This window comes from Bradyrhizobium sp. Kon58 (assembly GCF_055807455.1).
The window spans coordinates 225330-281378 of sequence record NZ_JBVVOT010000004.1; the positions used below are offsets into that span (position 1 = coordinate 225330).

Consider the following 56049-nt stretch of genomic DNA (forward strand, 5'->3'; position numbering starts at 1 on the left):
CGGCATCAGCACGTAGAGCGCGCTCTTGTCGTCGCGGTCTTGCACCAGGGTGGGTGAGCCCGGGTCGGCGAGGCGGAGGGTTGCGACGTCGCCTTCGATCTGGGCGGCGATGTCGAGCAGATAGCGGGAATTGAAGCCGATATCGAGGGCGTCGGAGGCGTATTCGACTTCGAGCTCTTCGGTCGCGCTGCCGGAATCCGGATTGGTCACCGACAACACCAGCTTGCCCGGCGACAGCGAGAGTTTCACGGCGCGCCCGCGCTCGCTGGAGATCGTCGAGACGCGGTCGACTGCGTTCTCGAAATCCTTCTTGTCAACGACGAGCTCCTTGTCGTTGCCCTGCGGGATCACGCGGCCGTAGTCGGGGAAGGTGCCGTCGATCAGCTTCGAGGTCAGCACCACATTGCCAATGGTGAAGCGGATCTTGGCCTGCGACAGCTCGATCGTGACCTCGGCCTCGTTGTCCTCGATCAGGCGCTGCACCTCGCCGACGGTCTTGCGCGGCACGATCACGCCGGGCATGCCCTCGGCGCCCTTGGGCTGGACCAGGTCGAGCTGGGCGAGGCGGTGGCCGTCGGTGGCGACGCCGCGCAGGGTGGCGGCTTTGGCCGAGCCTGCGGCATGCAGATAGATGCCGTTGAGATAATAGCGGGTCTCCTCCGTGGAGATCGCGAACTGGGTGCGGTCGATCAGCCGCTTGACGTCCTTGGCGGCGAGGTTGAACGAATGCGACATATCGCCGGCGGCGAGATCCGGAAAATCATTCTCCGGCAAGGTCTGCAGCGTGAAGCGGGAGCGGCCGGCGCGGATCGCCAGCACGGCGCGGTCGCCGTCGGCCTCGAGCACGATCTGCGAACCGTCCGGCAGCTTCCGGACGATGTCGTAGAACATGTGCGCCGGCACGGTGGTGGAGCCCGCGGTCGCGGTTTCCGCCGCGAGCGTTTCCGTGACCTCGAGATCGAGGTCGGTCGCCTTCAGCGACAATTTCGCGTTCTCGGCCCTAACAAGCACGTTGCCGAGGATCGGAATCGTGTTGCGGCGCTCGACCACGCGGTGGACGTGGCCCAGCGACTTCAGGAGTTGCGCGCGTTCGACCGTAACCTTCATTGCACTACTCGCCCGATCCCCAAGGAAACACAAATCTGGAAAAGCCGGGCGGCGGGACGCGCGCCACGGCACCGAAGACCCGGAAGGCCGGGTCATCCAGCCGATATGACCAAAGCCGTCAGGGTCGCGCAAGGTGGCGCGTAAAGTCATCCGTTTCAAGGGATTGCGCGACGGTTCCCCACGATTTACCGGCAAAGACGGGGCCGGCGCCCGGAAGCAGGTGCGCTCCCTCGCCCCGTTCTTACGGGGAGAGGGTTGGGGTGAGGGGCCTCTTTCCGCGGGCGAGCCTGCCGATCGACCTGTACCCCCTCACCCGGATCGCAAGAGCGATCCGACCTCTCCCCGCAAGCGGGGAGAGGTGAAGGAAATAGGCGTTTATTCCTGAAGCTGGCGCTTGAGCGATTCGACCTCGTCCGACAGCGCCGTGTCCTTGGAAACCAGGGCCTCGATCTTGCGAACGGCGTGCAGCACCGTGGTGTGGTCGCGCCCGCCGAAGCGGCGGCCGATTTCCGGCAGCGATCGCAGGGTCAGCGTCTTGGCGAGATACATCGCCACCTGGCGCGGACGGACCACGTTGGCGGTCCGGCGCGAGGACAGGAGGTCGGAGCGGCTGACATTATACTGCCGCGCCACCACGCGCTGGATGTCCTCGATCTTGATCCGCTTCGGTTCCTGCGGCCGGATCAGGTCGCGCACCTCGTGCTCCGCCATCTCCAGCGTCACCGGCCGGTTGTTGAGCTTCGAATGTGCGAGCAGGCGGTTGATCGCCCCTTCGAGATCGCGGCCGTTATGGGTGATGGCGCGGGCCAGATAGGTCAGCACCTCCTCCGGCACCTCGAAGGTCGCATGATGGGCGCGGGCGGCTGCGACGCGCGACTTGAGAATACCGTGCCGCAGCTCCTCGCCGAGCGAGGCCATCTCGACCACGAGGCCGCCGGCCAGCCGCGAGCGCACGCGATCGTCGAGGCTTTCGAGATCGGACGGCGGACGGTCGGCCGCGATCACGACCTGGCGGCCGGCATCGATCAGCGCGTTCAGCGTGTGACAGAACTCGGCCTGGGTCGACTTGCCCTGCAGGAACTGGAGATCGTCGATCACGAGCACGTCGATGCCGCGCAACGCTTCCTTGAAGGCGAGCGCCGTCTGCGTCTTCAGCGCGGCGACGAAGCCGTACATGAATTTCTCGGCGGTGAGATAAAGCACCTTGCGCTCGTTGCCGGAATTGCCGGCCCAGGTCACCGCCTGCAAGAGATGCGTCTTGCCGAGGCCGACACCCGCATGAATGTAGAGCGGATTGAACATCACGGGATCGCCGCGACGCCCCTCGGCGACCTGACGCGCAGCCGCATGCGCCAACGTGTTGGAACGGCCGACGACGAAGCTTGCGAAGGTCAGGCGCGGATCGAGCGGCGAGCCGCCGAGCGCATCATGATTGGCCGAGACCGGCGCGGTCGCGGTCGAGCGCAGCTCCGGAGCGGGCGAGCGGCGGGTTTCGACCGGCGCGGGCGCTTCCTTCTGCTGCACAACGGGGCGCACGGCCGTACGCACGGTGAGATCGATCCGATGCACTTCCGGCATCTCGGCCTGCCAGCACGACAGCACGCGCTCGGCATAATGGGCCTGGATCCAGCTCTTCAGGAAGCGGGTCGGCACCGACAGACGCACGCTCTCGTCCTGGACGCCTTCCAGATCCATGCGCGCAAACCAGCTCGTATAGACGTCTTCGCCAACGTTCGAGCGCAGCCGACTCTTCACGCGTGACCAGCGATCCTGTTCCGGGGTTGTCATCATTTGAGAACTTTTCTTGAGAGATAAGGTTGCGTGGTGAGCGCCATGCAGAGTTCCTGCCAGCAATACCTGCCCAGGATTATTTGCAACGGCGGGACCTCAAGCGATTTCACCTGCAGGCATGGCTCGACCGCTCGGCGGAAACGCCGCGTCCGATCAGCAATGTCTAGAGATGGAGGGGTCGCGAGGTCAGCGCGTACTCGGCGCTCCGTGACACGCGGGAGGCTTGGTGTCCGACGAATCTAAAACGGCATCGCTGGAAGTCGAAATGCTGGAAGTCGAAATGTGTTTCAATACCGCGTTGAGTTCGTAAGACATGATACCTCCCCGTCCTGCCGTGATTGCTCACGACAAGGTCCTGCGTGTCCAAACGACACCCGCGTCGTCATCGGATGCCTGCCCGTGTACTCGTCCGCTCGGCCTCGCCATCATGCCTGTCGGGGCAGCTTTCAAGATGTCTCTTAAGCGCGAGAGAAAGATCCCGCTTGGAGACATTCAGACAAAGAGCTACCGTTCCCACATTGCTGTGGGTTTTGATCCGACAATCGCTTGTTGAAGCGCCGCCTACGTGCCCATCGCCGCCGATTTGCACGCTCGCCCCGTTTCCGATACCGCGCTGGTCTCAAGATCGTGGGCGCCGCTGACCTCTTAAGGAATACACTATGCGGGAAGACTCGCAACGGAATTGATTCACACTTGAGGCATCAAAAATCTTGATCTGCGTTAACGCCACGCGGACTTGTGCACAGGCTTCAGAGCAAGTTTTTGGATTCGTGCACAGAATCGAAGACACCACGTTTCATGTGACAATTCTCCGCCACCGCCAAAAATTTTTTACAAAAGCGTCACGCGCACGACGCGCTGGCGATTTTTCCAAATGCTTGGCCTCACTATGTCGATAAGTGATTAGCGAGACATCGTTTTTTGAGTCTTGTTTGACAGGGTAACTCCATCGCGTAACGCGATCCGGGGAAACTACGGTGTGCAGAACTCGCAGGTGCCGCGAATTCAACTTGAGCCCGCCTCGCAAGGACTTTTTGCACCGCGGTGGAAGTTTCCGCTGTTGCAAAACCATTCGCAGGTAAAACTACGGGACGCATCATGCTGCAAACGTCGCAATCCTCCGATCGAAGGTCGCTCGACGCGTGACTGCTTGCGTCAATATGACAGGCAACAAAAAAGCCCGGCGCGATGCCGGGCTGTTTGACGTATGCGATGTGCGACCGGATCGTCCGATCGAACGAATGCTGCTAGATCACTCGCGAGGTTAGTTAGCGAGGCTTACTTGGCGAGCTTGGCGATCTGCGCGGTGAGCCGCGAGACTTTGCGGCTGGCATTGTTCTTATGAATGATGTTTCGCTGCGCGGCGCGCATCAAGGCGGGCTCGGCGTTCGCCAGCGCCGTCACGGCTGCGGCGCGGTCGCCGGTCTTGATCGCTTCTTCGACGTTACGCACGGCACCGCGCATCTGGGTGCGGCGCGACTTGTTGACGGCGGTGCGGCGGGCGATCTTGCGCGTCGCTTTCTTGGCGGAAGTGGTATTGGCCATGGTCTCAATGTCCTTTGCGGGTACCGGTCGCGTCTTGGTCGGGTAGCGCCGGCTTGCTTGACCGCGTAATCGACGCTCGGAATTAGGGTGTTCGGTTGCTAGGCTGTTCCCGGAACACGAGCGACAGCCTTGCGGGCCGTCTCTGAGGCCCAGGGAGCCTCTCAGCCCAAGGAGCCTGCATCTGCTCAAAGAACAGCGGCGGCAGGATTGCGCCCGCCGCCAGTTGGCGCCCTTATAGAGAGGGTCTTTGGCACCGTCAACGCTTTCCCGGGCTGGACAAGCAGCCTCTTGGGGCGCGGATGAATGCTGTAACGCCCTGAAGAGGTTGAATTTCTGCCGTCTCCCTTGTATTGGCTGGCGGCGTTCCGAGGGTCGTCCGATCGGACGACTATAGAGGGTGAGGCATGATCCGCGGCTTTTTCCGACTGATTGGGCTGTTGCTGCTCGCCGGCGGGTTCATCTTCATGGTCTATGACGGCGCCCGCTGGGTGGCCGACCAGACCCTGCGGTTCACCCGCTTCGGCCAGTTCTGGAACGACATCAATCAGGCCAGCCAGACGGCATTCCGGACCTGGGTCGAGGCCAAGGCGCCCTGGCTCTGGACCTCGGTGATCCGCCTGGTGCTGGATCAGCCGGTTTTCGCCGTCCTCGGTATTCTCGGCATCCTCCTGATGATCCTGTTCCGCCCGCGCAAGCCGCTGATCGGCTATTCCCGGGATTGAGCTTTCAATTCCCGGGATTGAGCTTTCAATCCGCGCGACTCGAACCGGCGCGCGGACGGCGTAACAGGGCTGCCCCTTTGCGCGTAAAGACCTATATTCCCAACTGATCGCGAGCACGCCGCCTGAGCGCTTGGCTCATCGCCTTGGCTCAGGCGAGGCACAGCTCGTTCCCGGAGATCCGTCCATGCTGTTCATGCGCAAGACCACCGCATTGCCGAGCGCCACGGAAGCGCTGCCCGGCCGTGCGCAAGCCATTCCGACCGCGACCACCCATTTCGTCAACGGCACGAAGTTGCAGCCGCCTTATCCCGCCGGCCTCGAGCAGGCGGTGTTCGGGCTCGGCTGCTTCTGGGGCGCCGAGCGCAAGTTCTGGGAGCTAGGCGAGGGCGTTTACACAACTGCTGTCGGCTATGCCGGCGGCCACACGCCGAACCCGACTTATGAAGAGACCTGCTCGGGCCGCACCGGTCACACCGAAGTGGTGCTGGTCGTGTTCGATCCGAACAAGGTGTCGTACGAGAAGCTGTTGAAGACGTTCTGGGAGAGCCACAACCCGACGCAGGGCATGCGTCAGGGCAACGACGTCGGCACGCAATATCGAAGCGCGATCTACACCACTTCAGACGCGCAGAAGACAGCGGCCGATCAATCGAAGGCGCTCTATCAGAAGGCGCTTGCCGCAAAAGGTCTCGGCACCATCACCACCGAGATCGCACCCGCCGGCGAATTCTACTTTGCCGAGGACTATCATCAGCAATATCTGGCCAAGAATCCCGCCGGCTATTGCGGCCTGGGCGGCACCGGCGTGTCCTGCCCGATCGGCGTCGGTGTGAGCGCGTAAGCTAGCTCCGGGCGCTGCACCTCTCCCGCTTGCGGGAGAGCTCGCATTGCATCGCAGATGCAATGCGGGTGAGGGTTCTCTCCTCTGGGCGACTGTCCCGCCGTGGAGACACCCTCTCCCCAGCCCTCTCCCGCAGGCGGGAGAGGGGGGCGCACCGCGCTCCTAGCGCGCCGCACCGTTCCACCCATCCCCCCTCAACGCTTTATTAACCATAACCGGTGCATCACTGAAGCTGTCTCGTTTCGAGGGATAAGTCCGGTGCCGGTTGCACGCGCGTTTCGATGGTCGATCTCGGCAGCATCCCTGGCAGCGTCCGCCGCGCTGACCCTTGGCGGCTGCATGCAAACCGCCGGTCCCGTCGCCTATGTGCAGCCGCGCGCCGATCTCGATTCGATGGCCTATGGCCAGCCCTACAACGCGCCGCAGCCGGTCGTCGTCGGCAGCGGCGGCGGTGCCATCGCAGCACTCAGCAATTCCTTTGCCTCTTCGCCTGCGCCCATGCCGGTCGGTTATGCCGCACCGATGGCGGCGCCGGTCCGCTACGATTCCTCCTACCATCTCGACGCCGGCGACAGGCTGCGCGTCGTGGTCTATGGCCAGGAAGGTCTCACCAACAGCTACGCGATCGACGCCGGCGGCTCCATCACCATGCCGCTGATCGGCGGCGTGCCGGCACGCGGCCGCACTCCGGCGGGCCTTGCCGGCGAGATCGCCGCGCGGCTGCGCAACGGCTACATCCGCGAGCCCTCGGTCGCCGTCGAGATCGAAGCCTATCGCCCGTTCTTCATTCTCGGCGAAGTCTCCGCGCCCGGCCAGTATCCGTATGTGCCGAACATGACGGTCGAAAGCGCCGTCGCGATTGCCGGCGGCTTCTCGCCCCGCGCCAAGCGCGACGTGGTCACCGTCACACACACCGAAGCCGGCGGCGCCATGCGCGCCGTGGTGCCGCTCGGCACGCCCTTGAGCCCCGGCGACACCGTGTTCGTCGGCGAGCGTTGGTTCTAACTCACCGCCTGAAATCCAGCCGGCCGTTCGGAAAACATCCGTCGATCCTGGTGGCATCGACCACGCGCCCGATCCATGGCCGCGTGATCGCGGGATTGGTTAGGTTGATGTATTTCCCGACCAGGCGCGCGCCCTCGCGCGCAGCATCGATCAGCCCGTGCCGTCGGCCGTGATCCCAATCAAAGCGCAGATAGATGCGTCCGCCTGCGACCCGCACCTCCGCGCGCCCGTCTTTCCAGGCTTGCGGCGTATCGCCGGCAATGGTCGGATCTGCGCCGCCATTCCAGCGGCTGGCCCAGATGCCGTCGAGCGGATCTGACTGTGCCGCGATTTTTGCCCACGCCGCCGCGTTGAGGTCGGCGGCATCGCCGGCAAGCGCGGCGGTTGCGGCATAATCCATGACGTCGCGATCATCCGGCGCGGGCACGTCCATGGTGCCGAACGGATTGCGGATGACGATGTTCGTATTGGCCTGCTGCATCACGATCTCCCGGCGCGAATTGGCTTGATCAGCCAGCTCTATCGCCGCGCGGCAGGATGCAGCCACCCGATTCCTGCTCTCCGCCCTCGTCATTTCGGAGCGCGAGCCCGGAACGACGGTGGAGAGATCAGCTGCACTATTTCAAATGCCTGGCGAAAAATTCCATGCTGCGCGGCCAGGCGATGTCGGCGCTGGCCTTGTCGTAGCTCGCTCGCTCGTCGCAATGGAAGCCGTGCTGCGCGCCCGGATAGACGAAGACCTCGACGTCCGGCCGCTTCGTCTTGACGGTCTCGACGTCGGTCAGGGGAATGCCGGCATCCTTCTCGCCAAAATGCAGCTGTGTCGGCGCTTTGGGTGTCTCGTCGGCAAAGCGCACGACGGCGCCGCCGTAATAGCCGATCGCGGCCTTCAGGCCCGACAGCCGCGTCGCCGCGACGAAGGCGATGCTGCCGCCCAGGCAAAAGCCGATGATGCCGACCGGGCCGACGCTCTTCACCGCATCGATCGCCGCCTGCGTGTCGCGCAGCATCGCGTCCCAATCCGGACTGGCGACGAACTTGCGCGCTTCCGCGATCTCGTCAGGCGTGTAGCCGGACTGGAAGCCCGGTGAGGTTCGGTCGAAGATCGACGGCGCGATCGCGACATAGCCTTCCCCGGCGAGGCGATCGCAGACCGAGCGGATGTGATGGTTGACGCCAAAAATCTCCTGGATCACCACCACCGCGCCCTTCACCGTGCCCGCGGGGTCGGCGCGATAGGCACTGAGCTGGAAATTGTCGGAGGCCGTCAGCTTGATGTCTTGTCCCACGCGGGTCGTCCTTTTTAGTTAGTCTTCGATTGCGGGTTCCGCTCGTTCCACAAACTCGTCATGCCCGGGCTCGTCCCGGGCATCCACGTTCTTGGTGAGGCAGGAAAGACCGTGGATGGCCGGGACAAGCCCGGCCATGACGATGTGGCAGCTTCAACGCATGATGGCGCAGAGAGGATTGCTCTGCGTCATGAAAAGCCACTCTCACTCCCACATCCAGTTCTCGCCGTAATCCTCCTTCCATCCCGCCAGCCGGCCATGACGGAACTGCAGGAACAGGCGGTGACGGTACGGGATCAGTCCGCTGCCGCCGATGTTGCGAAGCGCGAGATAGATCTCGTTGCCGGGACGTCCGCGCACATATTGCAGCGGTTGCCCCAGCGCCCGCGCGGTCTGCCCTGCATCCATGCCGAAGGCGAGCGGCGTGTTGTTCGACAAGGTCGCGACGAAGGGCAGGCGGGGTGGTGTCCCGCCGAACTGCTCGGCTTGCGCGGATACTGACAGCAACACCGCGCCCGCAGCCAACATCGCTCGCTTCATTGCCTGTGTTCCCGTCCGATCGTCCTATTCCGGCAAGTTCTTCAGGAAAGGCAGCACCGCGTCAACAAAAGCCTGCGGCTGGTCGATGTTGACGGCATGTCCGGCGGCGGCGATCACGGCCTTTTGCGCGCCGGGAATTTTCGCGGCCATGTAGTCCGACGCGGCGAGGAACGGCGTGTCGTCGGCACCGACCACGATCAGGCTGGGCACCCTGATCTCCGGCAGCAGCTCGATCACCTGCGCATCGCGCTGGGTCAGCATGCCGCGTGCGGCGAGCGCCAATCCCCTGGCATTGCGATGGCGCGCGGTGGCGCGCTCGCGCGTTAACGCCTTCAGCACGTCGAGCCCTTCGCGGTCGAGCTTGTCGGCAGTGGCGAGCGCCCGCGCATTCCAGGCCTCGCGTGCGTCGTCCTTCTTGAAGCCGGGGCCGGTGTCGATGATCAGCAGCGCACGGACGCGCTTTGGATGCGCGCGAGCAAAGGCGAGCGACATGTAGCCGCCGAGCGATAGTCCGCCGACGATGGCGCGCTCAGTGCCGACCGCATCGAGGATCGCCGCGATGTCACCGACGGTGAGCGCTTCGCTGTAGGCGGCGGGATCGTCGGGATAGTCGGACTGGCCGTGACCGCGCATGTCCCACAAGATCAGCTTGTGGTCCTTCGCGAGCGCCTCGACCTGCCCATGCCACATCGCCGAGGTCGATGAGTAGCCGTGGGTCAGCAGCAGCGGCGGACCTTCGCCATGGACCTCGTAGTAGATTTTGACGCCGTCCCGATCGATCCCAGGCATTCTGCCCACCCTTGTTTTTGTTTCCCTCTCCCCTTGTGGGAGAGGGTGGCTCGCCGCGATAGCGGCGAGACGGGTGAGGGGTTCTATCCGCCCACGATCCAGTGAGTTCGCGGAGAGAACCCCTCATCCGGCGCCGTAGCCGAAGCTTCGCTTCGGCGTCTATTTTAGAACGGCGGCCGAAGGCCGCCTATGCCACCTTCTCCCACAAGGGGAGAAGGGACGACCAACGTGGCGCTCGTACTCTAGCCCGCCAAGTTACCTCGAAGAAACTGCCTCGACGCGATAGCACGCATGTCTGACGCGCTTTCTGTTTGCGTTCAGTGGCTGCACCATCGCCGTTCTCGCAACGCACAAGATGCGCGCGCTGCGTTTGTTTCGATCGATTCCAAATTGCATTTGCCTCCGCGCCTGAACCCGATCATTCTTGCGATCAAGGCTGGCGCCGGCCCGGTGGGCGTCCGTCAACACAAGTTGCCGCCGTAAGCGGCTTCATGCACCGGCAGGGGAAGACGCCTATGCCAACTCTCACCATCAACGGGCGGAGTCTGTCCGTGGATGCGGCGAACGACACGCCGCTCCTCTGGGCGATCCGCGAGCAATTGCAGATGACCGGCACCAAGTTCGGCTGCGGTGCCGGCCTGTGCGGGGCCTGCACCGTCCACGTCAACGGCGAAGCCGTGCGTTCGTGCCAGACCATGGTCGGCGATGTCGCCGGCAAGAAGATCACCACCATCGAAGGCCTCGCCGCCAAGGGCGACCATCCCTTGCAGAAGGCGTGGATCGCCGAGCAGGTGCCGCAATGCGGCTACTGCCAGTCCGGGCAGATCATGCAGGCGGCCTCGCTGCTGGCGAAAAATCCCAACCCGACCAAGGAAGAGGTCGTGGCACATATGGACGGCAATCTCTGCCGTTGCATGACCTATTCGCGGATCCAGAAGGCAATCATGCGCGCCGCAACCGAGATGCGCACCGCATCCGCCTCCGGCAACGAGCGGAGGCCCACATGAATAAGCACATCAAGAGCGTCACAGCCGAAACGACAGATCTCAGCCGCCGCTCCTTCCTGGTCGGCACCGCGGCAACCGGCCTCGTGCTCGGTTATGCCGGCGTGCCCGGCATCGGTGAGGCGCTCGCGGCGCCCCAGAACTTCGAGCCGAGCGTCTGGTACGCGATCGCGCCCGATGGTCTCGTCACCGTGACCTGCGGCAAGGCCGACATGGGCCAGCACATCGCCTCCACCATGGCGCAGATCGTGGCCGAAGAGCTGGGCGCGAAGTGGAGCGACATGCGGGTGCAGCTTGCCTCCAACGATCCGAAGTTCAACGATCCCGTGCTGGGCGCACAGATCACCGGCGGCAGCTGGTCGACCATGATGAACTTCGACGCCATGAGCCGGGCCGGCGCCGCCGGACGGATGGCGTTGACGGAAGGCGCGGCCGCCGCGATGGGCGTGCCGGCGTCGGAACTGGTGGTGCGCGATTCCATGATCTTGCATCCGAAGTCAAAGAAGACGATGTCGTTCGCCGATGTCGTCAAGAGCGGCAAGGCGACAAAAACCTTCACGCCGGACGAGCTCAAGGCGATCGTGCTGAAGACGCCGGATCAATACACCATGATCGGCGTGTCGGTGCCGCAGCTCGACATCCCCTCCAAGACCAACGGCACAGCCAAATACGGCATCGACGTGATGCTGCCGGGCATGGCCTATGGCGCGGTGGTGACGCCTCCGGTGCGCTTCGGCGCCACCGTCAAGTCGGTCGACGACAGTGCCGCCAAGAAAGTGCCGGGCTTCATCAAGGCCGTCACCCTCGACGACAAGACCGGAACGACCTCGGGCTGGGTCGTCGCAGTCGCCGGCACCTATGCCAATGCCAAGAAGGCGGCGCAGGCGCTCAAGATTGCCTATGACGGCGGTCCGAACGCGAAAGTGTCGAGCCAGTCGCTGCTCGACGAGGCCATGCGGCTTCAGAAGCAGGAGGATTCCGGCCAGTTCTTCGTCAAGGACGGCGATCCCGCGGCGGCGTTCGGCACGGCGGCCAAGGTGCTGGAGGCGGAGTACACCACCAGCATCAATATCCATGCACCGATGGAGCCAATGAACGCCACGGCGGAGTTCAAGGGCGAGATCCTGCACATCTATTCCGGCAACCAGTTCGCGACGCGCTCCGGTGCGATCGCGGCGGGTGCGGCCGGGATCGATCCGAAATTCGTCGTCATGCATCAGATGTGGCTCGGCGGCGGCTTTGGCCGCAGGCTCGATGCCGACATGATGATTCCGGCGGTGCAGGCGGCCAAGGCGATCGGCAAGCCGGTGAAGGTGATCTACACGCGCGAGAACGACATGACGATGGATTTCTCGCGTCCGCTCACCTATCAAAAAGTGAAGGCGGGCGTGGACGGCGACGGCAAGCTCGTCGCGCTCAGCCACGACGTGGTTTCGGCCTGGCCGACCCAACGTTGGGGCATTCCCGATTTCCTGACGCCCTCGGTCGACAAGAAGGGTCCGCTCGACTCCTTCACGGTGAACGGGGCCGACTTCTTCTACACCGTGCCCAACCATCATGTGCGCGCGATCAAGAACGAGATGGCGCACAACGCCACGCCGTCCGGCCAGCTCCGCTCGGTCGCGCCGGGTTGGACCTTCTGGGCGGTCGAGAGCATGATCGACGAGATCGCGGCTGCGGCTGGCAAGGACCCCGCCCAGTTCCGCATCTCGCTGCTCGACGGCGCCGGCAAGAACGACGGCGGCGCGCAGCGGCTGCGCAACACGTTGCTCGCCGCGATGGGCCTTGCCGGCTACGGCACCAGGAAGCTGCCGAAGGGTGAGGGCATGGGCGTAGCCTGCGTCTCGTCGCAGGAACGCGCGACCGCAAGCTGGACGGCTTGCGTCGCCCACGTCGCCGTCGCGCCCTCGGGCGAGGTGACCGTGAAGAAGCTCACGGTCGCCACCGACGTCGGCACGCAGGTGCATCCCGACAACATCCGCGCCCAGGTCGAAGGCGCGGCGCTGTGGGGCCTGTCGCTGGCGATGTACGAGAAGGCAACGCTGAAGGACGGTGGCATCGAGCAGACCAACTTCGACAGCTACACGCCCTTGCGCATGAGCCAGGTGCCCGAGGTCGCGATCGCCGTGATCGCCAATGGCGAGAAGGCCACCGGCGTCGGCGAACCCGCGGTGACGGTGATCGCACCTGCGATCGGCAACGCCATCTTCAACGCCTCCGGCGCCCGCGTCCGGGCCCTGCCGATCACCGCCGAAGCCGTGAAGAGCGCGATGAAGGCGTAAGGCTCGCTACGACTGTTGACCTGACCTGATCCGCCGGGGGCAGCCCCGGCGGATTTGTCGTTAAAAAACCCCTGTGTTTGCAAGCACATCTCTACTGTGCATGGGGTTGTTTTCGAGGTTTTTGATTGGAACCGCCCGAAGAGGCGAACTCCGTAAAATTGTCCCTGATTCCGCAGGGTTCCATTGAGCACGCCTCTTAAGGGCCGGAGAACCTGATCCGGCTTAGGCTTTGGCCCGAAACACGCCCGTGCTCTTGGGGAAGCCATGAACGCCTCAGCCAAACCCGCCGCCAAACGCCGGCTCCTGCTCGCCTCCGACCGGAGCGACGAGAGCAGCGAGCTCGCCAGCATCCTCAAGGCGGTCGGCGACGTCGCGACAGTGACGACGCAGGAGCTCCCCGAGCAGCCATCGCGCGATCTCTCCGGCCTCGTGGTCGACATCAATCTGCGTTCGCCCGAGAGCGTGCAGCGGGTGCGCAACAAGCTGCGCGGCGATGCCTATCGCGCGATGCCTCGTCTGTTCGTGCTTGCGGACGCCCTGCATCACGGCACCATGCAGGCCTGGGCGCTGGGCGCCACCGACACCATCTCGCGACCGCTTCAGCCCGAGGACATCCTGCAGCGCATCCGTGCGGCGTTCCCCGACACCGCCGTCTACGACGCGACCGATCGCGGCAAGACGCTCAATCGCGGCGTCGAGGCCGCGCATGCGGTGCTGAAGAAGATGTTCGAGAAGCTGCCGCTCGGCGTGCCCCTGACCTTCGACGACGTCATCGCCGCCGAGAGCAAGATCCTGAAGGCGATCAAGCACTCCTCGTTGCGCGAGTGGCTCACCACGGTGGGCTGCCACCATGTCGGCAGCTACCGCCACTGCCTGTTCGTGACCGGATTTGCGGTCTCCTTCGCCCAGCACCTCGGCATGCGCGAGGACGACCAGCGCCGGCTGACCCGTGCCGCACTGCTGCACGACGTCGGCAAGGCCTTCGTTCCCTCCGCGCTGCTCGACAAGCCCGGCAAGCTCACCGACGAGGAAATGGCCGAAGTCCGCCAGCATCCGCGCCGCGGCTATGACGCGCTCGCAGCCCAAGGCGGCTTCCCGCCGGAGATGCTGGACGTCGTGCTGCATCACCACGAATTCCTCGACGGCTCCGGCTATCCCAACAATCTCTCGTCGAACCAGATCAGCGATATCGTGCGGGTCACGACGATCGTCGACATCTACGCGGCACTCGTGGAGAAGCGCGCCTATCGCATGCCATTCACCCACTCGCGCGCGTTTACGATGATGGAAGGCATGGGCGGCAAGCTGGACCAGCAGCTGTTGCAGGCGTTCCGCCCGGTGGCGCTGGGGTCGTTCTGATCTCGCTGCGTAGGGTGGGTTAGCGTAGCGTAACCCACCATGCTTCCGCATTTTGCCGGACGAAGTTGGTGGGTTACGCCTTCGGCTAACCCACCCTACGATCTCTATGCTTTACCCCACCATCTTCCTCAGCTCCGCCTTCGCCACCTTCTCCAGCGTCGAGCGCGGCATGTCGTCGACGAAGTGGATCTCGCGCGGCACCTTGAAGTCGGCGAGGCCGGTGCGGCAGGCGGCCATCACGGCCTCGTGCAGATCAGGCCGCGCACCGGCGACGCCACCCTGCGGGATGATGAAGACGACCGGAACCTCGTCCAGCATTGGATGCGTCTTCGCCACCACGGCGGCCTCGCGCACGCCGGGAACGAGCGCGACCACCTGCTCGATCTCGGACGCGGCGACGTTCTCGCCGCCGACCTTGAGCATGTCCTTGCTGCGGTCCCCGAACCGGATGTAGCCGTTCTCCAGCCGCACCACGCGGTCACCGGTGAGAAAGAAGCCGTGCTCGTCGAAGCTCTCGCGCGTCGCCTTTTCGTTGTGCAGATATTCGGCGAACAGCGACAGGCCGACAATGCCCTTGATCGAGAGATTTCCGGTGCCGCCGATTTCGGTCGGCCGCCCGTCGTCGTCGGTGATACGGATTTCATATTCCGGCGCGGCGCGGCCGATCGACATCGGGATGTTGGGCTGGTCGATTTCGCCGACGATGCCGTGGGTGATGGTCTCGGTCATGCCCCACCAGCCGATGATCTTGACGCCGAAGGCGGCGAAGGCCGGCGGCTCGTTGATCGCGGTGCCCCACAGACGGAATTTGTGATCGCGCGGGATCTCCTGCTCGAGCAGCGCCTTCATGCAGAACGGGATCGTCGAAGTCCAGGTCGAGCCGTGCTCGCGCGCGGCGCCCCAGAACCGGCTGGCGGAAAAGCGCGGCTGGATCACGCAGGTGGCGCCGACCCATAGCGTCGCCAGCATCGAATAGGCCAGCGCGTTGGTGTGGAACAGCGGCAGATAGGCCTGGTGCACGTCGTTTGCGTGCAGGTCTTCGTGCGCGGCGTTGATCTTGGCGCCCCACAGTGCGTTGGCGTGGGTCCACAGCACCGCCTTGGGGCGCGATGTCGTGCCCGAGGTGTATTGCACGCTGCACGGCGCGCGCGGATCGATTGCGCGCCTGGGACGGTCGGCGCTGTCGGCGAATAGCGATTCGAAACTATCGCCGCGCGGGCTCGCTTGCGCGGGCGCCGCGCCCGAATCGTGCGAGGTCACCGCCATCCAGCGGATGTTGCGGCAATTCTGCGCGACGATCTCGGCATAGGCCGGCTGCGTGATCGCGGCGACCGCCCCGCAATGATCGGCAAAATAGTCGAGCTCGGCCGGTGCCGAGCGCGTGTTGGTGGTCACCGCGATGGCGCCGAGTTCGACACAGGCAAACCAGGCCAGCAGCGCCTCGATGCAATTGTCGAGATGAATGAGCACAGATTCGCCGGGCTTCACGCCGCGCTTCGCCAGTCTCGCCGCGAGCGCGCCGACCCGCTCGTGAAACTCGCCATAGCTCCAGCGCCGCGCAGGCGCGTCGAACGGCGCCCAGATCAGGAACGGATGTGAGCTGCGCACCTCAGCCCGCATCTTCAGCAACCAGGGCACGTCGAGTCCGTCGAAGGGGCCCACGGTTCCTGCGGCGGCTTGCGAATTCGGCATATGTCCTCCCGTGCAGCCTGCATCTTGCTGGCGGCTGCGTTTTGATGATTGCGTCTTCCTGCTCTCTCCGCCCTCATGGGACGGTGTGTGGGGCAGGCGGCTCGGCCTTACCGGCTGCCGTCCTCATACGACGAAATCTCGATCAGGCTGCCATCCGGATCCCTGCAATAGACCGACCGCAGGGTGCCGCGGGCGCCCTGCTTGAGAACCGGGCCTTGTTCGATCGCGACGCCATGTGCCTTCAAATGCGCCACCACCTCGTCGGGGCTGGCGGAGGTGAGGAAGCACAGGTCCTCGCTGCCGGCGGTCTGGTGGTCCGCGGTGAACCACTCCACCTTGTCGGCATCGCGCGGCCGGACGTTGATCTTCTGGTTACCGAATTGCAACGAAGTCCGCGGCGCTTTGCCGCCGCCGGGGTCGAACGCCTTGACTTCCATGCCGAGAATCTTGCCGTACCACGCGGCGGTCACCGCGACGTCCGCCACGTTGATCACGAGATGATCGAGGGCTTCGACCTTGACCGCCATGTCTTATCCTTTCATGCCTTATCCTTTCGTCGTGATGCGCCCCGTGCACTTTCCGCCTGCGGCAAGCTTTGTTACAACCGCGCCGACGCCATTTTCAAGCTATCTGGCTTCAAGAACAACACGTTGGGAGAACCCTTGAAATGATCACTCGCCGTACCGCGCTGAGCCTGCTCGCCGCCAGTCCGCTTGCAGCCAGCCCGCTGTCGAAGGCCTTTGCCGCCGATTATCCGACCCACCCGGTGAAATGGGTGGTCGGCTATCCGCCGGGCGGGGCCACCGACATCTTGGCGCGGCTGATCGGTCAGCGGCTGTCGGAGAAGTTCGGCCAGCAATTCGTGATCGAGAACAAGCCGGGTGCCGGCAACAATATCGCCACCGAATCGGTCGTCAACGCCGAGCCCGACGGCTATACGCTGCAGCTGGTCAATCCGGCCAACTACATCAACGCCTCGCTCTACACCAACCTGAAGTTCAACTTCGTGCGCGACATCGCGCCGGTCGCCTCGTTCCAGCGCGTGCCGAACGTGATGACCGTCAACAAGGACGTGCCGGCCAAGACCGTCGCCGAGTTCATCGAATACGTGAAGGCCAATCCCGGCAAGGTCAACATGGCCTCCTCCGGCAACGGCACCTCGGTGCATCTGTCCGGCGAGATGTTCATGGCGCTGACCGGCTGCAAGATGCAGCACGTGCCCTATCGCGGCGCCGCGCCCGCGATCACCGACATGCTCGGCGGTCAGGTGCAGGTGATCTTCGACAACATGCCCTCGATCATCCAGCACATCCGTTCCGGCTCGCTCCGTGCCATCGGCGTCACCACGGCGGAGCGCTCGCCGCAGCTGCCCGACGTGCCGGCGATCGGAGAGACCGTGAAGGGCTACGAGGCGAGCGCGCTGTTCGGCATGGGTGCGCCGAAGAACACGCCCAAGGAGATCATCGCCAAGCTCAACAGCGAGATCAACACGCTGATAAAGGAGCCGGACATGGCCAAGCGGCTGGTCGAGCTCGGCGGCGAGCCGCGGGCGCAGACGCCCGAGGCGTTCGGCGAGGAGATCAAGGCCGAAACCGAGAAATGGAAGAAGGTCGTCGAGTTCGCCGGCCTGAAGGTCGAGTAGCGATCTCGTGATGTCCGTGATGGAGCCCTGCCCGTTCGGCAGGGCTTTTTTCTTGCGCATCAAGGTTTCTTGCGTGTCAGCGGCCGTCGATCTGGAATAAAACGACGTGGCTAAACCTGATATTATATGGCGCGTATCTCGCGCTATGAGGATAGGAGTTGGGATCATGCGCAAGACGCAATTGGCACTGCTGGGCCTCGGCGCGACACTCCTTGCCGGCTTCTCCGCCGTCAGCCCCGCCGCGGCGCACGACTATCCCTGGTGCGCCCAGGGCGGCGGCTACGAGTATCCCGGCGATTGCACCTACAGCACCTATGGACAATGTCAGGCCAGTGTGTCGGGCCGGCTCATGGCCTGCGGGCCCAACCCGCTCGTCGCCTACGGCCAATCGTCCGTGCCGCAACCGCGGCAGCCGCGGCGCACGCGTCCCGTCGCGCCGTATTGAGGAACTCGCGGTTTGACTGGCAGCCCGGATCGCGTTCGCGCCATCCGCGGCCGCGCAGACGCCGTTCCCGCTACCGCTTCGCCTCAGCTTGCTCGATGCCGTTGCACGAGATCAGCATCGTATACGGCCGCGCGTTGCCGGCGATGTCGGTGGTCTTGATTTCGCCCTTCGGTTCGGCAGTCTGGTAGGGCACCACGGAGTTGTCGAGGAAGTCGCGCAGCGCGCCGGTCTTGATCGCGAAGTTGATGTTCTCGGGGATGTTGCCGGTCGCAGCGGCCATCCGTAGTCCGTCCAGCTTTCCCGTAACGACGCCAACGATCTGCCCGGTGGTGTCGAACAGCGGGCCGCCGCTATTGCCGGGCTGCACCGGCGCACTGATTTGCAGGAAACGCGAATCGTTGCGCATGCCGCTGAGCGAGCTGACGATGCCAGTCGTCACGGTGAAATCCGAAGTCAGCAGCCCATGGAACGGAAAGCCGATCGCGACGACGGAATCGCCGGAGCGAATCGAGCGGTCGCGGATCCGGGCGAACTCCTTGAACGTGGTCGTCGACGGCGCCTGGAGCAACGCGAGATCGTTGTTGGCGTCGCTCGACACCACGCGCAAGACCATCCCGGCTTCGCCCGTGAGATTGCCCCTGATGTCGCCGACGCAGCCATTGATCACATGGTTATTGGTGACGACATGCCCGCTGGCACTCACGACAAAGCCGGTACCGCTTTTGGCTTTGGCGGACTTGCTGGCCGGCGGGGATGCCTGTTTGTCGGACGCGGCCTGCGGCTTTGCCGCAACCTTCGTAAAGTCTCCGGCCTTGTTCAGGCCGTCGGCTTTCACCTTGGTGACGCAATTGGCCAGTGCCGCAATCACGGGCCCGGCCGAGGTCAGGTCGAAATTCAACACGGTGCGGCCGCTCGTCGCGACCATCAGGCTTGCCTTCTGAAACGCGCGTACCACGTTGGCAGGCATGACGGAGCTGAGCATGTTCGTCTGGTTGGCCGTGGCGAACAGTCTGGCCTGCTCCTGTCCGTCAAAGATGACGTCGATCGCGGCGTTCTCGCCCTGCTTGAAGTGGTAGCTGGGACTCGCAAAGCTCAATATCCACGAGCCCCCAGTATTCTGGCCGACGACGAGAATGACGCCGTTGGCATAAGGCGCCGTCGCGGCACAATGCGAGAAGGCTCCGGTTTCGTCATTGCTGAACGCGCCGCCAACCCAATTGCCGATTTTGACGCTGCCGAATGGCCCGGCCGCGTGCGCAACGCTGCCAACGCTCAGCTGCAATAATGACGCAACGATAAATGACTTAAGCCACATGCTTTCCCCCCGGAGCGCATACGCGCGCATCTTATCTGCGGGAGGAGGTGTCGCGCAACCGGCAGTTGTCCGGTGACGACCAGCGTCAAGAGGCGATGGTCGGGACTTGCCTTTACTTTGCGATCCGATATACTTTGCGGTACAAAGTAACGGGATCGATAGTCCCGGCAAGCATGGGCGGAACGAGGTTTTGGCGTTGCCAATGCGCGATCTCGACAAGGCACTGGCTGACATCGTGGCGATCCGCAGCCAGATTGCGGCCGGCACGGCGTTCCGGGGCTACGGCCCGGCGACGATGGCGGCGACCGGTGCGGTCGCGTTTCTCACCGCGATCCTGCAATTCTGGTTGCTCGATGATCCCACCGGCGAGCCGCTCGGTTTCTTCCTCGGCTGGTTCATTGCCGCCGCGCTCTCCGGCCTGACGATCGGTATCGAGATGCGCGCACGTTCGCGCCGCCATCATTCGGGTCTCGCCGATGCGATGATCCACCAGGCCGTCGAGCAGTTCCTGCCCGCAGGCGTTGCCGGTGTTCTGCTTGCGGTAGTGATGTGGAAGTTCGCGGGCGAAACGCTGTGGTTGCTGCCGGGTCTGTGGCAGATCCTGGTGTCGCTCGGCATTTTCGCTTCCGTCCGCTCGCTGCCGCGCACCGTGGCGCTCGCCGGCGCCTGGTATTTCATGTCCGGCTTCGCAGTGGTGGTGCTCGCGAGCCAAACCCATACGCTGTCGCCCTGGACCATGGGCCTGCCCTTCGTGATCGGGCAGTCGGTGATGGCGGGCATTCTGTATTTCGCATCCGGAGACCATGATGTCGAAGATTGACAGTGCACCCTTCTCTTATGAAGGACTGGACCGCGTAATCCACGAGAAGGCGAGGCTCGGACTTCTGACCTCGCTGATGGCGCATCCGAAGGGTCTGGCGTTCGCCGATCTCAAGCAGCTCTGCGGCCTCACCGACGGCAATCTCAGCCGGCATCTCGCCGTGCTCCAGGAAGCCGGCCTCGTCGAGGTGACCAAGGGCTATGAGGGCAATCGCCCACACACGACCTGCCGCCTGACCAAGGCCGGCCGCCGCCGCTTCCTCGACTATCTCGCCGTGCTCGAACGGCTGGTGCGCGACGCCGCCAAGGCCGCCGGCCGCGAGGCGGCGCCGCTCGGCCGCCTCGGTATCGTCTCGACCTGATCCTCCCCCTTTTTTGACCGGAGACTTTGCAATGCAAAGTGAACTTGTGTCCCGCAACGAGAAGCTTCACGTCGGCATCATCATGGACGGCAACGGGAGATGGGCGACACGGCGCGGCCTGTCGCGCGTGCGCGGGCATGAGGCCGGCGTCGAGGCGATCCGCCGCATCGTCGAAGCCGCGCCCAAGCAGGGCATCGGCACGCTGACGCTCTACGCCTTCTCCACCGACAATTGGCGCAGGCCGAAGGCCGAGGTCGCCGCGCTGATGACGCTTCTGCGCTTCTACCTCGCCAACGAGGTGCAGAGCCTGGTCAAGAGCGGCGTGCGCCTCACCGTGATCGGCCGCCGCGACCGCTTGCCCGACGGCATCGCCAATGCGATTGCGCGCGCGGAAGACGCCACCGCGCACGGCAGCACGCTTCATCTGCGCATCGCCGTCGACTATTCCGCGCGCGACGCCATTCTCAACGCGGCGGCGAAGGCGGCGGCGCTGACGAGTCTCACGCGCGAGGCGTTCTCGCAGCTCGTCACCGGCGAGGCCGGTTTGCGCGACGTCGATCTCATCATCCGCACCTCTGGTGAGAAACGGCTGTCGGACTTCCTGCTCTGGGAAGGTGCCTATGCCGAGCTGCATTTCACCGAGCGGATGTGGCCCGAATTCGACGCGGGCGATCTCGCCGCGGCTCTGGCCTCCTTCCATGGCCGCGAGCGCCGCTTCGGCGGGCTCCAGGCGATCGTGCCGGAGGAGGTGCCTTCACTCTCTCGCGTGTGACGCCCGGTACTGAGGCACGAAACTGTTCGTTTTCGGCCGCAAGATTGGCAACACCGTCCAAGCGCTAAGCGCGCGGTCTCGGCTAGGTCTGCATTCGATGCAACCTGCCGAAAGCCTCGCGCATGTCACAGTCATTGCTGGATGCTATTGTCGAGTCAGCCGAAGCCAACGCCACGCTCCGCATCAGGCCGGCCAGCGCGTCCGATGTCGAGAGCCTCTCGATCTATTTCACGAGCCTCTCCGCGACATCGCGCAACAAGCGCTTCATGGGCGCGCGGGCGGACATTGCCGTGGTCGCGGCCGAGTGCGTCGCCAGGACCAGCCATCCCGATCATTTCACCCTGCTCGCCGAGATCAGGCAGGAGGGGCAAGGCACGATCGTCGGCGAAACCAGATACGCCTACGATGCGGCTGCACGGCATGGTGATTTCGCTATCTCCGTTGCCGATGGCTTTCAGCGCCAGGGCGTCGGCCTCCGCATGATGACGGCGATGGAGAGGCACGCGAGCGATCTCGGCCACGAGATGATTGCAGCCGAGACCGCGCGCGTGAACGCCGAGATGCGCGGCCTTGCGAAGAAGGCCGGGTTCGAGGACACTGGTCTCGGAGACTGGCAGTCGGTCCATCTCGCGAAGCGTCTCTTGCGGTCGCTGCGCTTGCCACAAATTTGAGCAAGCACGCGACGCCGATCGTGCCCTAGTATCTCCCTGCGACGGGAGCTTGGTCGGATGCGCGCGGTTCTGGATTATTGCACCGGTGGGACGGAGCGGCAGGTCGCGGCCGGCACGCTGATCGTCGCCGAGGGCGGCACCACCGGTCATCTCTATGTGCTGATGCAGGGCAAGCTCGAAGTGCTCAAGGGCGAGATGGTGGTCGCCACCGTAACCGAGCCCGGTGCGGTGCTGGGCGAAATGTCTGTGCTGCTGGGGCAGCCGCACACTGCGACCGTACGGGCCTGTTCCGACTCCGTCGTCTACGAATTCGAGGACGCCGCCTCATTCCTCAGGCAGGAGGCGGGCGTGGCGCTTCTGATCGCCAAGATGCTGGCGCAGCGGCTCAATGTCGCCAACACCTATCTCGCCGATCTCAAGCAGCAATATGCCGGCCACGGCACCCATCTGGCCATGGTCGGCGAGGTGCTCCAGAGCATGATCAACCTGCCGCCGCTCGAGGTCTCGCCAGGCTCGGATCGGCAATCCGATCCAAGAATGTGAGCCAGTCGGGCGCCGCGGCGATCGGAGCGGCGGGCCGCTGCAGCGGCGCGCCAAGATCGATCCATTGCGCCTCGCCGGCCGCAAGCCAGAACGCCCTGTCCGCATCGAAGTCCAGCACGATGTATGTCGGGGGGCGGCCGGGTTGCAGGCCGGTGTTGAAGACCCAGCTCTCGCCGAGCCGGTCGAACCACGAGCCATCAGTAATGAACGGCGACTGATGCACATGGCCCGAGATCACCATCGAGGGCTGGTACTGCATGATCCATTGCACCAATTCGACGTCGCCGAAAAAACGCTTGCCGCCCCAGCTCGTCGGTGAATTCGCCGGCGGCGCATGATGGATCCAGATCCAGCGCTGCGGCCGGCCGGCCGCAGCGGCGCCGAGCTGCGCGACGAGACGTTGCTTGACCAGCGGCCCATCCCACCATGGGCACACCGTGAATAACGTGTCGCCGACGGTGAGGCTGTCACCGTCGCAGACGATGCCCAACTCGCGCACCTCCGAGATCCAGCGCGAGATCTTTTCGCCTTCCGCATTGCGCTCGTCGAGATCGTGATTGCCGGAGCACAGGATCACGCGGGTCTTGCCGGCGAGCAGGGCGAGGTATTTCTTCACCACCACGATCTGCGCGCGAAAATCCACCATCGAGCCGATGTCGAGCGCATCGCCGGCGAAGATCACGAGGTCGAATTGCGGAGCGGCGCTGACGAGCCAGTCGAGCTGAAGCAGCGAATAGTGCAGGTCGGCCACGACCAGGCAGCGCATTGGAAATCCAGGGGTGAGACGTCAAAAATGCTCAGGGATTGCAAAATATCTGAACGCAAGACGCAGACCAGCCGCATCTCTCGCCAATTCAATGCGGGCAGTATGCTGCGGCCCATCCGCGGGTGCAAGCATCGAAGCGTCGCCGGGCTGGACCGGATCATCGAATTCTGATGTCGTGGCGTATCCTCAACAGCTCCTGTCCCCAACAGCTCGTCTTCCCATGACCTCCTTCAAGACCATTCGTGCGCGCGCCGAAAAACGCAAGGGCGGGCCCAAGGCGCTCGAAAAGCTGATGCCCGAAAAGCCCAACCTGAAGGGCCTCGCCAAACGCGGCGACGATCGCATCCTCGCAGAGATGACGAAGCGTGTGTTTTGCGCGGGCTTTGCCTGGAGCGTGATCGAGACGAAATGGGAGGCGTTTGAAGACGCCTTCCTGCGTTTCCAGCCGGCCAAGCTCACCTTCCAGCCGGAGGATTATTGGGAGGGCCTGCTGCGCGACGCGCGCATCGTGCGCAACGGTGCCAAGATCATGTCGGTGCGCGACAACGCGGCCTTCGTCCAGGAGATCGCAAAGGAACACGGCAGCTTCGGCCGGTTTCTGGCAAAGTGGCCGCCGTCCGACCAGATCGGCCTGCTCGATCTCCTGAGCAAGCGCGGCAGCCGGTTGGGTGGCAACACCGGCCAGATGCTGCTGCGGTTCGTCGGCTGGGACGGCTTTGTGACGTCCAGGGACGTCGTGGCGTGCCTGCGCGATGCCGGTCTCGACATCGCCGAAGAGGTCAAGTCGAAGGGCGATCTGGCAAAGGTGCAGGCGCAGTTCAACGCCTGGGCCGAGGAGACCGGGCTGTCCTACACATATCTGTCACGCATCTGTGCGCTGTCCGTCGGCGAGAACAGAAGCGAGTAGCGAATTCAGCTCTTGGAATTCGGCTCTTGGGATGTCGAATCATGTGCATCCTGTGGCGATCTGGTGCCGCAAGCGCGGCAGACGCGACGCGCGATCACGAAATGCATTTCTCCGGAACATTTGTGCGTAGCACCTGTTCGGGAGATTGGGCCAGGCGAACATCGGCGCAGGGAACGCCCGCTCTGGCTTACCTCAATGAAACCGACGTGACAGAAACGGAGCAGCTCATGAAGCTCACATCCGAACAGGTGAAGCAGACCGTCAACCAGCTCGGCGCTCAGGTGCTGCCCGACGAGCATCCCGCCATGCCGCAGCTCAACAGCATGTTCGGCGAGCACACTTTCTTCGTCGATGAGACCGGACTGAAGGTCGTCGAGCCTACGGCGCCCCCCGGCACCGAGCGCCAGAGCGGCGAAGTCGTCAGCCTCGCCGATTGGGGCGATTCCGAGCTGACGCGCCTGATGGCGCACGAGCCCGAGCCGACCGGCGTGATCGTGGTGTTCGAGCACGTGAGGCATTGATCGGCCCCGGCGGATCGACCTTCGGTGGCGAGTCTGAAAACCCGCCACCGTAGATTCGCGTGGTGAGCGCGCTCTGTGTGGCTGTCTGCGTCCGCCGAAAGCCCGTCAGTTTGGTTCAGATGCCGAGAGTCAGCTGCGGCGGCTCCGCATCGTCCCCGGCCTGGAGGGAAGACAGCGAGACCCCCAGCAGCCTGACGCTCTTGGGCAGCGGCATCTCGGCTTCGAGCAGGCCGCAGGCCAGCCGCTCGACATCGTCGCGGCCTGCAACCGGCGAAAGAGCGGACCTGCTGCGCGTGATGATCTCGAAGTCGGCAAACTTGATCTTCAAGGTGACGGTGCGGCCACGGCTGCCGGTCGCCTCGCAATGGCGCCACACCTTGTCGACGAGCGGCTTGAGCTCGGCGACCAGCGCGTCGAATTCGGTGAGATCGCTCGAGAACGTGGTCTCCGCGCCGATGGACTTGCGGATCCGGTTGGCCCGGACCGGCCGTTCGTCGACGCCGCGCGAGATCCAGTAGTAATAGGCGCCCGACTTGCCGAAATTGGCATTCATGAACTCCAGCGTCTGACGACGAATATCGAGACCGGTGAACATGCCGAGCGCGTTCATCTTCGCGCCCGTGGCCGGGCCTATCCCATGGAATTTTCCGACGGGCAGGGTCTCGACGAAGGCGGGTCCCATCTCCGGTGAGATCACGAACTGACCGTTGGGCTTGCGATGATCGGAGGCGAGCTTGGCCAGAAACTTGTTGTAGGAGATGCCGGCGGAAGCGTTGAGGCCCGTCTCGGCCTTGATCCTCTCGCGAATCTTGAGCGCAATGTCGCGCGCCAGCGGGATGCCTTGCAGGTTTTCGGTCACGTCGAGATAGGCCTCGTCGAGCGACAACGGCTCGATGATGGGCGTATGCTCCGCGAAGATGTCGCGGATCTGCCTGGAGATTGCCTTGTAGACCTCGAAGCGCGGCTTGACGAAGACCAGATCGGGACATTGCCGCTTCGCCGTCACGGACGGCATGGCGGAGCGAACGCCGAACTCGCGGGCCTCATAGCTTGCGGCCGCGACGACTCCACGTTCCGCGGAGCCTCCGACCGCGACCGGCTTGCCGCGCAGCTCCGGATTGTCGCGCTGTTCCACGGACGCGTAGAAGGCATCCATGTCGATATGGATGATCTTGCGGACGGGCGAGGTCTCGCCGGCCACCATGTCGGATTCGCTCATGGCAAGATGATACAATTGAGGGATTAGAAGCGCGAGGTGATGTGTGATTCACCGAGCAATCTCAGGCTTGTGAGTGGCAAGCACGGGCATGCGATCTAATATGAGGTCGCGGAGGACAGCCCATGCAATACAGCTCCGAACTCATTCGAACGATGCGTCAGGCCCTGGAGGCCGTGATGGCAAGCGTGCCGCCCGATCAGTCGGTCTTCGGCCTGAAAGCGGCCGTCGCCGAATGCATCCTGAAGGCCGCCGCACACGGCCAGACGTCATACGACGGACTGGTCACGTCGGCTTCTGACCAGGTCCAGGCGATCATCTCGATGCTGAATTGAGGGTCGGTCTGAAAAAACGACCAGCGGACTGGCGCACCCGACACGATTCGAACGTGTGACCTTTGCCTTCGGAGGGCAACGCTCTATCCAGCTGAGCTACGGGTGCTAGTCGAGGTTCATTTAGCTGATTGGCGGGGGGCGGGCAACCGCTTCCGCCGTCTTCTGTCAGGCCGATTTGGGCTAGGCTGATTTACGGGTCGCGCGGCCAGGAACCGGCACGCCGTCCCGCCCGAGCTTGGCGAACTCGGCGAGCAGCCGTTCGGAGCACAAGACGCGGTTGCGGCCGAGCCGTTTGGCCGCATAGAGCGCCTGGTCGGCGGCGCCCAGCAGCCGGTCGGGGCTGCCGTCGGTTTCGCCGGGAATGTGGCTGGCGACGCCGACGCTCAGGGTGACGTGGTCGCCGGCCCCGATGGCGCCATGGGCAATCCGCAAGGCCATCACGGCGCAGCGGATCTCGTCCGCGATGACGCAGGCGGCATCGCAATCCATGTCCGGCAGGATCAGCGCGAATTCCTCCCCGCCATAACGGCTGGCGAGATCGAGCGGGCGTACGGCATAGCGGCTGACGACGGACGCGACCGCGCGCAGGCATTCGTCGCCGCTCTGGTGGCCGTGGCGGTCGTTGAACAGCTTGAAATGATCGACGTCGACAAACAGCAGCGCCATCGGCTTCTGCGTCCGCTGGGCGCGGGCCCATTCGCTCATCAGCATCTGGTCGAACGCGCGGCGGTTCGACAGGCCGGTCAGCCCGTCCTTGGTGGCAAGCTCCTTCAGGGCCATCTCGGCGCGCTTCTGGTCGGTGAGGTCGCGCAGCGTCTCCACCACCGCGATCAGATGGCCGGCTTCGTCGTGGATCGGGCCGGCGTCGATGGCGAGATAGAGCTGGCTGCCGAGCTTCGGCATCACGCACCAATTCTCGGCGCTGAAGCCGAGCCCGTTATGGCCGCGCGCGGCATATTCGGAATAGAACTCCGGCAGCTGTTCAGGGCGGTCGAGCGCGACGATGTCGGCGAGGCAAGGGCGCCTGGTCTCGTAGAAGGCCTGCCAGTGCTTGTTGGTACCGATCACCTCGGAGGCGGCGACGCCGGTCAGCCGCTCGCAGGCTCTGTTCCAGATCACGACGCGGCGCTTGGGGTCGATCACGAAGGTCGGCACCACCAGATGCTGCATCAGCCGCACGGCATAGGAATCCGCAACGTCGACCGTCTTGGCTGACGTTTTCCCCGGCTTCGCCATGTCAGGCCACCGCCGCCACCGGCAAGGTATGGTTTGGGCCGAACAGCTGTCGCACTTCGCAGGCCGGCTTCGGTCTGCTGAAAAGATAGCCCTGCATCTCCGTGCAGCCGAGCGCGCGCAGCATCTCGCGCTGCGCCTCGGTCTCGACGCCCTCCGCGACCGTGGTCATGTTGCTGGCGGCGGCGATGTTCACCACCGCCTGCACGATCACGGGCGCGCCGCTCGCCTCGGCGATATCAGCGACGAAGCAGCGGTCGATCTTGATCTTGTCGAACGGGAAGCGCTTCAGATAGCTGAGCGAGGAGTAGCCGGTGCCGAAATCGTCGAGCGCGATGCGCACGCCGATGGCGCGGAGCTGGTGGAGGATCGAGAGCGCCGCCTCGTCGTCGCGGATCAGCACGGCCTCGGTGATCTCGAGTTCGAGCCGGCACGGGGCAAGTCCGGAATCCGCGAGCGCGCCGGCGATCCGCAGCGCCAGCGTCTCGCATTTGAGCTGCACCGGCGAGACGTTGACCGCGACGCGCACATGCGCTGGCCAGGTCGCGGCCTCGTTGCAGGCCATGCGCAGCACCCAGTCGCCGAGCTCGTTGATCAGGCCGGTGTCCTCGGCAATCGGGATGAACTCGGCCGGCGACACCATGCCGCGCTGGGGATGCCGCCAGCGCAGCAGCGCCTCGCAGCCCGTGACCTCGTTGGTGCGCAGGTCGACCAACGGCTGATAGTGGATCTCGAAGCCGCCGTTCACCAGGGCCTGGCGCAAATCCTGCTCCAGGCTCAGGCGCGCCTTGGCGCTCGCATCCATCTCCGGCTCGAAGAAGCGGTGGGTGCGGCGGCCCTCGGCCTTGGCGCCGTACATCGCGAGATCGGCATTCTTGATGAGCTGGTCGAGATCGGTGCCGTCCTGCGGCGCCATCGCGATGCCGATGCTGGCGTCGGTGGAGAGCTGATGACCGAAGCAATGATAGGGCCGGCGGATCGCCTCGAAGATCCGCATCACGAATGACACCACGTCGGCGGATGACTCGATCCCGGTCTGGATCACCGCGAATTCGTCGCCGCCGAGCCGCGCGATCAGGTCGCCCGGTCCGAGGCAGCCGCGGATGCGGGCCGCGATACCCTTCAACAGCTCGTCGCCGACGTGATGACCGAGCGAATCGTTGATGCCCTTGAACTCGTCGACGTCGATATAGAGCAGCGCGAACTGATTTCCGCCGCCGATTTTCTCCAGTTCGCGCTCGATCTGCTCGCGGAACAGCGTCCGGTTGGGCAGATCGGTGAGCGCATCGTAATGCGCCATATGCGCGATCTTCTCGTCGGCGCGCCGCCGTTCGGTGACATCCTCGACGACGTTGATGAGGTAACGCGGCTCGCCGGATTCGTCACGGATTCCGATCCGGGTCGAGGTGATGTAGCGCATCCCCTTGGCCTGGCTCTGCCAGGCATGCTCGTCCTTGAACAATCCCCCGCCCGCCTTCAGCGCCTTGCTGTCGTCGTCCGTGACGATCCTGGCGGATGCATCCGGGTAGATATCGAAGGGAGTCTTGCCGACGATGTTTTCACTCAATTGGCCGAATTGCTCTTCGGCTGTCCGGTTGACCAGCAGATATTGCCGCGTTTGAGCATCCTTCACCGTGATCTGCGACGGGATGTGGTCGATGATCTCGCGCAGGAACATGTAGTTGCGGTCGCGTTCCTGCTCCAGCTTGCGGCGTTCGGTGATGTCTTCGATCGTGGCCACCCATCCGCCCTGCGCGAGCGGAGTGTTGATGACCTGGAAAGCGCGGCCGCTCGGCAAGTGATGGCTTCTGGTGGAGACGGTGCCCTCCGCGACAATCCTCATGACCTCGGCGCAAAATGCCTCGACATCGCCTTCGAACGCGCCGCGCTCCTTGCGGTGATACATCGCCTCGCGGATGTGACAGCCGGGCTTGATGACGTCGTGAGAGAGGCCGAACATGTCGGCGTAGCGGCGGTTGCAGGTGACGATGTAGCCTGCGGCATCGTACAGGATCAGCCCTTGCGACATGTTGTTCAAGGCGGTGTCGAGCCGCCCTCGCTCCGCTTCCAGCCGCTGCTGCGCCTCGCGGTTCTGCCGGTTGATCTGGCGAACGATCAGGAACAGGATCAGCGCAATCACGGTGGCCGAAAGCGCGGCGGTGGTGACCATGAAACCGGTCTGCTGCCGCCAGTCGGCCAGCGCGGCTTTCGTGGTGTTGGTCGCGACGATGACCAGCGGGAAATGCGACAGCGAGGCCCCGGAGCCGAGGCGCTCGTCGCCGTCGATCGGGCCCTTGACGCGCAGGGTGTGCCGGCCACCTTCGGTCAGCATCTTGCGCATCAGCGGCGCGTCCTTGAAGTCCCTGCCGATCAGCTCTTCGACATGCGGGTAGCGCGACAGCATCTTGCCATTGCGGTCGAACAGCGAGATCGCCGTGCCCTCAGCAAGCGCGACGGACGCGAAATAGTTCTGGTAGCTGTCTGGATCAATCCGGCGGACCAGCGCGCCATAGAAGCTGCCGTCCGCGCCGTTCAGCCGGCGCGCGACGACCGTGGTCCATTTTCCGATGATGAAGCTGCGGACCGACTCCAGAATCACTGGTTCGGCCGTCGGATTGGACTTGAACGTCTGAAAGTATCCGCGCGAGGTGATGTTGATCTTGGGCAGCGGCTGGGCCCGCGACCAGTTGATCAGTTCGCCGTCGGCATCGTAGATCGCGATGTCGCCGAGGTAAGACACGGAGCTGATCTTGCTCCGCAGCATCTGGTTCGTCGCGGGTCCGGACATGCGCTCGCGGAACATCGCGGCCGAACTGATCTCCGGCAGATTCATCTGCCCGATCACGTCGGCGGCGACGACGTCGGAATCTTCGAATTGCTGATCGAAATGCCGCGCGATCAGCTGCACGGTGTTCTCGAGCTCGCGCTCGCGGTTGGCCAGGGTACGTTCACGAAATTCGCCGACGGCCATCGCGGTCACCGCGAAAATCCCGGCGACCAGCAACACGCCGCACAAGGTGAGCCACAGCACCGGTCCGCGCCGAATCGCTGCCTCCCAGCCGTGCTTCGCGGCTAGGAACATTCCGGCTGCAATCCTTGCAAAGACCTGGCGCATTCCCCCTCCCTGAAGGGACAGGGATACACCACACAAATGGCGTAAAGCTTAGGAAAGCCAGTTACCTGAGCGTTAATCTCGTTGCGTGATCGCAGTCGTGTCCAGCGAGCCGCTGCGCTGCATCATGAATCGCGCGTTAATGCGATCCGCCCGCGCTCTTGTCGCCGCCGAGATTGCGCAGCCGCCCGACCACGCCGGTCGGAAAGAAGTAGACACTGGCGATGAAGAGCAGCCCGAGCCACAGCAGCCAGCGGTCCGGATGCAACAGTCCCGGCAGCAGCGGCAGGCCGGCTTCCGACGCCGCCTTGGAGGCGACGCCCATCAGCGCCTGCAGATAGTTCTGCGCGAGGATGAAGATGGTGGCGCCGATGATCGCGCCGTAGATCGTGCCCATGCCGCCGATCACGACCATCAGGAGAATGTCCAGCATGATCGAGAAGCTGAGCGAGGTATCGGGGCCGGCATAGCGCAGCCATAATGCATTGAGAATGCCGGCGCCGGCGGCCACCAGTGCGGCGATGCAGTTGGCGTAGCTCAGGTGGAAGACGGTGCGGAAGCCGAGCGCCTCGGCGCGGAAGCGGTTCTCGCGGATCGCCTGCAGCACGCGCCCGAACGGCGAGTTCACCACCCGCAGCAAAGCGAGGATCATCAGGGCCGAGACGGCGAACACCAGATAGTAGGTCAGGATGCGGCCGTTGATCTCGAATCCCAGCACGTTCCTGGAGATCAGCACCGTGCCGGGCCTGAGCAGCTCGGGCAGCTGAAAGCTGCGCCCATCTTCGCCGCCGGTCAGCCAGGACAGCTGCGAGGCCAGCACCTGGAAGGCGGATGCAACCGCGAGCGTGATCATGGCAAAGAAGATCGCGGCGACCCGCAGCGAGAACAGTCCGATCGCAAGCGCAAGCAGCGCGGCAAGCGGCAGGCCGATCACGATGCCGGTTGCAACCGCACCCCAATTCGGGCCCAGCCCGTACAGCGCGATCGCGATCGCGTAACTGCCGATCCCGTAGAACATGGTGTGAGCGAACGACACCGAGCCGGTATAGCCGAGCAGGAGGTCGTAGGAGGCGACCAGCGCGGCGAAGACGCAGATCTTGGCCGCGACGTTCAGCGCCTTCGCCCCGGGGAACAGGAACGGCGTCGCCACCAGCGCCAGGATGATGAGGACGAGAACGAGCGTGAGCACGCGGCTGCGCGGCGGATCGCCTGACAGGATCATCATCGGCTGGTCACCGCATAAAGGCCGCGCGGCCGCCACATCAGAATGGCGACCATCAGCAGGATATTGGAGACGAGGGCGAGCTTCGGCACCAGGAAGCCACCGTAATTGGCAATCATCGCCACCAGGATCGCGCCGATGAAGCAGCCGCCGATCGAGCCGAGACCGCCGATGATGACGACGATGAAGATCAGGACGGTGAGGTCGTCGCTCATGGAGGCGTGAACCTGCTCGCGATACAGCGCCCACATCACGCCGCCGAGGCCGGCCAGCGCCGATCCCGTCATGAACACGCCGAGGAACAGGCGGCGGATGCGATAGCCGAGCGCCTCGACCATCTCGCGGTTCTCGACGCCGGCGCGGATCAGAAGCCCGAGCTTGGTCCGGTTGAGCACGAGCTGGATCGCGATGAAGACGGCAAGGCCAATCAGCGTCGCCAGCACGCGGTATTTCGCAATCGCAACGTCGCCGAGGATGAAGGAGCCGCGCAACGACGTCGGCAGCGGCGTCGGGATGATCTGCGGCCCCCACACCGCATACAGCGTCTGTTCCGCAACAATGAGGCCGCCCGTCGTCATCAGGATCTGCTTCAGATGCTGGCCGTACACGGGCAGGATCAGCACCCGCTCGACGATCAGGCCGAGCGCGCCGGAGACCGCCATCGACAGCAATGCCGCCGGCGCCAGCACCGCGAGGTTGATCCACAGCGAATCCGCCTGGAGGGAAGCGGCGAACGGCGCCAGCACCAGGGTCGCGACATAGGCCCCGACCGCGATGAAGGCGCCATGGCCGAAATTGAGCACATCCATCAGGCCGAACACGAGCGTGAGTCCGGAGGCCATGATGAAGATCATCATGCCCATCGCGAGGCTCGCGGCCGTCAGCGTCAGCCAGGTGCTGGGCGAGCCGATCAGCGGGATCATCAGCAGGGCGACCGCGAACGGCAGCAGGATCGGCGCGATGTCGCGCTTCGGCTTCGGCAGCGGATCGGTTGCGGCGAGCTCGGTCATTGATGCGTCTCCAGGCTCAGCCCGAGCAGCCGCTCCTGCAGCGGCACGTCGGAGGCCAAGGCCGCCATCTCGCCGCGATGGACGATGGTGCCGTTGTCCATCACCAGCACGTTGTCGCCGAGCTCGCGGGCGGCAAAGAAATTCTGCTCGACCATCAGGATGGTGGCGCCCTTGCGCTTGATCTCCTTCAGGCACTCGATCAGCGCCATCACGATCGCGGGCGCCAACCCCTTGGTCGGCTCGTCGATCAGCAAGAGCTTGCGCGGTTCGATAATGGCGCGGGCAATCGACAACATCTGCTTCTGCCCGCCCGAGAGACTTCCCGCGCGCGATAGCCAGAACCGGCGCAGCGCCGGGAAGAAGCCAAAAATCCAGTCGAGCTGGGCGTCGTCGAGCGGCCCGTCGCGCGCCGCCAGCACTAGGTTCTCCTTCACCGTGAGGTCGGAAAACACCGCCATGCTCTCCGGCACGTAGCCGACGCCGAGCCGCGCGATGTCGGGCGTGGCACGGCTCTCGATGCGCTCGCCGGCGAGGCTGATCTCGCCGGAGGAGGCCTGCCAGAGGCCCATGATGGTGCGCAACGTCGTGGTCTTGCCGGCGCCGTTGCGGCCCAGCAGCATCGTGGTCTGCCCCTGCGCGACAGCGAGATCGATGCCCTGGAGGATGTGATAGCGGCCGATATGGGTGTGCACCCCGGAGAGCCTCAACAGATCGGTCATGCTGCGCCCCCTGCAACTTTATTCCCTTCAGATGTCTTGGGCGCGACGCCGAGATAGGCTTCCTGCACGATTGGTGACGCGATCACCTCGGCAGGCGGACCGTCCGCAACAAGCTGCCCGTTATGCAGCACGATGATGCGGTCGGCGAGCGATCGCACCACGTCCATCTTGTGCTCGACCAGCAGAATGATCCTGCTCTTGTCCTGCTTGAGCTGCGCGATCAGGTTCAGCACGACCGGCACCTCGTCGATGCTCATGCCCGCGGTCGGCTCGTCGAACATGAACACCTTTGGCTCGAGCGCCATCATCAGCGCGACCTCGAGCTTGCGCTGATCGCCGTGCGACAGTGCGGTCGCGGCGACGCCGCGGCGGCCGCTGAGCGCGACCTGATCCAGGATAGCATCGGCGCGGGCGATCAGATCGCGGCGGACCATCCAGGGCCGCAGCATGTCGTAGTGAGTGCCGTCGGCGGCCTGCACGGCAAGGCGGACGTTTTCCTCCACCGACAGATTCGGAAAGAGGTTGGTGAGCTGGAACGCGCGTCCCAGGCCCGCGCGCGTCCGCATCGGCGCGGAATGCTGGGTGATGTCGGTGCCATCGAACAGGATGCTGCCGCTCGATGCGCGGAGCTGGCCGGAGATCAGGTTGAAATAAGTCGTCTTGCCGGCGCCGTTCGGGCCGACGATCGCGGTGAGCTCGCCCGGGCGGAAGCTGCAGGTGACGCTGTTGACCGCGACATGGCCGCCGAAGCGGATGGTGAGGTCGCGGGTTTCGAGAGAGAGCGTCATGAGAGGTTTCGATCGGGTTTGCTTGGAAGTGTATCCGCGATCACGGTGGGCTCCCTCTCCCGCCTGCGGGAGAGGGGTGGGGAGAGGGTGCCTCCTCAGGCGAGAACCCCAAGAGGATAAAGCCCTCTCCCGGCCTCCCCCGCAAGCGGGGGAGGTGAAGGAAGAAAGATCAGCGCTTGTTCTTGATCGGAACGTCCATGTCCTCGATCTTCAGCTCGCGCACCGGCTCGAGCACGGCCCAGGCGACATTCGGATCGACCTTGACCTTGAAGTGATACATGCTCTGGAGCGCCTGATGGTCTTCCTTGCGGAACATCATCTTGCCCTTCGGCGTGTCGAACTCCAGGCCTTCCATGGCGGTGATCAGCTTCTCGGTGTCGGTCGACTTCGCCTTGGTGACGGCGGCGACGACGGACATCGCGGCGGCGAAACCGCCCGCGGTGAAGAAGTCCGGCGGCGCGTTGAAGCGCTTCTGGTGCTCGGCGACGAACCAGTCATTCACAGGGTTCTTCGGGATCGCGTAGAAATAATAGGTCGCGCCTTCCATGCCGGGCAGGCCCTTATAGGCGGCGAGCGCCGGCAGGATGTTGCCGCCGGTGGACAGCTCGATGCCGTAGCGCTTCGGATCCATGTCCTGGAGTTTTGCCAGCGGATTGCCGGCGCCGGCCCAGATCACCCAGATCACCTTGCGGCCCGGCTTGTCCTTCAGCGCGTCGAACAGGCGCTGGCCGACCGCGGTGAAGTCGGTGGTCGAAGTCGGGGCATATTCTTCGGCGGCGAGCGTCGCGCCGGTCTTGCCGAGCGCCTCCTTGAAGGCGGCGACGCCGTCGCGGCCGAAGGCGTAGTCCTGCGCCAGCGTCGCGACGGTGACGCCCTGCTTGCCGATCGCGACCGCGTTCGAGATCGCGTCCTGCGACGAGTTGCGCGCGGTGCGGAAGATGTAGCGATTCCACTTCTCGCCGGTAATCTGATCCGCGACCGCGGGCTCGACGATCAGGATCTTCTTGTTCTCCTCGGCGACGGGCAGGATCGCGAGTGCCGCGGCCGACGAGGTCGTGCCGATCGCGATGTCGGCCTTGTCGTCCTGATAGGCTTCCGCGAGCGCGGCCTTGGAGAGATCCGGCTTGCCCTGGTCGTCCTTGGTGATGACGACGATCTTGCGCCCGTCGAGCGTCATGGTGCCCTTGGTGGCGTATTCAAAACCCATCTGCAGGCCCGTCTCGGTCTGCTTGGCATAGGCTTCGAGCGGACCGGTTTTGCCGTAGATCAGCGCGACCTTGAGATCGTCGGCCTGTGCGGAGGTGCCCGCGGCGAGGGCGAGGATGGTGGTTGCTAAGATGAGCGATCGACGCACGGTGGTCCCTCCTGATGAATTCTTTGACCCTAGCGATTTGCATAACCGTGCGGACATTGCAATTCCACCTTCCGGCGGACCACGCGACGGGCATGTGTGACATTGTCCCGGCCCGGCCGCGCCGGATCGCTTCTGCCGAGGAAATCGGCAGATGCAATTGTCGACCTCACCCGTGGAACGGGTTGCTCAGGCTTTGCAAAGTAATGAACGGCGAGGGGTTACCGCCGATATCCGTTCGCGCGGGAATAGCCCTGCCGGTTCTGTTGCGTCGAGCGGTTTGTGACGCTGGCGCGTGCTTCGCTGGAGATCGGCGTTGCGAGCTTCAGCTCCTCCAGGAAGATCGGCCGGGAGAAATAATAGCCCTGCGCGTACCGGATCTTGGTCGCAGCCTGGAGGTAGGCGAGCTCCTCGTAGGATTCGATGCCTTCGGCGATCACGGTCATGCCGAGCGCTTCGCTCAGGGATTCGATCGCGCGCAGGATGCCCTGGTTGCGCGGGCGCTTATGGATATCGGTGATGAAGGAGCGGTCGATCTTGATCTCGTCCGCGGTGATGTCGGCCAGCGCCGAGAGCGACGAATAGCCGGTGCCGAAATCGTCGATCGAGATGGCGACGCCAAGCTTGCGGAACATCGGCAGGATCTCGGCCTGGAAATGATTCTTGGCGACGAAGGCGTCTTCCGTCACCTCGATCATGAAGCGCTGCGGAAAGCCGGTGTCGTCGAGCGCCTGGGCGAAGCTGCGCATGAATTCGGGGTTGCCGGCCTGCTTGGCCGCGACGTTGATGCTGATGGTCGCTTCCGCACCGAACGTCTCGTTGATCAGGTCGATCGACTTGACGATCTCGGCGAGCACGAGATGGGTCAGCTCGTCGATCAGCCCGAGTTCGGTGGCAAGATTGATGAACGAGCCGGGCGCCTGGATCACGCCCTCATCGTCGCGCAGCCGCACCAGCGCCTCGATGCCCTTCACCTCCTGCGTGCGGATGTCGACCTTGGACTGGAAGGCGCAGCAGAAGCGCTTCTCCAGGATGGCCTGCCGCAACGACTGCTCGATCTTCATCCGCGCCAGCGCCTCGCGCTCCATGCTGGAATCGAAGAAGGCCGCCGATCCCTTGCCGTCATTCTTGATGCGGTACATCGCGATGTCGGCGTTCTGACGCAGTGTCTCGAAGCTGCTTCCGTGATCGGGATAAAGGCTGATGCCGACGGAGGTCGAGGCGAACACTTCCGAATTGTCGATGAAGAACGGTGCGGTCAGCCGCTCCAGCGTCGACTGCATGAATTCGGCGACTTCCTCCTGGCTCTGGATCGGTGACAGCAGCAGCAGGAATTCGTCGCCGGAGATGCGCGACAGCATGTCCGACTCGCGCAAGCCGCGTCCAAGCCGCTTCGACAGCTCGACCAGCAGGGCATCGCCCACCGCGTGGCCGTAATAGTCGTTGATGTGCTTGAAATTGTCGACGTCGAGAAAGGCGAGCGCAAAGCGCTCGCCGGCGCGACCCTGCGCGAGCAGGCTGGTGGCGCGATGTTCGATCACGCGCCGCGAGGGCAGGCCGGTCAGCTCGTCGAAATAGGCCGAGCGGAACAGCTGGTCCTCGAAATTCTTCTGCTCGGTGATGTCGGAGGAGGCCGAGATCAGCAGCTCGCGTCCGTCGAAGCGGACCGGACGGTGGGTGGTCAGCAGCACCTGGCGTGCGGCTCCGTCGTGGAGCGCTTCCTCGGCGACGACCGCACGGCCGGAGCTCAGAGCCTGCCGGCAGGCTTCCTGGCGGGGCGCGAGATCGCGCGAGGGGCGGCTGCCGTCCATGCCGAGCTGGGCGGCCGCGACATCGTTGACCAGGAGAAGTTCGCCTTGCGCGTCCTGCACGGTCAGGCCGGCAGGCAGCATTCTAACGATTTCCTTGAGAAATCCGAGTTCGGCTTCGCCCGCGCCGGAATATTTGTTGTCGTTCATAGAAGTCATGAATCTTGTTGTTTCAGCGCGCCTTTGCAATGGCCGCGATCTTGCGCAGTTCCCTCTTAAGTTTGGTTAAGGGGTCCGGAGAATTACGGTGGTGTTTTGCGGCGATGCGACGCGCGCAGCCCATCGTCATTAACAGGGCGTCAACGCGTCCGGCGAAACCGCGAACGAAGCGCCCGAACGGCTTTCGTTTTCGCCGTGTCTAACCGTCCTTGGGGATACGGCATTGCATGGTGCAATGGAGTCCGGTCCTGAGATAGGAGACCTCCGTCTTGCCGTCGAAGGCCGACAGCGCCGACTTCAACAGCTTGGTGCCGAAACCCGGCTCGGAGACCTTGTCGACGCTCGGGCCCTCGGTTTCATCCCAGGTCACGGTCAGGCGGTCGTCGCTGACGGTCCATGACACCTGCAACAACCCGCGTGGCGCGGAGAACGCGCCATATTTGCCTGCGTTGGTGGCGAGCTCGTGAAACATCAGGGACAGTGTGACCGCAAGCTTCGGCGGCAGGAACAGCCGGTCGCCGTTGAGCGTGAAGCGGACATGGCCGTAAGGGCCGAGCTCGGAGATCAGGAGGTCGCGAATGTCGCAGCCGGCCTTGTCGATCCGCGAGATCAAATCGTCGGTCGCGGCAAGCGACCGCAGCCGCGGATCGATCCGGGCCCAGATTTGCGGCTGATCATGCAACACTTGATGCAGCACCGCATGCACCGTCGACAGCTTGTTCTTCAGCCGGTGCTGGAGCTCGTCGACCAGCAGCTTGCGATAGTCTTCCTCCTCGATCAGGCGTCTGGAAATCCGGCGCTGCTCGACGAGGAGCGAGCGATAATGCTCGACGCCCCATATGGTGAGGGCGCTGACCGCCCAATAGAGCGCCAGCAGGGCGAATCGCGCGTTATCGGCAAGAGCATCGCCAAAATTCACGACGACGCCAAGCACGCCGCCCACTAGCGCCGTGATGATGCCGATGCGGAAGCCGCCGAACGCGGCCGCAAAGAATACGGCCGGGAAATAAGGCGTGAAATAGACGTCGGGCCGCACATGGGCGAGAGCCCAGCGCGCCAGCGTCGCAACCAGCAGGCAGGCGACCGCAAACGCAAGGCTCAAGCCGAGCGATGGCGGTGCCACGCCCTGCCAGCCCTTGCGGAATTCGTCGATCAGCTTCCCCATGCGCGATCCGGTGGCGATACGCGTTCGACAATCGAGCGGTCGCCAGGAATGTTACGCATGTCGCCGGCCCCAAGCAAAGCTTGCCTTGTCGGAAGCCGGCAGGAATAGTGCCTGCTGCGGCGCCAACCGTCGCGGCGCCGTCGTCGATCGGTGTCCGCCATTTGGCATCAAGGGGTTCGAAAACAGGGACATTCCATGGGCAGGTTGGATGGCAAGGTCGCGGTGATCACGGGCGCGACGAGCGGGATCGGGTTGCGGACTGCAGAAGTCTTCGTTGCCGAAGGTGCCAAAATTGTGATCGCGGGCCGGCGCATACCGGAAGGCGAGGCGCTGGCGAAGCAGCTCGGGGCGAATTGCGTCTTCCGCCAGACGGATGTGACGGTCGAAGCGCAGATGCAGGCGCTGATCGCGCTTGCGGTGGACAAATTCGGCCGCATCGACTGCCTGTTCAACAATGCCGGCGGCCCGGCGCAGACCGGCGGCATCGAAGGCCTCGAGGTCGAGCGTTTCGACGCGGCGATGGCGACCTTGGTGCGCAGCGTCATGCTCGGCATGAAGCACGCCGCTCCCCAAATGAAGAAGCAGGGCTTTGGCAGCATCATCAACAATGGCAGCATCGCCGGCCGTCTCGCCGGCTTCTCGTCGTCGATGGTCTATGGTGCGGCCAAGGCGGCGGTGATCCACCTCACCAAATGCGTAGCGATGGAGCTCGGCGAATCCAACGTCCGCGTCAACTCGATCTCGCCCGGCGCGATCGCGACCGGCATTTTCGGCAAGGCGCTCGGGCTTTCGACCGACGCGGCGGAGAAGACGCCGGCGGTGATGCGCGAGGTCTACAAGACCGCGCAGCCGATCCCGCGCGCCGGCCTGCCCGATGACATCGCCCACGCAGCGGTGTTCCTGGCCAGCGACGAATCCAGCTTCATCAACGGCCATGACCTCGTCATCGACGGCGCGATGACCGGCGGCCGCAACTGGAACCAGCAGCAGCAGGGCTACGTGGCGCTGCGCAAGGCGTTCGATCAGGGGGCGTAGGCGCCACGGGCGACGAAGCTGTAGGGTGGGTTAGCGAAGCGTAACCCACCACTTTTGTCACTGCTGACACCAAAGAGGTGGGTTACGCCTTCGGCTAACCCACCCTACGAGAGCGATGCTCACACCGCCTTCACCCGCACCCGCAAGCCGTCGCGCGGTTTCGGGATCGGCCACATCTGCCAGTCCGGCTTGTAGCCCGGCTCCAGCGACACCTCGATGTTCTGCAAGAAGTGCCGCGCGAAGCACTTGGCCTGCATGTAGGCGAAGTGCAGGCCGAGGCACATATGCGCGCCGCCGCCGAACGGAACCCAGGCGAAGCGGTGGCGGTTGCGCTGGGCCTCCTCGGTGAAGCGCAGCGGATCGAAGCGCTCCGGCTCCGGCCAGATGTCCTTCATGTGGTGCGTATAGAGCGGATTGACGCCGATCGCGGTGCCGGCCGGAATCGAAAAACCCTTGAAAGTGAAATCGCGCATGGCGCGGCGCGGCATCGAGGGCACCGGCGGCTTGATCCGCAGTGCTTCCTTGAACGCCATCTCCGACAGCGGCATCCTTTCGAGATCGTCGAAGCTGCTCGGCGCATCGGGGGCGAGCCCCAGCGCCATGACTTCCGCGCGAAGCTTGTCCTGCCAGTCGGGATTTGCCGCGAGCTCGCCGATGAACGAGGTCAGCGACGAGGTCAGCGTGTCGTGCGCCGCCATCATCAGAAAGCTCATGTGGTCGATGATGTCCTGTTCCGACAGCAGCGCGCCGTCCTCGTGGGTTGCGCGGCAGAGCTGAGAGAAGAGGTCATCGCCGCCGTGATTGCCGCGTCGCAGCGGAATCTGCTCGCGGAAATAAGTGACGATGCGCTTGCGTCCCCTCACGCCGGCCGCCATCTGCGTGCCGGGCAGCGGTCGGCGGATCGGGGCGACGGCGGCGGCGACCATGTCGACGAAGGCGCGGTTGATCTCGTCGACCTCCGGCCCGATATCGGCGCCGAGAAAGGACGCGGCGGCGAGATCGAGCGTGAGCTGCTTCATCGCCGGATAAAGCTGCATCTCGCCCGGCTTTGCCTTCCACTGCGCGACGCGGGCGGCGATGCCGCGGTCGAGATCGCCCAGATACGATTTCATCGGTCCGGACTTGAATGCGACCGACAGCGCCTTGCGGTGCAGCCGGTGCTCCTCGAAATCCAGCAGCATCAATCCGCGCGGAAACAACAGGCCGAGCACCTTGTTCCAGCCATGGGTCGAGGAGAACAGCTTTTGCTGGTCGAACAGCACGAGTTCGTTGGCCTCGGGGCCAAGCAGCACGACATTGGTCTCGCCGAAGAAATGCGTGCGATAGACCAGGCCGTATTTGGAGCCGTTCGCCTCGATATGCCCCTTGGGGTCGGCGAGCACCTGAAAGGTCTTGCCGATGATCGGCCAGCCTTCGTCGCCGGGGATATGTGTCAGCTCGTTGCGCTTGGGCGGAGTGAAGCCGAGCGCAGGCGCGGCCACATTCTGCATCGACATGACGATTGCTCCGGTTGGCTGAACCCAACATAACACAATCCGGGTGCGCTGATGCGGCGGTGCTTTGCTGCGGCCATCCTTCGAGACGCCCGCCTTTGGCGGGCCCTCAGGATGAGGACAGAGTGTGCGGCAGCAGTTTCAACGGACTCCGGTGCCGCTTAGCCTCATCCTGAGGAGACCGCGGAGCGGTCGTCTCGAAGGACGAGGCGTTCGCCGAGGTCCGGGCGGGCCCCCAACCTATCGCTTCGCCGCTTCCTTCTGCAAATCCGGTGCATTGACGGCCGGAATCGCAACGCGGCCCGCGCCGGTCACCTTCAGCGCCTCGGCGGCCTTCTCGTTTTCCATGATCTTGGCCATCACGGCTTGGCCCGCACGCTCGAAGATCGCGCGGTTCTCGATCACGAATTTTTGCGACTTGCGCAAGCCGTCGATGTAGCCGTTGATTTCGGGCACCACGTAGCGCGCGACCATGTCCCAGCTCCGGCGCGTGTTCTCCGGATTGGCCCAGTCGTGCACGAAGCCGATGACGGCGCCGATTCCGCCGGACACCTGCATCACGTTCTTGATCATCTTGACGAGATCGTCGGGCGTGCCGATGACGGAGGCCGCGCCGTCGACGAAAGCGGTCTTGTCCACGGCCTCGTCGGGTGAGGCGAACGCGGTCAGGCCCGGCCGTTGCAGCGTGCCGACATTATATTCGTTGTGCCAGCGCATCAGCCCGGCGCCGGCCTCGCGGCGCGCCTGCTCGCGGGTCTCGGCGATGTGCCAGGTCAGCAGCACGCGCCAGTTCGCGCGATCGACTTTGGTGCCGTGCTTTTTCGCCGCGTCCTCGGCGAACTGCCATTGCTGCTGCAGCGACATCAGCCCCTGCGTCGTCATCGAACCCAGCGAGATGATGCCGATGCCGTATTTGCCGGCGAGCGTCATGCCCGAGGGCGAGATCTGCGAGGCCACCACGAACGGCATCTCCTCCTGCAACGGCAGGAGCTGCAGCGCGGCGTCGTTCATGGTGAACCAGTCGCTCTTCGCGGTGACGCGCTCGCCATTGAAGAGACGGCGGATCACCCCGATCGCCTCGTCCTGGCGGTCGCGCTGCGTCATCGGATCGATGCCGAGCGTATGCGCGTCGGAGGCGAGCGCGCCGGGACCGGAGCCGAAGATGGCGCGGCCGCCGGTCATGTGGTCGAGCTGCACCATGCGCTGCGCGACGTTGTAGGGATGGTGATAGGGCAGCGACACCACGCCCGTGCCGAGCTTGATGCGCTTGGTGCGCTCGCCGGCCGCAGCCAGGAACATTTCCGGCGAGGCGATCATCTCCCAGCCGGAGGAATGATGCTCGCCGCACCAGAACTCGTCATAGCCGAGGCTATCCAACTGCTCGACCAGGTCGAGATCGCGCCGGAACTGGAGCATCGGATGCTCCCCGATCGGATGATGCGGGGCAAGGAAGGCTCCGAACTTCAGGCGCGCCATGGCGTTCTCTCCAACTTACATTTTTTGTTTGTTTGTGGCGCGAAGCTACGTGCTGAAGGCAGCGAACGCAATCGCGCGATGTCCCGCACGGCGGAATGCAGCCATGCGTGTGTCGTCTCCCTCTCCCGGGCACGTGGAGAAAGGCGGAGCGCGCGGGGATCCTACCTTCGAGGTAATCGCGGCGCCGCATGGGGTCTGAGATCATCGGCAACGACATCCGAAGGGTCGCGCGCCGATGCATCAAACCGTCACAAAGCCTCTCGATACGTCGCGTCGCTGGTGGGTGCTGGCGATCGTGGTCGCCGCCCAGTTCATGTTCGGTGTCGATGCCTTCGTGGTCAATGTCGCCATTCCGACCATCGCGGTCGAGTTGAAGGCGTCGCCGGCCCAGATCGAATCCGTCATCGCGATCTACCTGATCGCCTATGCCACGCTGGTCGTCACCGGCGGCCGGCTTGGCGACATTCACGGCACCAGGAACGTGTTCCTGGCTGGCCTACTCGGCTTCACCCTGACGTCGCTGTGGTGCGGACTGGCGCAATCCGGTGCGGAATTGATCGTCGCGCGGTTGACGCAGGGTGCTTCCGCCGCGCTGATGGTGCCGCAGGTGCTGGCGACGCTGCATCTCCTGTTCACCGACGAACAGCGCAACCGCGCGTTCGCCATCTACGGCATCGTGCTGGGACTCGCGGGTGCCGCGGGCTTTCTGCTCGGCGGTCTCCTGGTCACGGTCGATCTCGCCGGCACCGGCTGGCGCTCGGTGTTCTTCGTCAATGTGCCGTGCGGTCTCGTCATCGCGGTGGCGGCCTGGCGCATCATGCCCTCGGTGCCGCACCGCGCCGGCACGCGGCTCGATATCGCGGGCAGCATCGTTCTGTTCGCCGGATTGTTGTGCATGATCGGTCCGCTGTTGCTCGGTCACGATGTCGGCTGGGCGCCGTGGCTGTGGCTGGTGATGGCGATCGGCGCCGCGATTCTCCTGGCGTTCCCGAAGCTGGAGCATGCGGTCGCACGCGCCGGCGGCATGCCGCTGATCGATCTCTCGCTGCTGGCGGACGCCGCTTTCCTGCGCGGCCTCGGCGCGGCGTTCTTTTTCTTCTCTGCCAATCTCTCGTTCTATCTGGTCATGACGCTGTTCATGCAGCGAGGGCTGAAAATCCCGCCGCTCGCGGCCGGCATGGCCTTCATTCCGCTCGCGCTCGCTTTCGTCGTGGCCTCGCGCCATAGCGGCGCACGGGCGCGCCATCGCGGCACCGGGGTCCTGATCGAAGGCTGCGCGCTTCAGATCGCGGGTCTCGCGGCGCTTGCGCTTGTCGCGTTCTCTGTCGATGCGCCGTCCGCGCTCCTGGTCGCGCTCACCATGATCGTGTTCGGCTACGGTCAGGGGCTGGTGATGGCACCGCTGTCCGGCGCGGTGCTCTCGACGGTGAAGCCTGTGGCCGCAGGTTCTGCCTCCGGCGTTTACGGCACCACGGCGCAGATTGGAAATGCGGCCGGAGTGGCCGCAATAGGCGCCGTGTTTTTTGCCGCCGAAGCGGTGCAATCAGCGCGCGCAGGATTTCTCGTCTCGCTCGCGCTGTTTGTGACATTAATCATGATCTGCGCCGCATTCCTGGCGTGGATGCGCCGTGCATCTGCACGAAGTTGAGGCATTGCGGTTAATACGTGCGGATTTCTGCAGGTTTCCCTGCGATTTAGCGCATCATCGACAGCACACGGTCTTTTTATTTTGCGCTGCAGCAACTATTTGGTTTGGGTGGACGTTGAACGTCGCCTGCCAGGAGTTGCCGTGTCGTTAACCAGAAATGTCGACCTCTTGAGACGTCTGCCAAAGCTGGACGGATTGCGCTTCCCCGACTTTGGCCGGAGCGCCGATGCCTCCAGTCCGTTGCAAGAGGTTACGGGCTTCGGCGACAATCCCGGCAATCTGCGCCTGTTCGCGTTCGTGCCGCCGCAACTGCAGAAGCCGCGTGCGCTCGTCGTCGTGCTGCACGGCTGCGGCCAGACGGCGGCAGGCTACGACCTCGGCGCCGGATGGTCGACGCTCGCCGAGCATTACGGCTTCGCGCTGTTGATGCCCGAGCAGCAGCGCGTCAACAACAGCAACACCTGCTTCAACTGGTTCAATCCGGAAGACACGGCACGGGACAGCGGCGAGGCGTGCTCGATTCGCGAGATGATCGCGCACATGATCGAGACGCATCGCGTCGATCCCAAGCGCATCTTCATCACCGGCCTGTCGGCCGGCGGCGGCATGACGTCGGTGATGCTCGCGACCTATCCCGAAGTCTTCGCGGCCGGCGCGGTCATTGCGGGACTTCCCTACGGCATCGCGACCAATCTGCGCGAGGCGCTCGACGGCATGTTTCATTCCCCGGAGCGGCCGGCGCGCGAACTTGGCGATCTGGTGCGGCGGGCCTCGGATCACCGCGGGCCCTGGCCCAGGATCTCGGTGTGGCACGGCAGCGCCGATCGCACCGTCAATCCCGGCAATGCCAACGAGATCGTCAAGCAATGGCTCGACCTGCACGATCTGCCTGAGGCGCCGATGGCCGAAACCAACGTCGACGGCTATCCGCGCCAGGCCTGGTGGAACAAGGACGGCGAGACCCTCGTCGAGTCCTACGCCATCACCGACATGGCCCACGGGACGCCGCTCGGCCTGGCCGACAACGACCAGCGCTATGGCGTGGAAGGCGCGTTCCTGATCGAGGCCGGCATCTCCTCGTCCTATCACATCGCCAAATTCTTCGGCCTCACCGGCTGGATTCCCGACGCGGCGAAGAAGGCCGAGCCAAAGCCGCCGCCGGCCCGCTCGTCCGCGCCGCATCTGGCCCGCTCGATCCGCGCCGCGGTCGCCGAAGGGACGGCCGAGCCGAAGCGCGAGGACGCCCGCGGCTTCGATCTCGGCCAGATCATCACGCGCGCGCTCACGGCCGCGGGATTGATGAAATAGGTCAAGCCGTCGCGTCGATAAGGCAGGAGTTTTGTGCCCGTCGTCGCTGCGATCCGCGACTGGGATGACCGCAACCTGAGCCAGCCCGCAGCGTTCGCAGACGCCGCGGAATAGGCGCTCACATCTCGCCGGTGACGAACGGGTTGGTCATCCGCTCCTGGCCGATGCTCGAGCCGGCGCCGTGGCCGCAGATGAAGCCGACATCGTCGCCGAGCGGCAGCAGCTTGGTCTTGATCGAGTCGATCAGGGTCGCATGACTGCCGCCGGGCAGATCGGTGCGTCCGACCGAGCCCGCGAACAGGACGTCGCCGACATGGGCGAAACGCAAGTCCTTGTTGAAGAACACCACGCTGCCGGGCGAGTGACCGGGGCAATGATAGATCTCGAAGTGGAGATCGCCGATCGCCACGCTGTCGCCTTCGTCGAGCCAGCGGTCCGGCTCGAAATTGCGCACCCCGCTCATGCCGAAGCGCGCGCCGCTCTCGACCACGTTGTCGAGCAGGAATTTGTCCGCGACATGCGGGCCCTCGATCGGTACCTTCAGCGCCTCGCGCAGTTCAGCCGCGCCGCCGACATGGTCGATATGGCCGTGAGTGAGCCAGATCTTCTCCACGGTGACACCGGTCTGTTTGATGGCGTCCAGGATCTTCGGCACGTCGCCGCCGGGATCGATCACCACGGCCTTCTTGGAGGGCTCGTCCCAGATGATGGTGCAATTCTGCTCGAACAGCGTCACGGGGACGATGATCGCGCCCGCCTTCGCACCTGCCTCGGCTTGTGTCTCGTTTTGCTCGGTCATGGCGCCACAATGCCGATTTTTGCCATGCCGCCAAGCAAAAGATTTGTCCCGGGGCTCGGGAACAGCGGCGGACATCGTCACACGGCCGTCCCAATTCGCCTGCTGTTTTGAACCGGGGCGCTCCTTCCGCGTTCTCCCGCGCGACAAGCAGTTTTTGGATGGATTTCCCGCATGGCTCAGGGCGGCAGCACTTGGTGGCGCGACGGCATCTTCTATCAGGTCTATCCGCGCTCCTTTCAGGATTCAAACGGCGATGGTGTCGGCGATCTCGCCGGCATTTTGCAGCGGCTGCCTTATGTGAAATCGCTCGGCGTTGATGCGATCTGGCTGTCGCCGATCTTCCCCTCGCCAATGGCCGATTTCGGCTACGACATTTCCGATTACACCGGGATCGAGCCGCTGTTCGGCACGATGGCGGATTTCGATGCGCTTCTTGCCGCCGCGCATGACAATGGCCTCAAGCTGATCCTCGACCTCGTGCCGAACCACACCTCGGACCAGCACCCCTGGTTCGTCGAGAGCCGCTCCTCGCGCGACAATCCCAAACGCGATTGGTACATCTGGCGCGACCCGGCCGAGGGTGGCGGCGTGCCGAACAATTGGCTGTCCGAGTTCGGCGGCAGCGCGTGGCAGTTCGACGAGGCGACCGGTCAGTACTACTATCACGCCTTCCTCGCCCAGCAGCCGGATCTCAACTGGCGCAATCCCGATGTCCGCGCGGCGATCTATGACGTGATGCGGTTCTGGCTGGAGAAGGGCGTCGACGGCTTTCGCGTCGACGTGATCTGGCACCTGATCAAGGACGCCGAGTTCCGCGACAACCCGCAAAATCCGCATTATGTCGAGGGCCGGCCGCCCAACGAAACGATCCTCACGCAATATTCAACCGACCAGCCGGAGGTGCACGACGTCATCGCCGAGATGCGCCGCGTCACGGATGCCTATGCTGCCCGCGTCCTGATCGGCGAGATCTATCTGCCGCTGCATCGCCTGATGGCCTATTACGGCAACGACCTCACTGGCGCGCAGATGCCGTTCAATTTCGCGCTGCTCTCGACCTTCTGGAGCGCGCGCTCGATCGAGAAGATCGTCGAGGATTACGAGAAGGCGCTGCCGAAGGGCGCCTGGCCGAACTGGGTGCTCGGCAATCATGACCGTCCACGCGTCGCAAGCCGTGTCGGGCCGGAGCAGGCCCGAATCGCCGCCATGCTGCTGCTGACGCTGCGTGGCACGCCGACGCTCTATTACGGCGACGAGATCGGTATGCATCAGCTCGCGATCGCTCCCGAGTTCGTGCGCGATCCCTTCGAGAAGAATGTGCCTGGCATCGGAGTCGGCCGTGACGGCTGCCGTACGCCGATGCAGTGGGATTCCTCCAACTTCGCCGGTTTCTCGGATGTCAGGCCATGGCTGCCGCTGCCGGAGGATCACATCCGCAACAACGTCGTCGATCTCGAGGCCGATTCACGTTCGATCCTGACGCTCTACAAGCGCCTGATCGCGTTGCGGCAGGGGTCTCCGCCGCTGGTCGCGGGTGATTATCATCCGATCGCGGCGCAAGGCGATCTGCTGGTCTACCGCCGCGAGGCCGAGGGCAGGGCGGTGATCGTGGTGCTCAATCTCGGCCCTGAGCCGATCCCGGTCACCACCAGCGCGATCAAGTTCGGCAGCGAGATTCTGCTGTCGACGTTCCTGGATCGAGAGGGGGAGCGGCTCGAAGGCGTGCTGGATTTGCGCGGCAATGAGGGGGTGATCGTTACTCCGCCATCTTAGCCGTCGTCCTGGACAAGCGAAGCGCAGATCCAGGACCCATTACCCCAGGGAGTAGTTTGGCGAAGATCGTGGTTATCACTTCGTACGACAATGAACCATTGGGGTAATGGGTCCTGGCTTTCGCCAGGACGACAACGGAGTGTGTGGTCGCACCTACCCCGGATGCTTGTTCCCCCGCACCGTCTTGTCGATGTCACTCCGCTTCAACAGATAATCCAATCCGCCGACGCGATACCAGCGATAACCGTAAGGCTCCAGCACGACCCGGTGCTGGCCGCGCTTGTCGGCGTGGCTGTGGTCCTCCGCGAGCAGATTGATCAGGTGCGCGCCGGCCTCGCCCGGTAGCCCCACCGAGAACGCGATCTCGCGCGGCTTCTCGTCGAGATTGTGCACGAACAGCACGGAATTGTTGCGCCAGTCGTAGCGCATGATGAACACGGCGGGATCGCGCGTCGCGATGATCGAAAAATCGCCCCAGCCGATCTCCGGCACCTCCTTGCGCATGCGGACGATGCGCTCGGTCCAATTCAGCATCGAGTTGGGATCGCGCCGCTGCTTGGCGACGTTGACGTGCGGATAGCCGTACGGTCCTTCGTCGATGACGGGCAAAGCCGGCTTGTCGCTGGTGGTGAAGCCGCCATGCGGCTCCGTCGACCATTGCATCGGCGTGCGCGCGCAATTGCGCTCGGGGAGCGAAAGATCATCGCCCATCGCGATCTCGTCGCCATAGCGGATGACCGGCGTTCCCGGCAGTGTGCACATCAGGCTGTAGGCGAGCTCGAGCCGCCGGCGGTCGCCACCCAGCATCGGTGCCAGGCGACGGCGAATGCCGCGGTCGTAGAGCTGCATGTCCTTGTCAGGACCGAAGCTTTTGAACACGGTGTCGCGCTGCGCCTTCGTCAATCGGCCGAGATCGAGCTCGTCATGATTGCGCAGGAACAAGCCCCATTGCGCCGAGGCCGGCCGCGGCTTGGTCGCCTTCAGCGCTTTCCCCAGCGGGCGGGAATCGGACGAGGCCAGCGCATAGAACAGATGCTGGTTGACCTGGAAATTGAACATCATATGCATGCGGTCGGCATCGCGGCCGAAATATTCCATGTCCGTCTTTGGCAGCACGTTGGCCTCGGCGAGGATGATGGCATCGCCCTGCCGCCATTGCAGGAATTCACGAAACGTCCGCAGCATGTCGTACTGCTCGGCCGGCTTTTTCACCTTGGCGCCTTTGGTCGCGATGACGAAAGGCACGGCATCCATGCGAAAGCCCGAGACGCCGAGTTGGATCCAGAAGCCCATGATCTTGAGGATCTCGGCCTGCACGTTCGGGTTCGAGGTGTTGAGATCCGGCTGGAAATCGTAGAAGCGGTGGAAGTACCAGGCGCCGGCTTCCTTGTCGCGTGTCCAGGTCGATTTCTGAACGCCGGGAAACACCATGCCCTGATTGGCGTTGGCCGGCTTCTTGTCGGACCAGACATACCAGTCGCGGTAGGGCGAATTCCTGTCGCTCCGCGCCGCCTTGAACCAGGGATGCTGGTCGGAGGTGTGGTTGACCACGAGATCGATGATAACGCGAATGCCGCGCTGCTTGCAGCCATGGGTGAACTCGACGAAATCGCCGAGCGTGCCGTAGCGGGCATCGACACTGTAATAATCCGCGACATCGTAGCCGTCGTCGCGGCCGGGCGAGGTCTGGAACGGCATCAGCCAGATCGTGGTGATGCCGAGGCCGTGCAGATAATCGAGCCGGCGCAACAGGCCCTTGAAATCGCCGATGCCATCGCCGTTGGCGTCCATATAGGTGCCGACGGACAGGCAATAGATGATGGCGTTCTTGTACCAGAGATCGTCAATCATGCGCGCGCAGCCTCGGTGGTCCCGCCGAGGTGCGGCGGCTGCGTGATAAGTGTTTTGGGAAGGTCAGGTTCCCACCTATAGAGTCGTCCCGGCCTAGTGCGCAATTGCGCACGGGGGGCCGGGACCCATACCGCGTGATCTATCGATTGGGGTTGGTAGAAGTACCGAACCACGAATCTTTGCCAAACGCCGCCCTGTGGCTATGGGTCCCGGCCTACGCCGGGACGACAGTGATGACGGAATAGGCTATCCTGTCGCCATGGAGCATCCCGCCCGCATTGCCATCGTGCCGCCGCCCGACCGCCGTCAGTCGGAAACGGCGCTGGCGATCGCGCGCGGCACGGCGCGGTTGTTGCGCTCGCTCGGCTTCACCTGCATCAGCGAATTGCCGCTGCCCTCCGGGCGTCGCGCCGATCTCGTCGCGCTGAACGAGCGGGGCGAGATCTGGATCGTCGAGATCAAATCGTCGGTGGAGGATTTGCGCGCCGATCAGAAATGGCACGAATACCGGGCGCATTGCGACCGGCTGTTCTTCGCCTTCACGCAGGACCTGCCTTGCGAGATCTTTCCGCAAGATACCGGCCTGATCATCGCGGACGCCTATGGCGCGCACCTGCAGTGTGAGGCGCCCGAGCACAAGCTCGCTGCGGCCACGCGCAAGCAGATGACGGTGCGGTTCGCGATGGCGGCGGCATTGCGGATCAACCGGCTGGTCGATCCGCAGGGGCATGCGGAGTTTTGGGAGTGAGTCCGTAGCCCGGATGGAGCGCAAGCGAAATCCGGGATTTGCGCATACGGAACGGCTGTCCCGGATTGCGCTTCGCTCCATCCGGGCTACGCAATGATCCGCGACGCCGTTATCGCGGCGCGCGCTTCGCCAAAATCCGCTGCAACGTGCGCCGATGCATGTTCAGCCGCCGCGCCGTCTCCGAGACGTTGCGGTTACACATCTCATAGATGCGCTGGATGTGTTCCCAGCGCACGCGGTCGGCCGACATCGGGTTCGCCGGCAATTCGGACTTGTCCGACCCGGTCGACAGCAGCGCCGCGACGACGTCGTCGGCGTCCGCGGGCTTCGAGAGATAATCGACCGCACCCATCTTCACCGCGGTGACGGCGGTGGCGATGTTGCCATAGCCGGTCAGCACGATCGCGCGGGCGTCGGGGCGCTTCTTCTTCAGCGCCGAGACCACGTCGAGACCGTTGCCGTCACCGAGCCGCAGATCGACCACGGCGAATGCGGGCGCCGCCTTGCCGATCTGCGCCAGACCGTCCGAGACTGTGTCACATGACGTCACGGCAAAACCGCGCGTTTCCATGGCGCGCGACAGCCGCTCCAGAAACGGCTTGTCGTCCTCCACGATCAGGAGCGAGCGGTCGGTCTGTTCGTTCAGTTCGGCGATGGCGTTCAAGGTTTCGTCCTCTCTCCAGCGCTTCTACATATGGCGGCGCAATCGGGCGGTGCCAAGGGCGCCAATAGTCGATCGGCCCCGTTGTGCGACGCAAGGTCGCGGCCTATCCTATTGTTTCTTCGAAGGTCTCGATAGCCTCAAAACGCTCTCGCGGCCACGTGATCTGGACCACTGCGCCATGGTCCGGAAAGGTCCGGTTGGTAAACGAGACCTTGGCGCCGGTGCGCTCCAGCAAGGTGCGCGCGATGAACACGCCGAGCCCGAGGCCGCCGCCTTCGTCCTGGCTGCGCCGCCGCGACAAATACGGCTCGCCGATCCGGTTCAGGATGTCAGGCGGAATGCCGGGACCATCGTCGGAGATCACGAGCTCGATCGTGTCCTTGTTCCACCACGCATTCACCTCGACGGTGGTGCGGGCGAAATCGACTGCGTTCTCGACGATGTTGCCGACCCCGTAGAGGATCGCCGGATTGCGCGAGCCGACCGGCTCGGCCACGATGGCGACGGCGATGCGCACCTTGATATCCACGCCGAAATCGCGGTGCGGCGCCACCACCTCCTCGATCAGCTCCGAGAGCTTCATGCGGTCGAACGGCGCCCCGGTGGAGGAGAGCTGGGTGATCTTGCTCAATATGTCGCGGCAACGCTGCGTCTGCTCGCGCAAGGTCTTCAGGTCGGCGGCAAAGTTCGGCTCCTTCACCGTCTTCTCCAGCTCGCGCGAGATCAGGAAGATCGTCGCGAGCGGCGTGCCGAGCTCGTGCGCTGCGGCCGCAGCCAGGCCGTCGAGCTGGGTCAGATGCTGCTCGCGCGTCAGCACCAGCTCGGTCGCGGCCAGCGCGTCGGCGAGCTTGCGCGCCTCTTCGGTGACCTGGAACGAGTAGAGGCTGGTGACCCCGATCGCGAGCGCGATCGAAAGCCAGACGCCGACGAGATAGATCGGCGGCAGCACCAGCGGATCGTCGGAATCCCAGGGCAGCGGCAGATGGAAAAAGAACAGCACCGAGGCGCAGGCGACAGCCAGCACGCCGAGGCCGAATGTGAAGCGGGCCGGCAGCGCGGTCGCCGAGATCAGCACAGGCGCGAGGAACAGGAACGAGAACGGGTTCTGGAGTCCGCCGGTGAAGAACAGGAGACCCGCCAGCTCCACGATGTTGAGCGCGAGCAGTCCGGCCGCCTGCATCGGCTCCAGCCGCTGCAGCGGATTGGACACGGTCTGGAGCCCCAGATTGAGCGCTGCCGACAGCGCGATGATGCTGACGCAGGGGACGATCTCGACGTTGAATTCCAGCCCCTGCGCCACGATGAAGATCGCGGCGAGCTGGCCCAGCACCGCGAGCCAGCGCAGCCGCAGGATGGTATCCAGGCGGATATGCCGCTGCGCGGGGCGAAAGTCGGAAGCGGCAAGTTCGGTCATTTCGGCCAATGGGGCGGTGCCTTCTCGATCACAAGCGCGCGGCTCACGGAACCACCGGATTACAAGCCTTGCGCTCTCCGCTGCAATAGCAGAAGAACGCCCAGCATGACCGAGAATGACAAGGCTTCAAGCTGGCCGACTGTCGCGGATCGCAGCCTCTCCGCGGCAATCGCGGTCGATCACCTCGTCAAGGTGTACAAGCAGACCCGCGCTGTCGACGACATCTCCTTTTCGCTTCCGCGTGGCAGCATCACCGGGCTGCTGGGCGGCAACGGCGCCGGCAAGACCACGACCATCGCGACGATCATGGGCCTGGTGCTACCGACCTCCGGTCGGGTCCAGGTGCTCGGGCATCGAATGCCGGAGGACAGCGCCTCCGTGCTGGGGCGGATGAATTTCGAGAGCCCCTATGTCGACATGCCGATGCGGCTCACGGTGCGTCAGAACCTCACCGTGTTCGGCAAGCTCTATGCGGTGAAGAACCTCTCCGACCGCATCGCTGAGCTCGCCTGCGATCTCGATCTCACCGAGTTCATCGACCGCGCCAACGGCAAGCTCTCCGCAGGACAAAAGACGCGCGTTGCGCTTGCCAAGGCGCTGATCAACCAGCCCGAGCTGCTGTTGCTGGACGAGCCGACCGCCTCGCTCGATCCCGACACCGCCGACTGGGTCCGGGGTCATCTGGAGCGTTATCGCAAGGCGAACAACGCCACCATCCTGCTGGCCTCGCACAACATGCTCGAGGTCGAGCGGCTCTGCGACCGCGTCATCATCATGAAGCGCGGCCGTATCGAGGACGACGATACGCCCGAAGCCATCATGGCCCGCTACAACCGGACCACTCTGGAAGAAGTGTTTCTGGACGTCGCGCGCGGCAGGGTGAACGGCGCGCAGGAGGCGGCACGATGAATGAGGCCGTTTGTTGCGACCGTAGCCCGGGTGAGCGAAGCGATACCCGGGAACGCCGCCAGCAAGGTCCCGGGTATCGCTTCGCTCATCCGGGCTACGCGGTGCAGCAATGAGTGAGGCCTCCCTCCATCGCGGCATCTCCATCCACCGCATCGGCGCGATGATCCTGCGCTATTGGTACCTCTTGTTGTCGTCCTGGCCGCGGCTGCTCGAGCTGCTCTACTGGCCGGCGCTGCAAGTCATCACCTGGGGCTTTCTTCAGCTTTATATCGCGCAGAATGCGAACTTCTTCGCGCGTGCCGGCGGCACCCTGATCGGCGCCGTCATCCTCTGGGACATCCTGTTTCGCGGGCAGCTCGGCTTTTCGATCTCGTTCCTGGAAGAGATGTGGGCGCGCAACCTCGGCAATCTCATGATGAGCCCGTTGAAGCCGATCGAATTCCTGCTGTCGCTGATGATCATGAGCCTGATCCGGCTCGCGATCGGCGTCATCCCGATGACGCTGCTCGCGTTGTTCCTGTTTCACTTCAACGTTTATGCGCTGGGCGTGCCGCTGATCGCGTTCTTCTGCAACCTGATCTTCACGAGCTGGTCGGTCGGCATCTTCGTCTCCGGCCTGGTGCTGCGAAACGGCCTCGGCGCCGAGAGCATCGTCTGGACCTTGATGTTCGGAATCATGCCGCTCGCCTGCGTCTACTATCCCGTCAGCGTGTTGCCGGTCTGGTTGCAATATATCGCCTGGACGCTGCCGCCGACTTACGTGTTCGAAGGGATGCGCGCGCTGCTGATCGAAAACACCTTCAGGACCGATCTGATGCTGAGCGCGTTGGCCATCAACGCGGTGCTGTTGGTTGCATCTTTTGGGGCATTCCTTGCTCTTTTGCGCAGCGCCCGGATGCAGGGCTCGCTGCTGTCAGGCGGCGAATAACGTCACTTTCTCGTGGATTCAGCCCGGTTTGGGCACCTGGGCCACGTAGATGTACGGAACCATGCATTGACGCAATATTACGCATTCGGCAGTATGCTGCGATGCGAAGAGGAATATAGCGATGCCGATTGGTGAGTTTGGCGGCGCGCCGCCCCTGGTGGCCGAAGGCAGTCCGGTCCTGACGACGCCGATGTACTGGATGTACGAGATGGGGCAAGCCTCTCTCAATCCGGCGCGTGCGATCACGGACGCAACCAAGCTGCTGTTTCAGAATCCGCTGAACCCATGGGCGCGCACCGAAGTCGGCAAGTCGGTTGCCGCGGCCTGCGAGTTGTTCGAACGCACCACGCGCCGCTACGGCAAGCCGGAATGGGGTCTCAACGACACCGAGGTCAACGGCATCCGCGTCCCCGTCGAGGTCCGCTCGGTCTGGGAAAAGCCGTTCTGCCGTCTGCTCTATTTCGATCGCAAATTCACCCGTCCGCTGCGCAGCCCGCAGCCGCGCGTGCTGATCGTCGCGCCGATGTCAGGCCATTACGCGACGCTGCTGCGCGGTACGGTCGAGGCTTTCCTGCCGGCGCATGAGGTCTACATCACCGATTGGGCCGATGCCCGCATGGTGCCGCTCAGCGACGGCCGCTTCGATCTCGACGACTACATCGACTACGTCATCGAGATGCTGCATGTCCTCGGCGGCAACACCCATGTGCTGGCGGTGTGCCAGCCCTCGGTTCCCGTCGTCGCCGCCGTTTCGATCATGGAAGCGCTACGTGATCCGTTCGTGCCGACCTCGATGACGCTGATGGGCGGCCCGATCGACACCCGGCGCAATCCGACCGCGGTGAACAACCTCGCCCAGGAGCGCGGCATCGACTGGTTCCGCAACCACGTCATCACCAAGGTGCCGTTCCCGCATCCGGGCATGATGCGCGACGTCTATCCGGGCTTCCTGCAGCTCAACGGCTTCATCAGCATGAATCTCGACCGGCATATGGATGCCCACAAGCAGCTGTTCGCCAATCTGGTGAAGGGCGACGGCGACCTGGTCGACAAGCATCGCGACTTCTACGACGAATATCTCGCGGTAATGGATCTCTCGGCCGAGTATTACCTGCAGACCGTCGACACCGTGTTTGTGAAGCATTCGCTGCCGAAG

Annotated in this window: 52 protein-coding genes and 1 tRNA gene (2 of these 53 running past the window's edge); 25 read left to right on the top strand and 28 right to left on the bottom strand. The window is 64.1% G+C overall.

Annotated features, from left to right (window positions below):
* The 3 genes from dnaN to rpsT form a co-directional block, all read right to left on the bottom strand.
* Positions 1–1107: the 5' portion of a DNA polymerase III subunit beta gene (gene dnaN / locus AC0L20_RS09795; protein ID WP_106943766.1), read on the bottom strand. It extends 12 nt beyond the left edge of the window; only the first 1107 of its 1119 coding nucleotides appear in the window; the start codon lies at positions 1105–1107; its stop codon lies beyond the left edge, outside the window.
* A 375-nt stretch (positions 1108–1482) separates the two neighbouring features.
* The gene (gene dnaA / locus AC0L20_RS09800) at positions 1483–2895 is read right to left on the bottom strand and encodes a chromosomal replication initiator protein DnaA (protein ID WP_027514654.1); all 1413 of its coding nucleotides are present in this window, start codon (positions 2893–2895) and stop codon (positions 1483–1485) included.
* A 1281-nt stretch (positions 2896–4176) separates the two neighbouring features.
* Complete coding sequence (gene rpsT, locus AC0L20_RS09805) at positions 4177–4443, bottom strand: 30S ribosomal protein S20 (protein WP_007598259.1); 267 nt, start codon at positions 4441–4443, stop codon at positions 4177–4179.
* Positions 4444–4847: 404 nt separating this feature from the next.
* Between rpsT and AC0L20_RS09810 the strand changes: the two genes are divergently transcribed.
* The 3 genes from AC0L20_RS09810 to AC0L20_RS09820 all read left to right on the top strand — a co-directional run bounded on the left by AC0L20_RS09810 (position 4848) and on the right by AC0L20_RS09820 (position 7011).
* Positions 4848–5165: a hypothetical protein gene (locus AC0L20_RS09810; RefSeq protein ID WP_007616084.1), complete on the top strand. Its 318-nt coding sequence runs from the start codon at positions 4848–4850 to the stop codon at positions 5163–5165.
* 184 nt (positions 5166–5349) lie between these two features.
* Positions 5350–6006: a peptide-methionine (S)-S-oxide reductase MsrA gene (gene msrA, locus AC0L20_RS09815; protein WP_473288345.1), complete on the top strand. Its 657-nt coding sequence runs from the start codon at positions 5350–5352 to the stop codon at positions 6004–6006.
* 258 nt (positions 6007–6264) lie between these two features.
* Positions 6265–7011: a polysaccharide biosynthesis/export family protein gene (locus AC0L20_RS09820; protein WP_446480418.1), complete on the top strand. Its 747-nt coding sequence runs from the start codon at positions 6265–6267 to the stop codon at positions 7009–7011.
* Between the two features lies 1 nt (position 7012).
* Here the strand turns inward: AC0L20_RS09820 and AC0L20_RS09825 are convergent, their stop codons facing one another.
* From AC0L20_RS09825 to AC0L20_RS09840, 4 genes are all read right to left on the bottom strand, one after another.
* A complete protein-coding gene (locus AC0L20_RS09825) occupies positions 7013–7492 on the bottom strand; it encodes a hypothetical protein (RefSeq protein ID WP_473288346.1) in 480 nt (159 codons plus the stop codon).
* A gap of 136 nt (positions 7493–7628) precedes the next feature.
* A complete protein-coding gene (locus AC0L20_RS09830) occupies positions 7629–8300 on the bottom strand; it encodes a dienelactone hydrolase family protein (RefSeq protein WP_473288347.1) in 672 nt (223 codons plus the stop codon).
* A gap of 204 nt (positions 8301–8504) precedes the next feature.
* Entirely contained in the window at positions 8505–8840 is a 336-nt protein-coding gene (locus AC0L20_RS09835; protein ID WP_247285157.1) for a hypothetical protein, read from the bottom strand.
* Positions 8841–8864: 24 nt separating this feature from the next.
* Complete coding sequence (locus AC0L20_RS09840; RefSeq protein WP_473288348.1) at positions 8865–9629, bottom strand: alpha/beta fold hydrolase; 765 nt, start codon at positions 9627–9629, stop codon at positions 8865–8867.
* Positions 9630–9920: 291 nt separating this feature from the next.
* On the opposite strand from AC0L20_RS09840, the gene AC0L20_RS09845 reads away from it, so the two are divergent.
* The 4 genes from AC0L20_RS09845 (at position 9921) to AC0L20_RS09860 (ending at position 14274) form a co-directional block, all read left to right on the top strand.
* Complete coding sequence (locus AC0L20_RS09845) at positions 9921–10112, top strand: hypothetical protein (protein WP_473288349.1); 192 nt, start codon at positions 9921–9923, stop codon at positions 10110–10112.
* Positions 10113–10144: 32 nt separating this feature from the next.
* Complete coding sequence (locus tag AC0L20_RS09850; RefSeq protein WP_007616069.1) at positions 10145–10636, top strand: (2Fe-2S)-binding protein; 492 nt, start codon at positions 10145–10147, stop codon at positions 10634–10636.
* Positions 10633–12915 (top strand): xanthine dehydrogenase family protein molybdopterin-binding subunit, encoded by a 2283-nt coding sequence (locus tag AC0L20_RS09855; RefSeq protein ID WP_473288350.1) that lies wholly within the window; start codon positions 10633–10635, stop codon positions 12913–12915. The genes AC0L20_RS09850 and AC0L20_RS09855 overlap by 4 nt, the downstream gene beginning before the upstream one ends.
* 264 nt (positions 12916–13179) lie before the next feature.
* Entirely contained in the window at positions 13180–14274 is a 1095-nt protein-coding gene (locus AC0L20_RS09860; protein WP_473288351.1) for an HD-GYP domain-containing protein, read from the top strand.
* A gap of 111 nt (positions 14275–14385) precedes the next feature.
* Here the strand turns inward: AC0L20_RS09860 and AC0L20_RS09865 are convergent, their stop codons facing one another.
* Positions 14386–15966: an AMP-binding protein gene (locus AC0L20_RS09865; RefSeq protein WP_473288352.1), complete on the bottom strand. Its 1581-nt coding sequence runs from the start codon at positions 15964–15966 to the stop codon at positions 14386–14388.
* Positions 15967–16073: 107 nt separating this feature from the next.
* On the bottom strand, positions 16074–16493 hold the full coding sequence (locus AC0L20_RS09870) for a VOC family protein (protein WP_473288353.1): 420 nt from the start codon (positions 16491–16493) through the stop codon (positions 16074–16076).
* Positions 16494–16633: 140 nt separating this feature from the next.
* Between AC0L20_RS09870 and AC0L20_RS09875 the strand changes: the two genes are divergently transcribed.
* Both AC0L20_RS09875 and AC0L20_RS09880 read left to right on the top strand, forming a co-directional pair.
* A complete protein-coding gene (locus tag AC0L20_RS09875; RefSeq protein WP_473288354.1) occupies positions 16634–17608 on the top strand; it encodes a Bug family tripartite tricarboxylate transporter substrate binding protein in 975 nt (324 codons plus the stop codon).
* A gap of 166 nt (positions 17609–17774) precedes the next feature.
* Entirely contained in the window at positions 17775–18053 is a 279-nt protein-coding gene (locus tag AC0L20_RS09880) for a DUF3551 domain-containing protein (protein WP_473288355.1), read from the top strand.
* Positions 18054–18123: 70 nt separating this feature from the next.
* Here AC0L20_RS09880 and AC0L20_RS09885 read toward each other — a convergent pair whose 3' ends face one another.
* A complete protein-coding gene (locus AC0L20_RS09885; protein WP_473288356.1) occupies positions 18124–19368 on the bottom strand; it encodes a S1C family serine protease in 1245 nt (414 codons plus the stop codon).
* A 202-nt stretch (positions 19369–19570) separates the two neighbouring features.
* Here AC0L20_RS09885 and AC0L20_RS09890 point away from each other — a divergent pair, with 202 nt between their 5' ends.
* The 5 genes from AC0L20_RS09890 (at position 19571) to AC0L20_RS09910 (ending at position 22535) form a co-directional block, all read left to right on the top strand.
* Positions 19571–20188, top strand: a complete 618-nt coding sequence (locus AC0L20_RS09890) for a hypothetical protein (protein ID WP_473288357.1) — start codon at positions 19571–19573, stop codon at positions 20186–20188.
* Entirely contained in the window at positions 20175–20549 is a 375-nt protein-coding gene (locus AC0L20_RS09895; RefSeq protein WP_007616058.1) for a winged helix-turn-helix domain-containing protein, read from the top strand. Before AC0L20_RS09890 ends, AC0L20_RS09895 begins: the two co-directional genes overlap by 14 nt.
* Before the next feature lie 31 nt (positions 20550–20580).
* Positions 20581–21321: a di-trans,poly-cis-decaprenylcistransferase gene (locus AC0L20_RS09900; protein ID WP_473288358.1), complete on the top strand. Its 741-nt coding sequence runs from the start codon at positions 20581–20583 to the stop codon at positions 21319–21321.
* A 122-nt stretch (positions 21322–21443) separates the two neighbouring features.
* Complete coding sequence (locus AC0L20_RS09905) at positions 21444–21992, top strand: GNAT family N-acetyltransferase (protein ID WP_473288359.1); 549 nt, start codon at positions 21444–21446, stop codon at positions 21990–21992.
* Between the two features lie 57 nt (positions 21993–22049).
* Entirely contained in the window at positions 22050–22535 is a 486-nt protein-coding gene (locus AC0L20_RS09910) for a Crp/Fnr family transcriptional regulator (RefSeq protein ID WP_027566081.1), read from the top strand.
* On the opposite strand, the gene AC0L20_RS09915 is transcribed toward AC0L20_RS09910, so the two are convergent.
* Positions 22474–23301, bottom strand: a complete 828-nt coding sequence (locus AC0L20_RS09915) for a metallophosphoesterase family protein (protein ID WP_473288360.1) — start codon at positions 23299–23301, stop codon at positions 22474–22476. The genes AC0L20_RS09910 and AC0L20_RS09915 overlap by 62 nt on opposite strands.
* Before the next feature lie 220 nt (positions 23302–23521).
* On the opposite strand from AC0L20_RS09915, the gene AC0L20_RS09920 reads away from it, so the two are divergent.
* Positions 23522–24208, top strand: coding sequence for a DNA-3-methyladenine glycosylase I (locus tag AC0L20_RS09920; RefSeq protein ID WP_473288361.1), 687 nt, complete (start codon positions 23522–23524; stop codon positions 24206–24208).
* Between the two features lie 227 nt (positions 24209–24435).
* Positions 24436–24729 carry a hypothetical protein gene (locus AC0L20_RS09925; RefSeq protein ID WP_007598221.1) on the top strand — a complete coding sequence of 98 codons (294 nt, stop codon included), beginning with the start codon at positions 24436–24438 and terminating at the stop codon, positions 24727–24729.
* A 115-nt stretch (positions 24730–24844) separates the two neighbouring features.
* Here the strand turns inward: AC0L20_RS09925 and dinB are convergent, their stop codons facing one another.
* Positions 24845–25948: a DNA polymerase IV gene (gene dinB / locus AC0L20_RS09930; protein ID WP_473288362.1), complete on the bottom strand. Its 1104-nt coding sequence runs from the start codon at positions 25946–25948 to the stop codon at positions 24845–24847.
* Between the two features lie 122 nt (positions 25949–26070).
* Between dinB and AC0L20_RS09935 the strand changes: the two genes are divergently transcribed.
* Positions 26071–26280 carry a hypothetical protein gene (locus AC0L20_RS09935; protein WP_007598219.1) on the top strand — a complete coding sequence of 70 codons (210 nt, stop codon included), beginning with the start codon at positions 26071–26073 and terminating at the stop codon, positions 26278–26280.
* Between the two features lie 29 nt (positions 26281–26309).
* Here the strand turns inward: AC0L20_RS09935 and AC0L20_RS09940 are convergent.
* The 10 genes from AC0L20_RS09940 to AC0L20_RS09985 form a co-directional block, all read right to left on the bottom strand.
* Positions 26310–26386: transfer RNA gene (locus tag AC0L20_RS09940), tRNA-Arg, on the bottom strand.
* A 74-nt stretch (positions 26387–26460) separates the two neighbouring features.
* A complete protein-coding gene (locus AC0L20_RS09945) occupies positions 26461–27516 on the bottom strand; it encodes a sensor domain-containing diguanylate cyclase (protein WP_473288363.1) in 1056 nt (351 codons plus the stop codon).
* Between the two features lies 1 nt (position 27517).
* Positions 27518–30628: a bifunctional diguanylate cyclase/phosphodiesterase gene (locus AC0L20_RS09950; protein WP_473288364.1), complete on the bottom strand. Its 3111-nt coding sequence runs from the start codon at positions 30626–30628 to the stop codon at positions 27518–27520.
* A 136-nt stretch (positions 30629–30764) separates the two neighbouring features.
* Complete coding sequence (locus AC0L20_RS09955) at positions 30765–31850, bottom strand: branched-chain amino acid ABC transporter permease (RefSeq protein WP_473288365.1); 1086 nt, start codon at positions 31848–31850, stop codon at positions 30765–30767.
* Positions 31847–32857 carry a branched-chain amino acid ABC transporter permease gene (locus tag AC0L20_RS09960; RefSeq protein ID WP_473288366.1) on the bottom strand — a complete coding sequence of 337 codons (1011 nt, stop codon included), beginning with the start codon at positions 32855–32857 and terminating at the stop codon, positions 31847–31849. Before AC0L20_RS09960 ends, AC0L20_RS09955 begins: the two co-directional genes overlap by 4 nt.
* Positions 32854–33576: an ABC transporter ATP-binding protein gene (locus AC0L20_RS09965; protein ID WP_018455863.1), complete on the bottom strand. Its 723-nt coding sequence runs from the start codon at positions 33574–33576 to the stop codon at positions 32854–32856. Before AC0L20_RS09965 ends, AC0L20_RS09960 begins: the two co-directional genes overlap by 4 nt.
* Positions 33573–34364: an ABC transporter ATP-binding protein gene (locus AC0L20_RS09970; RefSeq protein ID WP_473288367.1), complete on the bottom strand. Its 792-nt coding sequence runs from the start codon at positions 34362–34364 to the stop codon at positions 33573–33575. Before AC0L20_RS09970 ends, AC0L20_RS09965 begins: the two co-directional genes overlap by 4 nt.
* A gap of 169 nt (positions 34365–34533) precedes the next feature.
* The gene (locus AC0L20_RS09975; protein WP_247404831.1) at positions 34534–35718 is read right to left on the bottom strand and encodes a substrate-binding domain-containing protein; all 1185 of its coding nucleotides are present in this window, start codon (positions 35716–35718) and stop codon (positions 34534–34536) included.
* 218 nt (positions 35719–35936) lie between these two features.
* The gene (locus AC0L20_RS09980; protein ID WP_473288368.1) at positions 35937–37673 is read right to left on the bottom strand and encodes a putative bifunctional diguanylate cyclase/phosphodiesterase; all 1737 of its coding nucleotides are present in this window, start codon (positions 37671–37673) and stop codon (positions 35937–35939) included.
* Between the two features lie 208 nt (positions 37674–37881).
* A complete protein-coding gene (locus tag AC0L20_RS09985; protein ID WP_027566067.1) occupies positions 37882–38847 on the bottom strand; it encodes a sensor histidine kinase in 966 nt (321 codons plus the stop codon).
* A 195-nt stretch (positions 38848–39042) separates the two neighbouring features.
* Here AC0L20_RS09985 and AC0L20_RS09990 point away from each other — a divergent pair, with 195 nt between their 5' ends.
* Positions 39043–39882: an SDR family NAD(P)-dependent oxidoreductase gene (locus tag AC0L20_RS09990; protein WP_473288369.1), complete on the top strand. Its 840-nt coding sequence runs from the start codon at positions 39043–39045 to the stop codon at positions 39880–39882.
* A gap of 119 nt (positions 39883–40001) precedes the next feature.
* Here the strand turns inward: AC0L20_RS09990 and AC0L20_RS09995 are convergent, their stop codons facing one another.
* Both AC0L20_RS09995 and AC0L20_RS10000 read right to left on the bottom strand, forming a co-directional pair.
* On the bottom strand, positions 40002–41378 hold the full coding sequence (locus AC0L20_RS09995; protein WP_473288370.1) for a cytochrome P450: 1377 nt from the start codon (positions 41376–41378) through the stop codon (positions 40002–40004).
* 237 nt (positions 41379–41615) lie between these two features.
* Positions 41616–42851, bottom strand: a complete 1236-nt coding sequence (locus AC0L20_RS10000; RefSeq protein WP_473288371.1) for an LLM class flavin-dependent oxidoreductase — start codon at positions 42849–42851, stop codon at positions 41616–41618.
* Between the two features lie 235 nt (positions 42852–43086).
* Here AC0L20_RS10000 and AC0L20_RS10005 point away from each other — a divergent pair, with 235 nt between their 5' ends.
* Entirely contained in the window at positions 43087–44499 is a 1413-nt protein-coding gene (locus AC0L20_RS10005) for an MFS transporter (RefSeq protein WP_473288372.1), read from the top strand.
* Positions 44500–44640: 141 nt separating this feature from the next.
* Positions 44641–45807: an extracellular catalytic domain type 1 short-chain-length polyhydroxyalkanoate depolymerase gene (locus AC0L20_RS10010; RefSeq protein ID WP_473288373.1), complete on the top strand. Its 1167-nt coding sequence runs from the start codon at positions 44641–44643 to the stop codon at positions 45805–45807.
* A 118-nt stretch (positions 45808–45925) separates the two neighbouring features.
* Here the strand turns inward: AC0L20_RS10010 and AC0L20_RS10015 are convergent, their stop codons facing one another.
* Positions 45926–46606 carry an MBL fold metallo-hydrolase gene (locus AC0L20_RS10015; RefSeq protein WP_473288374.1) on the bottom strand — a complete coding sequence of 227 codons (681 nt, stop codon included), beginning with the start codon at positions 46604–46606 and terminating at the stop codon, positions 45926–45928.
* Between the two features lie 171 nt (positions 46607–46777).
* On the opposite strand from AC0L20_RS10015, the gene AC0L20_RS10020 reads away from it, so the two are divergent.
* Entirely contained in the window at positions 46778–48379 is a 1602-nt protein-coding gene (locus AC0L20_RS10020) for an alpha-amylase family glycosyl hydrolase (RefSeq protein WP_473288375.1), read from the top strand.
* A 153-nt stretch (positions 48380–48532) separates the two neighbouring features.
* Here the strand turns inward: AC0L20_RS10020 and AC0L20_RS10025 are convergent, their stop codons facing one another.
* Positions 48533–50230, bottom strand: coding sequence for an alpha-amylase family protein (locus tag AC0L20_RS10025; RefSeq protein WP_473288377.1), 1698 nt, complete (start codon positions 50228–50230; stop codon positions 48533–48535).
* 259 nt (positions 50231–50489) lie between these two features.
* Between AC0L20_RS10025 and AC0L20_RS10030 the strand changes: the two genes are divergently transcribed.
* Entirely contained in the window at positions 50490–50978 is a 489-nt protein-coding gene (locus tag AC0L20_RS10030; RefSeq protein ID WP_473288378.1) for an MmcB family DNA repair protein, read from the top strand.
* A 109-nt stretch (positions 50979–51087) separates the two neighbouring features.
* Here the strand turns inward: AC0L20_RS10030 and AC0L20_RS10035 are convergent, their stop codons facing one another.
* A complete protein-coding gene (locus AC0L20_RS10035; RefSeq protein WP_007598178.1) occupies positions 51088–51642 on the bottom strand; it encodes an ActR/PrrA/RegA family redox response regulator transcription factor in 555 nt (184 codons plus the stop codon).
* 103 nt (positions 51643–51745) lie between these two features.
* On the bottom strand, positions 51746–53056 hold the full coding sequence (locus AC0L20_RS10040; RefSeq protein ID WP_247285183.1) for an ActS/PrrB/RegB family redox-sensitive histidine kinase: 1311 nt from the start codon (positions 53054–53056) through the stop codon (positions 51746–51748).
* 105 nt (positions 53057–53161) lie between these two features.
* Here AC0L20_RS10040 and AC0L20_RS10045 point away from each other — a divergent pair, with 105 nt between their 5' ends.
* From AC0L20_RS10045 to AC0L20_RS10055, 3 genes are all read left to right on the top strand, one after another.
* Positions 53162–53965 carry an ABC transporter ATP-binding protein gene (locus tag AC0L20_RS10045; protein ID WP_027514591.1) on the top strand — a complete coding sequence of 268 codons (804 nt, stop codon included), beginning with the start codon at positions 53162–53164 and terminating at the stop codon, positions 53963–53965.
* 109 nt (positions 53966–54074) lie between these two features.
* Positions 54075–54893, top strand: coding sequence for an ABC transporter permease (locus AC0L20_RS10050; RefSeq protein WP_473288379.1), 819 nt, complete (start codon positions 54075–54077; stop codon positions 54891–54893).
* 121 nt (positions 54894–55014) lie between these two features.
* Positions 55015–56049, top strand: partial view of a polyhydroxyalkanoate depolymerase gene (locus tag AC0L20_RS10055; RefSeq protein ID WP_473288380.1) — the 5' portion only. The gene runs 294 nt beyond the window's last position; 1035 of the gene's 1329 nt are visible here — the first part of the coding sequence; its start codon is at positions 55015–55017; its stop codon lies off the right edge, out of view.

Excerpts from the sequence above, each read along its gene's own strand:
- dnaA (WP_027514654.1), bottom strand. The coding sequence starts at position 2,895 with ATGACAACCCCGGAACAGGATCGCTGGTCACGCGTGAAGAGTCGGCTG.
- rpsT (WP_007598259.1), bottom strand. The coding sequence starts at position 4,443 with ATGGCCAATACCACTTCCGCCAAGAAAGCGACGCGCAAGATCGCCCGC.
- AC0L20_RS09810 (WP_007616084.1), top strand. The coding sequence starts at position 4,848 with ATGATCCGCGGCTTTTTCCGACTGATTGGGCTGTTGCTGCTCGCCGGC.
- msrA (WP_473288345.1), top strand. The coding sequence starts at position 5,350 with ATGCTGTTCATGCGCAAGACCACCGCATTGCCGAGCGCCACGGAAGCG.
- AC0L20_RS09825 (WP_473288346.1), bottom strand. The coding sequence starts at position 7,492 with ATGCAGCAGGCCAATACGAACATCGTCATCCGCAATCCGTTCGGCACC.
- AC0L20_RS09835 (WP_247285157.1), bottom strand. The coding sequence starts at position 8,840 with ATGAAGCGAGCGATGTTGGCTGCGGGCGCGGTGTTGCTGTCAGTATCC.
- AC0L20_RS09840 (WP_473288348.1), bottom strand. The coding sequence starts at position 9,629 with ATGCCTGGGATCGATCGGGACGGCGTCAAAATCTACTACGAGGTCCAT.
- AC0L20_RS09845 (WP_473288349.1), top strand. The coding sequence starts at position 9,921 with ATGTCTGACGCGCTTTCTGTTTGCGTTCAGTGGCTGCACCATCGCCGT.
- AC0L20_RS09850 (WP_007616069.1), top strand. The coding sequence starts at position 10,145 with ATGCCAACTCTCACCATCAACGGGCGGAGTCTGTCCGTGGATGCGGCG.
- AC0L20_RS09855 (WP_473288350.1), top strand. The coding sequence starts at position 10,633 with ATGAATAAGCACATCAAGAGCGTCACAGCCGAAACGACAGATCTCAGC.
- AC0L20_RS09860 (WP_473288351.1), top strand. The coding sequence starts at position 13,180 with ATGAACGCCTCAGCCAAACCCGCCGCCAAACGCCGGCTCCTGCTCGCC.
- AC0L20_RS09865 (WP_473288352.1), bottom strand. The coding sequence starts at position 15,966 with ATGCCGAATTCGCAAGCCGCCGCAGGAACCGTGGGCCCCTTCGACGGA.
- AC0L20_RS09870 (WP_473288353.1), bottom strand. The coding sequence starts at position 16,493 with ATGGCGGTCAAGGTCGAAGCCCTCGATCATCTCGTGATCAACGTGGCG.
- AC0L20_RS09875 (WP_473288354.1), top strand. The coding sequence starts at position 16,634 with ATGATCACTCGCCGTACCGCGCTGAGCCTGCTCGCCGCCAGTCCGCTT.
- AC0L20_RS09880 (WP_473288355.1), top strand. The coding sequence starts at position 17,775 with ATGCGCAAGACGCAATTGGCACTGCTGGGCCTCGGCGCGACACTCCTT.
- AC0L20_RS09885 (WP_473288356.1), bottom strand. The coding sequence starts at position 19,368 with ATGTGGCTTAAGTCATTTATCGTTGCGTCATTATTGCAGCTGAGCGTT.
- AC0L20_RS09890 (WP_473288357.1), top strand. The coding sequence starts at position 19,571 with ATGCGCGATCTCGACAAGGCACTGGCTGACATCGTGGCGATCCGCAGC.
- AC0L20_RS09895 (WP_007616058.1), top strand. The coding sequence starts at position 20,175 with ATGTCGAAGATTGACAGTGCACCCTTCTCTTATGAAGGACTGGACCGC.
- AC0L20_RS09900 (WP_473288358.1), top strand. The coding sequence starts at position 20,581 with ATGCAAAGTGAACTTGTGTCCCGCAACGAGAAGCTTCACGTCGGCATC.
- AC0L20_RS09905 (WP_473288359.1), top strand. The coding sequence starts at position 21,444 with ATGTCACAGTCATTGCTGGATGCTATTGTCGAGTCAGCCGAAGCCAAC.
- AC0L20_RS09910 (WP_027566081.1), top strand. The coding sequence starts at position 22,050 with ATGCGCGCGGTTCTGGATTATTGCACCGGTGGGACGGAGCGGCAGGTC.
- AC0L20_RS09915 (WP_473288360.1), bottom strand. The coding sequence starts at position 23,301 with ATGCGCTGCCTGGTCGTGGCCGACCTGCACTATTCGCTGCTTCAGCTC.
- AC0L20_RS09920 (WP_473288361.1), top strand. The coding sequence starts at position 23,522 with ATGACCTCCTTCAAGACCATTCGTGCGCGCGCCGAAAAACGCAAGGGC.
- AC0L20_RS09925 (WP_007598221.1), top strand. The coding sequence starts at position 24,436 with ATGAAGCTCACATCCGAACAGGTGAAGCAGACCGTCAACCAGCTCGGC.
- dinB (WP_473288362.1), bottom strand. The coding sequence starts at position 25,948 with ATGAGCGAATCCGACATGGTGGCCGGCGAGACCTCGCCCGTCCGCAAG.
- AC0L20_RS09935 (WP_007598219.1), top strand. The coding sequence starts at position 26,071 with ATGCAATACAGCTCCGAACTCATTCGAACGATGCGTCAGGCCCTGGAG.
- AC0L20_RS09945 (WP_473288363.1), bottom strand. The coding sequence starts at position 27,516 with ATGGCGAAGCCGGGGAAAACGTCAGCCAAGACGGTCGACGTTGCGGAT.
- AC0L20_RS09950 (WP_473288364.1), bottom strand. The coding sequence starts at position 30,628 with ATGCGCCAGGTCTTTGCAAGGATTGCAGCCGGAATGTTCCTAGCCGCG.
- AC0L20_RS09955 (WP_473288365.1), bottom strand. The coding sequence starts at position 31,850 with ATGATGATCCTGTCAGGCGATCCGCCGCGCAGCCGCGTGCTCACGCTC.
- AC0L20_RS09960 (WP_473288366.1), bottom strand. The coding sequence starts at position 32,857 with ATGACCGAGCTCGCCGCAACCGATCCGCTGCCGAAGCCGAAGCGCGAC.
- AC0L20_RS09965 (WP_018455863.1), bottom strand. The coding sequence starts at position 33,576 with ATGACCGATCTGTTGAGGCTCTCCGGGGTGCACACCCATATCGGCCGC.
- AC0L20_RS09970 (WP_473288367.1), bottom strand. The coding sequence starts at position 34,364 with ATGACGCTCTCTCTCGAAACCCGCGACCTCACCATCCGCTTCGGCGGC.
- AC0L20_RS09980 (WP_473288368.1), bottom strand. The coding sequence starts at position 37,673 with ATGAACGACAACAAATATTCCGGCGCGGGCGAAGCCGAACTCGGATTT.
- AC0L20_RS09985 (WP_027566067.1), bottom strand. The coding sequence starts at position 38,847 with ATGGGGAAGCTGATCGACGAATTCCGCAAGGGCTGGCAGGGCGTGGCA.
- AC0L20_RS09990 (WP_473288369.1), top strand. The coding sequence starts at position 39,043 with ATGGGCAGGTTGGATGGCAAGGTCGCGGTGATCACGGGCGCGACGAGC.
- AC0L20_RS09995 (WP_473288370.1), bottom strand. The coding sequence starts at position 41,378 with ATGTCGATGCAGAATGTGGCCGCGCCTGCGCTCGGCTTCACTCCGCCC.
- AC0L20_RS10000 (WP_473288371.1), bottom strand. The coding sequence starts at position 42,851 with ATGGCGCGCCTGAAGTTCGGAGCCTTCCTTGCCCCGCATCATCCGATC.
- AC0L20_RS10005 (WP_473288372.1), top strand. The coding sequence starts at position 43,087 with ATGCATCAAACCGTCACAAAGCCTCTCGATACGTCGCGTCGCTGGTGG.
- AC0L20_RS10015 (WP_473288374.1), bottom strand. The coding sequence starts at position 46,606 with ATGACCGAGCAAAACGAGACACAAGCCGAGGCAGGTGCGAAGGCGGGC.
- AC0L20_RS10020 (WP_473288375.1), top strand. The coding sequence starts at position 46,778 with ATGGCTCAGGGCGGCAGCACTTGGTGGCGCGACGGCATCTTCTATCAG.
- AC0L20_RS10025 (WP_473288377.1), bottom strand. The coding sequence starts at position 50,230 with ATGATTGACGATCTCTGGTACAAGAACGCCATCATCTATTGCCTGTCC.
- AC0L20_RS10030 (WP_473288378.1), top strand. The coding sequence starts at position 50,490 with ATGGAGCATCCCGCCCGCATTGCCATCGTGCCGCCGCCCGACCGCCGT.
- AC0L20_RS10040 (WP_247285183.1), bottom strand. The coding sequence starts at position 53,056 with ATGACCGAACTTGCCGCTTCCGACTTTCGCCCCGCGCAGCGGCATATC.
- AC0L20_RS10045 (WP_027514591.1), top strand. The coding sequence starts at position 53,162 with ATGACCGAGAATGACAAGGCTTCAAGCTGGCCGACTGTCGCGGATCGC.
- AC0L20_RS10050 (WP_473288379.1), top strand. The coding sequence starts at position 54,075 with ATGAGTGAGGCCTCCCTCCATCGCGGCATCTCCATCCACCGCATCGGC.